General features: G+C 43.6%; 45 protein-coding genes, 1 tRNA gene and 1 riboswitch (1 of these 47 cut by a window edge). Of the genes, 26 read left to right on the forward strand and 20 right to left on the reverse strand.

Annotated features, from left to right (window positions below; translation table 11 throughout):
- A protein-coding gene (benA, locus tag ACNQO6_RS14160; RefSeq protein WP_440209375.1) for a benzoate 1,2-dioxygenase large subunit crosses the window boundary here: on the reverse strand, window positions 1–243 show its start. It extends 1,140 nt beyond the left edge of the window; 243 of the gene's 1,383 nt are visible here — the first part of the coding sequence; its start codon is at window positions 241–243; its stop codon lies beyond the left edge, outside the window.
- A 249-nt stretch (window positions 244–492) separates the two neighbouring features.
- Here benA and ACNQO6_RS14165 point away from each other — a divergent pair, with 249 nt between their 5' ends.
- The gene (locus tag ACNQO6_RS14165; protein WP_005283809.1) at window positions 493–1,452 is read left to right on the forward strand and encodes a LysR family transcriptional regulator; all 960 of its coding nucleotides are present in this window, start codon (window positions 493–495) and stop codon (window positions 1,450–1,452) included.
- Window positions 1,453–1,530: 78 nt separating this feature from the next.
- Here the strand turns inward: ACNQO6_RS14165 and ACNQO6_RS14170 are convergent, their stop codons facing one another.
- On the reverse strand, window positions 1,531–2,106 hold the full coding sequence (locus tag ACNQO6_RS14170) for a peroxiredoxin (protein WP_440209376.1): 576 nt from the start codon (window positions 2,104–2,106) through the stop codon (window positions 1,531–1,533).
- A gap of 132 nt (window positions 2,107–2,238) precedes the next feature.
- On the opposite strand from ACNQO6_RS14170, the gene ACNQO6_RS14175 reads away from it, so the two are divergent.
- The 8 genes from ACNQO6_RS14175 to ACNQO6_RS14210 all read left to right on the forward strand — a co-directional run bounded on the left by ACNQO6_RS14175 (window position 2,239) and on the right by ACNQO6_RS14210 (window position 8,959).
- On the forward strand, window positions 2,239–2,568 hold the full coding sequence (locus ACNQO6_RS14175; RefSeq protein WP_440209377.1) for a DUF6176 family protein: 330 nt from the start codon (window positions 2,239–2,241) through the stop codon (window positions 2,566–2,568).
- 42 nt (window positions 2,569–2,610) lie between these two features.
- Entirely contained in the window at window positions 2,611–3,324 is a 714-nt protein-coding gene (locus ACNQO6_RS14180; RefSeq protein WP_440209378.1) for a hydrolase, read from the forward strand.
- A 336-nt stretch (window positions 3,325–3,660) separates the two neighbouring features.
- Window positions 3,661–4,956 (forward strand): adenosylmethionine--8-amino-7-oxononanoate transaminase, encoded by a 1,296-nt coding sequence (gene bioA / locus ACNQO6_RS14185; RefSeq protein ID WP_440209379.1) that lies wholly within the window; start codon window positions 3,661–3,663, stop codon window positions 4,954–4,956.
- Entirely contained in the window at window positions 4,943–6,097 is a 1,155-nt protein-coding gene (locus ACNQO6_RS14190; RefSeq protein WP_440209380.1) for an 8-amino-7-oxononanoate synthase, read from the forward strand. Before bioA ends, ACNQO6_RS14190 begins: the two co-directional genes overlap by 14 nt.
- Complete coding sequence (bioC, locus tag ACNQO6_RS14195) at window positions 6,094–6,867, forward strand: malonyl-ACP O-methyltransferase BioC (protein ID WP_440209381.1); 774 nt, start codon at window positions 6,094–6,096, stop codon at window positions 6,865–6,867. The genes ACNQO6_RS14190 and bioC overlap by 4 nt, the downstream gene beginning before the upstream one ends.
- A gap of 4 nt (window positions 6,868–6,871) precedes the next feature.
- Window positions 6,872–7,375 (forward strand): hypothetical protein, encoded by a 504-nt coding sequence (locus ACNQO6_RS14200; protein WP_440209382.1) that lies wholly within the window; start codon window positions 6,872–6,874, stop codon window positions 7,373–7,375.
- Window positions 7,376–8,017 (forward strand): dethiobiotin synthase, encoded by a 642-nt coding sequence (gene bioD, locus ACNQO6_RS14205; RefSeq protein WP_440209383.1) that lies wholly within the window; start codon window positions 7,376–7,378, stop codon window positions 8,015–8,017. It abuts the gene before it with no gap.
- 270 nt (window positions 8,018–8,287) lie between these two features.
- Window positions 8,288–8,959: a hypothetical protein gene (locus tag ACNQO6_RS14210; RefSeq protein WP_440209384.1), complete on the forward strand. Its 672-nt coding sequence runs from the start codon at window positions 8,288–8,290 to the stop codon at window positions 8,957–8,959.
- Window positions 8,960–9,033: 74 nt separating this feature from the next.
- Here the strand turns inward: ACNQO6_RS14210 and ACNQO6_RS14215 are convergent, their stop codons facing one another.
- From ACNQO6_RS14215 to ACNQO6_RS14235, 5 genes are all read right to left on the reverse strand, one after another.
- Window positions 9,034–9,453, reverse strand: coding sequence for an ExbD/TolR family protein (locus ACNQO6_RS14215; protein WP_440209385.1), 420 nt, complete (start codon window positions 9,451–9,453; stop codon window positions 9,034–9,036).
- Between the two features lie 15 nt (window positions 9,454–9,468).
- Window positions 9,469–9,897, reverse strand: coding sequence for an ExbD/TolR family protein (locus ACNQO6_RS14220; protein ID WP_005283843.1), 429 nt, complete (start codon window positions 9,895–9,897; stop codon window positions 9,469–9,471).
- Between the two features lie 11 nt (window positions 9,898–9,908).
- Window positions 9,909–10,784 (reverse strand): MotA/TolQ/ExbB proton channel family protein, encoded by an 876-nt coding sequence (locus tag ACNQO6_RS14225; protein WP_309347619.1) that lies wholly within the window; start codon window positions 10,782–10,784, stop codon window positions 9,909–9,911.
- Window positions 10,785–10,823: 39 nt separating this feature from the next.
- On the reverse strand, window positions 10,824–11,537 hold the full coding sequence (locus tag ACNQO6_RS14230) for an energy transducer TonB (protein ID WP_440209410.1): 714 nt from the start codon (window positions 11,535–11,537) through the stop codon (window positions 10,824–10,826).
- A 152-nt stretch (window positions 11,538–11,689) separates the two neighbouring features.
- Window positions 11,690–14,371 (reverse strand): TonB-dependent receptor, encoded by a 2,682-nt coding sequence (locus tag ACNQO6_RS14235; protein ID WP_440209386.1) that lies wholly within the window; start codon window positions 14,369–14,371, stop codon window positions 11,690–11,692.
- 657 nt (window positions 14,372–15,028) lie between these two features.
- On the opposite strand from ACNQO6_RS14235, the gene ACNQO6_RS14240 reads away from it, so the two are divergent.
- The 6 genes from ACNQO6_RS14240 to ACNQO6_RS14265 are packed head-to-tail and all read left to right on the forward strand — an operon-like array spanning window position 15,029 to window position 24,527.
- Window positions 15,029–16,813: an ABC transporter substrate-binding protein gene (locus tag ACNQO6_RS14240; RefSeq protein ID WP_312056211.1), complete on the forward strand. Its 1,785-nt coding sequence runs from the start codon at window positions 15,029–15,031 to the stop codon at window positions 16,811–16,813.
- Between the two features lie 14 nt (window positions 16,814–16,827).
- Complete coding sequence (locus ACNQO6_RS14245) at window positions 16,828–18,645, forward strand: ABC transporter substrate-binding protein (RefSeq protein WP_343579165.1); 1,818 nt, start codon at window positions 16,828–16,830, stop codon at window positions 18,643–18,645.
- Between the two features lie 26 nt (window positions 18,646–18,671).
- Entirely contained in the window at window positions 18,672–20,684 is a 2,013-nt protein-coding gene (locus ACNQO6_RS14250) for a M3 family metallopeptidase (protein ID WP_440209387.1), read from the forward strand.
- 12 nt (window positions 20,685–20,696) lie between these two features.
- On the forward strand, window positions 20,697–21,635 hold the full coding sequence (locus tag ACNQO6_RS14255; protein WP_005229006.1) for an ABC transporter permease: 939 nt from the start codon (window positions 20,697–20,699) through the stop codon (window positions 21,633–21,635).
- A gap of 11 nt (window positions 21,636–21,646) precedes the next feature.
- Window positions 21,647–22,786, forward strand: a complete 1,140-nt coding sequence (locus ACNQO6_RS14260; protein ID WP_343579167.1) for an ABC transporter permease — start codon at window positions 21,647–21,649, stop codon at window positions 22,784–22,786.
- A gap of 13 nt (window positions 22,787–22,799) precedes the next feature.
- Window positions 22,800–24,527 (forward strand): ABC transporter ATP-binding protein, encoded by a 1,728-nt coding sequence (locus ACNQO6_RS14265; RefSeq protein ID WP_440209388.1) that lies wholly within the window; start codon window positions 22,800–22,802, stop codon window positions 24,525–24,527.
- Between the two features lie 57 nt (window positions 24,528–24,584).
- Here the strand turns inward: ACNQO6_RS14265 and rluB are convergent, their stop codons facing one another.
- From rluB to ACNQO6_RS14280, 3 genes are read right to left on the reverse strand one after another with little or no spacing between them, the layout of a single operon-like run.
- A complete protein-coding gene (rluB, locus tag ACNQO6_RS14270; RefSeq protein WP_199974343.1) occupies window positions 24,585–25,529 on the reverse strand; it encodes a 23S rRNA pseudouridine(2605) synthase RluB in 945 nt (314 codons plus the stop codon).
- 41 nt (window positions 25,530–25,570) lie between these two features.
- A complete protein-coding gene (gene scpB / locus ACNQO6_RS14275) occupies window positions 25,571–26,170 on the reverse strand; it encodes an SMC-Scp complex subunit ScpB (RefSeq protein WP_032874732.1) in 600 nt (199 codons plus the stop codon).
- Window positions 26,167–26,961: a segregation and condensation protein A gene (locus ACNQO6_RS14280; protein ID WP_343579169.1), complete on the reverse strand. Its 795-nt coding sequence runs from the start codon at window positions 26,959–26,961 to the stop codon at window positions 26,167–26,169. Before ACNQO6_RS14280 ends, scpB begins: the two co-directional genes overlap by 4 nt.
- Before the next feature lie 246 nt (window positions 26,962–27,207).
- Between ACNQO6_RS14280 and ACNQO6_RS14285 the strand changes: the two genes are divergently transcribed.
- Window positions 27,208–27,924 carry a GNAT family N-acetyltransferase gene (locus tag ACNQO6_RS14285; RefSeq protein WP_343579170.1) on the forward strand — a complete coding sequence of 239 codons (717 nt, stop codon included), beginning with the start codon at window positions 27,208–27,210 and terminating at the stop codon, window positions 27,922–27,924.
- 47 nt (window positions 27,925–27,971) lie between these two features.
- Window positions 27,972–28,427 carry a hypothetical protein gene (locus ACNQO6_RS14290; RefSeq protein WP_343579171.1) on the forward strand — a complete coding sequence of 152 codons (456 nt, stop codon included), beginning with the start codon at window positions 27,972–27,974 and terminating at the stop codon, window positions 28,425–28,427.
- A gap of 29 nt (window positions 28,428–28,456) precedes the next feature.
- Here the strand turns inward: ACNQO6_RS14290 and ACNQO6_RS14295 are convergent, their stop codons facing one another.
- Window positions 28,457–29,074: an L-threonylcarbamoyladenylate synthase gene (locus ACNQO6_RS14295; protein ID WP_004770885.1), complete on the reverse strand. Its 618-nt coding sequence runs from the start codon at window positions 29,072–29,074 to the stop codon at window positions 28,457–28,459.
- 87 nt (window positions 29,075–29,161) lie between these two features.
- The gene (locus ACNQO6_RS14300; RefSeq protein WP_262476017.1) at window positions 29,162–29,824 is read right to left on the reverse strand and encodes an elongation factor P hydroxylase; all 663 of its coding nucleotides are present in this window, start codon (window positions 29,822–29,824) and stop codon (window positions 29,162–29,164) included.
- A 96-nt stretch (window positions 29,825–29,920) separates the two neighbouring features.
- On the opposite strand from ACNQO6_RS14300, the gene ACNQO6_RS14305 reads away from it, so the two are divergent.
- The 6 genes from ACNQO6_RS14305 (at window position 29,921) to lysM (ending at window position 33,659) form a co-directional block, all read left to right on the forward strand.
- Window positions 29,921–30,481, forward strand: a complete 561-nt coding sequence (locus ACNQO6_RS14305; protein WP_004770887.1) for a YceD family protein — start codon at window positions 29,921–29,923, stop codon at window positions 30,479–30,481.
- A gap of 75 nt (window positions 30,482–30,556) precedes the next feature.
- Complete coding sequence (rpmF, locus tag ACNQO6_RS14310; RefSeq protein ID WP_004638135.1) at window positions 30,557–30,742, forward strand: 50S ribosomal protein L32; 186 nt, start codon at window positions 30,557–30,559, stop codon at window positions 30,740–30,742.
- A gap of 197 nt (window positions 30,743–30,939) precedes the next feature.
- Window positions 30,940–31,926: an ACP S-malonyltransferase gene (gene fabD / locus ACNQO6_RS14315; RefSeq protein WP_440209389.1), complete on the forward strand. Its 987-nt coding sequence runs from the start codon at window positions 30,940–30,942 to the stop codon at window positions 31,924–31,926.
- Window positions 31,923–32,657, forward strand: coding sequence for a 3-oxoacyl-ACP reductase FabG (gene fabG, locus ACNQO6_RS14320; RefSeq protein ID WP_004770890.1), 735 nt, complete (start codon window positions 31,923–31,925; stop codon window positions 32,655–32,657). The genes fabD and fabG overlap by 4 nt, the downstream gene beginning before the upstream one ends.
- A gap of 86 nt (window positions 32,658–32,743) precedes the next feature.
- Entirely contained in the window at window positions 32,744–32,980 is a 237-nt protein-coding gene (gene acpP / locus ACNQO6_RS14325) for an acyl carrier protein (RefSeq protein WP_005229018.1), read from the forward strand.
- Between the two features lie 205 nt (window positions 32,981–33,185).
- A complete protein-coding gene (lysM, locus tag ACNQO6_RS14330; protein ID WP_004770891.1) occupies window positions 33,186–33,659 on the forward strand; it encodes a peptidoglycan-binding protein LysM in 474 nt (157 codons plus the stop codon).
- A gap of 80 nt (window positions 33,660–33,739) precedes the next feature.
- On the opposite strand, the gene ACNQO6_RS14335 is transcribed toward lysM, so the two are convergent.
- A complete protein-coding gene (locus ACNQO6_RS14335) occupies window positions 33,740–34,507 on the reverse strand; it encodes a hydroxymethylpyrimidine/phosphomethylpyrimidine kinase (RefSeq protein ID WP_440209390.1) in 768 nt (255 codons plus the stop codon).
- A gap of 93 nt (window positions 34,508–34,600) precedes the next feature.
- Here ACNQO6_RS14335 and ACNQO6_RS14340 point away from each other — a divergent pair, with 93 nt between their 5' ends.
- A complete protein-coding gene (locus tag ACNQO6_RS14340; RefSeq protein WP_440209391.1) occupies window positions 34,601–35,275 on the forward strand; it encodes an HAD family hydrolase in 675 nt (224 codons plus the stop codon).
- Window positions 35,276–35,324: 49 nt separating this feature from the next.
- On the opposite strand, the gene ribB is transcribed toward ACNQO6_RS14340, so the two are convergent.
- A complete protein-coding gene (gene ribB, locus ACNQO6_RS14345) occupies window positions 35,325–35,984 on the reverse strand; it encodes a 3,4-dihydroxy-2-butanone-4-phosphate synthase (protein ID WP_343579178.1) in 660 nt (219 codons plus the stop codon).
- A 97-nt stretch (window positions 35,985–36,081) separates the two neighbouring features.
- Window positions 36,082–36,239, reverse strand: a riboswitch (FMN riboswitch).
- 187 nt (window positions 36,240–36,426) lie between these two features.
- Between ribB and ACNQO6_RS14350 the strand changes: the two genes are divergently transcribed.
- Both ACNQO6_RS14350 and ACNQO6_RS14355 read left to right on the forward strand, forming a co-directional pair.
- Window positions 36,427–36,642, forward strand: a complete 216-nt coding sequence (locus ACNQO6_RS14350; protein ID WP_440209392.1) for a hypothetical protein — start codon at window positions 36,427–36,429, stop codon at window positions 36,640–36,642.
- A gap of 11 nt (window positions 36,643–36,653) precedes the next feature.
- Complete coding sequence (locus tag ACNQO6_RS14355) at window positions 36,654–37,844, forward strand: hypothetical protein (protein WP_440209393.1); 1,191 nt, start codon at window positions 36,654–36,656, stop codon at window positions 37,842–37,844.
- Between the two features lie 2 nt (window positions 37,845–37,846).
- On the opposite strand, the gene ACNQO6_RS14360 is transcribed toward ACNQO6_RS14355, so the two are convergent.
- From ACNQO6_RS14360 to ACNQO6_RS14385, 6 genes are all read right to left on the reverse strand, one after another.
- The gene (locus ACNQO6_RS14360; RefSeq protein WP_440209394.1) at window positions 37,847–39,637 is read right to left on the reverse strand and encodes a patatin-like phospholipase family protein; all 1,791 of its coding nucleotides are present in this window, start codon (window positions 39,635–39,637) and stop codon (window positions 37,847–37,849) included.
- Window positions 39,638–39,834: 197 nt separating this feature from the next.
- Window positions 39,835–40,215, reverse strand: coding sequence for an aspartate 1-decarboxylase (gene panD, locus ACNQO6_RS14365; RefSeq protein WP_004655255.1), 381 nt, complete (start codon window positions 40,213–40,215; stop codon window positions 39,835–39,837).
- Between the two features lie 139 nt (window positions 40,216–40,354).
- Window positions 40,355–40,936: an aminoacyl-tRNA hydrolase gene (pth, locus tag ACNQO6_RS14370; RefSeq protein ID WP_005229025.1), complete on the reverse strand. Its 582-nt coding sequence runs from the start codon at window positions 40,934–40,936 to the stop codon at window positions 40,355–40,357.
- Between the two features lie 19 nt (window positions 40,937–40,955).
- A complete protein-coding gene (rplY, locus tag ACNQO6_RS14375; RefSeq protein ID WP_005229026.1) occupies window positions 40,956–41,252 on the reverse strand; it encodes a 50S ribosomal protein L25 in 297 nt (98 codons plus the stop codon).
- 98 nt (window positions 41,253–41,350) lie between these two features.
- Window positions 41,351–42,304 (reverse strand): ribose-phosphate pyrophosphokinase, encoded by a 954-nt coding sequence (locus ACNQO6_RS14380; RefSeq protein WP_004770906.1) that lies wholly within the window; start codon window positions 42,302–42,304, stop codon window positions 41,351–41,353.
- A gap of 100 nt (window positions 42,305–42,404) precedes the next feature.
- Window positions 42,405–42,479 (reverse strand) — tRNA-Gln (locus ACNQO6_RS14385).
- Window positions 42,480–42,618 lie beyond the last annotated feature (139 nt).

Below are 42,618 nucleotides of genomic sequence, written 5' to 3' on the forward strand. Positions count from 1 at the left end.
GGCGATGATGACAGGTTGACGGCCAATGTGGGTGGTGTAGAAATCGTTGTTATTGGGAATTTGGCTTTCATGGGCCAGATACACCCAATTGCCTTCGAAAATGTATTTCATTTCAAGGTCAAATAGGGCTTGATCGGTAAACACTGAGCGATGCAGTTTAAATTCACCGGTGTCGATATTATCGACCAGTAATTCATCAATGCGGTCAAGATGGCTGGTATTGATTACAGGAATACGTGGCATGTCCGTTCTCCGACTTTCCAAAACTGTGGAAGTCATCGAGTTGCGCTTAAAGCGTCTCGATATCCTAATAAGTTGAATGTAGCGAGTGTGGTGGCTTGAACCGATAAGAATGAATTTGGGCAGCTGGAATCTAGCGGAAGCGATTCATAACTTCATCGGTTTATCTCTTGTCTATACCTTAAAAGAATGAGTAAACTCTGTCTAAGACTGAATTTATATTTTTATATATCTTAAAGGTATGGAAACCTCATGGAATTACGTCATTTACGGTATTTTGTTGCGGTCGTTGAAGAGCAGAGTTTCACCAAAGCCGCAGAAAAACTATTTATTGCTCAACCTCCTTTGAGCCGGCAGATTCAAAATCTGGAAAGTGAGTTGGGTATTCAACTGTTCGAGCGCGGTAGTCGACCTCTACAAACCACACCTGCCGGACATTTCTTTTATCAGCATGCGATTAAACTTTTGTCTAATGCTGAAGAAATTAAAAGTATGGCGAAACGGATTGGACTGATTGAACGCAGTGTTACCATTGGTTTTGTCGGATCGTTACTATATGGCCTATTGCCACGGATCATTTATTTATTCAGGCAACAGCAGCCGCATCTTAATATTCAACTGGTGGAAATGAGCACCACAGAACAAGTACAAGCCTTAAAAGAAGGTCGCATTGATGTGGGCTTTGGGCGCTTGCGGATCAGTGATCCTGCGGTTAGGCGAATTTTATTGCGTAAGGAACGTCTGGTGGTGGCGGCCCATACCAGCCATCCGATTGCGCAGCGGACGGAAGGAGTCTATCTGGCTGATCTGATTGACGAAAAGATGTTTATGTATCCCACATCACCAAAGCCTAATTTTTCGACTCAACTGCTGAATATTTTTGCCGAGCATAGCCTGGTCCCCAAAAATATGCATGAGATACGGGAAATCCAGCTGGCTTTAGGTCTCGTGGCGGCAGGTGAAGGTTTGTGTGTGATTCCTGCTAGTGCGGATACCATTCGTTTTCCCCATCTCAATTACATTCCAATTCTGGACAATGGAGCAGTCAGCCCCATCTTTCTGACCGCACGGGCAATGGATCGTAGTGAAGACCTACAGTTGTTATTTGATTGTGTTTATCAGGTCTATGATCTGGAAGGCATTCCTTATCAGCGAACTGTATTTACACTGGATCAGAATCCGATTGATGACTCCAATGGCATTGATTTTTAAGTGAGTATAAAAATGCTTAGACTTAAAAAATCTAGGCAGATCATCCATCGATGAGTTGACCCAGAATCTTCAATGCAATTATTTGCTTTGTAAAGTTTTGAGATCTTTCAATACCTGATCGGCATGAGTTTGCGTATTCACGCTGGTGTAGTGATACATCACGGCACCTTGGGGATTAATCAAAAAACTCTCGCGTTTGGCAATTTTAGTAATACCTAGGTTTCGAACGATGCCAAATTTAGTTGCCAGTTCACCCTGATCATCTGCAAGAATCGGGAAGGGCAGGCCGAGTTTTTCCGAGAATTTTTGATGTGAGGCAACATCATCCAGACTGACACCCAGCACCACAGCATTTGATTTGGTAAATTGAGGATAGAGTGATTTAAATTGATTGGCTTCTTGGGTACAACCCGCCGTATTATCTTTTGGATAGAAATAGAGCACCACCCATTTGCCTTTATATTGGCTCAATGTATGCCATTTCCCACTCTGGTCTTGCAGTTTGAAATCCGGTGCGGATTTTCCAACCCATTCTTTTTGTGCAGTATCATGTTTCGAAAATAGGGTGTTTTGTGCGCTACTGAGCATCGGTGTGCCGAGTAAAAAAAGTGAACTACATAAAACGAGAACTTTGGACTTTATCGTATTCATCATGTTGATCTCAAAGTGTAATAGAACCTACTTTAGCAAATTTAGAGATTGGATGTGGTAGAAAATTCTTTACAGGATTTTGATCTGCTTTATATATTTAAACCGAATGATGATTAAAAAAGAAAAGGAAAATGAATGGAGGTTGGTGCAGTCCTGATTAAATTAAAAGCCAATAGCATGGCCGATGTCGAAGTCTGGCAACGTGAAATTCAACAACGTAAAGCCGAAGCGATTCAAACACTGCAAACTGAAGGGGTAACCGTTGAATCTTGGTTTCAACTTGAACTGAATGGCGACGATTATTTACTTGCCTATATGCGTGCCAAAGATATTGCGCATGCACAACAGGTAGCAAGAAACAGTACCTTTGAGATTGATCAAGTTCATCGACAGTTTAAGCTGCTTTGGGAGCAGGTGATTCCAGCGCAGCTTTTGGTAGATTTGGAAAATAATGAGCAGTATTAATCGGGGTATACTGCGTTGAAGTTTTTGGAATTGAGCAAGCGCGTGACCTATAAGATTTTACTGATTACTGGCTGGGGTGGTGGTACCGAATTATTAAAACCCTTACATGAGGCTTTAGAACAAAAGGGACATAACGTTGAGCGAATCAATATCTTTAATGCGCTGGATGAGGATATTTTACAACAGCAGGTCGAATATGCAGTGAAGTTCGATGTGATTGTTGGGTGGTCGCTTGGCGGACAACTCGCGACTTTACTGGTCGATCAAATCTGGAAAAAATATGCTGAGCAAAAAGTTTTAATTACTTTAGCGTCAAATCCATGTTTTGTGGCACAAGCAGATTGGAGTACTGCTATGCCTGTTGAAACCTTTATGCAGTTCAAACAGTCATTTGAACAGGATGCGATTAGTACGCTAAAACGGTTTGGCTTGTTGGTCTGTCAAGGTGCAAGTTCGGCAAAAAAGGATTTTGTGGCGATGCAAAAATTGATTCGTCCACAACCGATTGCCTTGCTTAGGGACGGATTGCAGTTGCTGGAGCAATTGAACTTGGTTGAGTTGTATGAAAATTATCAAGGTAAGCAGTTGCATGTCTTTGCAGAGCATGATGCTTTGGTTTCTTACCAAGTTATACGAAATATTGATGATTTAGCTGCAAAAAATCTATCTGTTGTTTCTATTGAAGGCGCTTCACATGGTTTTCCGTGCTTTATGGTGGAGCAGACTGTGCAAATAATTGAAGATTTTATTCAGTAGACAGTTTAATCTTGCTTGAATTGAAAGTTCTCGCAATATATTTTAGATTTGGACAAGTTTAAGATAAAACCTATTTTATAGATCTAACGGAATCGTGCCGAGTACTCATCCATTTTCAGGATATGCCTTCGGCGACCTACTTTTCTTTCGAGAAAAGTAGGCAAAACCATTTGTCATCTGCAAAACCTGTTCACTTCTTTCATTTTTTCTTTTGATCAAGTGTACGAAGCCTTGTATTTTATTTATACCACGCAGGTTGCAGATGACATTTCCGAGTATCGAAAAGTGTGATCAGGCAAATGGAAAATTTTGAAATAGCAGCAAATGAGGTAGAGGATGACCGATTTATTTGATTTAGAACATATATGGCATCCCTATACTTCGATGTTAAATCCACTGCCAACTTTTAAAGTCAAACGTGCCTATGGTGCAACCATTGAACTGGAAGATGGTCGAACTTTGGTAGATGGCATGTCGTCATGGTGGTGTGCGATTCATGGTTATAACCATCCTGAACTCAATCAAGCAGTTTCAGACCAATTGCAAAATATGGCACATATCATGTTTGGCGGTCTGACCCATGAACCGGCGATTGAATTGGGTAAACTCTTATTAAAAATTACGCCGCCGAACTTAGATAAGATTTTCTATGCAGATTCAGGTTCTGTTGCTGTAGAGGTGGCCTTAAAAATGGCCGTGCAATATTGGACTGCGTTGAATCAACCCGAGAAAACCAATTTTATTACCACGCGCTCTGGCTACCATGGCGATACCTGGAATGCAATGTCTGTCTGTGATCCGGTCACGGGAATGCATCAGATTTTTGGTACCAGTTTACCCAATCGAATTTTTGTACCCGCGCCACAAAGCCGCTTCGATGCAGAATGGAATCCGCAAGACATTCAGCAACTCAAACAACAGATTGAACAGCATCATCACAGTATTGCAGCCCTCATTATCGAGCCAATTGTACAAGGTGCAGGCGGCATGCGTTTTTATCATCCTGAATATTTACGTCAGGCCAAAGCGTTGTGTGAGCAATACAATCTATTGTTAATCTTTGATGAAATTGCAACGGGATTTGGGCGCACAGGTAAAATGTTTGCGTGGGAACACGCACAGGTTGAACCCGATATCATGTGTATAGGTAAGGGCTTAACAGGCGGTTATATGACCCTGTCTGCGACCTTAACCACCAAACAAGTGGCTGAAACCATTAGTCGAGGGGAAGCAGGCGTATTTATGCATGGGCCAACCTTTATGGCGAATCCATTGGCGTGTGCAGTTGCTTTAAGAAGTACTCAATTATTAGTGGAACAGGATTGGCAAGCCAATATTCAACGAATTGAAAAGATTCTGGTTGAACAATTAACTGATTTGGCACAGCTCGATCATGTTGCGGATGTGCGGGTTTTAGGGGCGATTGGCGTGGTTGAATTAACCAGCAATGTGGATATGAAAACCTTACAGCAACAGTTTGTTGAACGGGGGATTTGGGTACGACCATTTGGAAAATTAGTGTATGTAATGCCGCCGTATGTGATTAGCGATGATGAACTCCATTATTTATTAGCACAGATGAGTGAGGTGGTGAAAAATATGCAAGGAGTAAATGCCAATGTCCTTGCTTGATCATTATGCTGAGCAGCTTGAGCAACTCAAACAGCAAGGTAATTTTCGCCAATTTACTCCAAATCAACAGCAAGGACGATGGATCACCATTCAAGATCGAACCATGTTGAATCTGGCATCCAATGATTATCTAGGTCTTGCCGCTGATTTAACTTTAAGAGAAGAGTTTCTTGATACGCTGAAAATCGAACGGGCGCTCTTTAGCTCATCTTCGTCACGCTTACTGACGGGTAATTTTGCTGAATATGAACAATTTGAAAATAGCCTAAGCAAAGCTTTTGGCCGTGCGGCCTTACTTTTTAATAGTGGCTATCACATGAATATCGGTATTTTGCCAGCCTTAGCTGACAGTAAAACCGTGATTCTGGCCGATAAACTGGTGCATGCCAGTATGATTGATGGCATTCGATTATCAACTGCTCAATATGTACGTTATCGTCATAATGATTTGCAGCATCTGGAACAGTTATTGCAAAAGTATCACCAAGATGAGCAAGTTGAACGTATTATTGTGGTGACCGAAAGTATTTTTAGTATGGATGGCGACGAGACGGATTTAGCTGCATTGGCGCAGTTAAAACAGCGTTATGTCAAAACCATGTTGTATGTCGATGAAGCACATGCGATTGGCGTCAGGGGTGAGCAAGGTCTGGGTTGTGCTGAACAATATGGCGTATTGGATCAGATTGACTTCTTGGTTGGAACCTTTGGTAAAGCAATTGCCTCGGTAGGCGGCTATATCATTTGTGATTCAATCATCCGGAATTATCTGATCAATAAAATGCGCCCACTGATTTTTAGTACTGCGTTACCGCCGATCTCGATGGCATGGTCAGATTTCATGTTTAATAAAGTATTGAGCATGCAGCCACAGCGTCAGCACTTGGCTGAGATGAGCCAGTATTTACAACAGGCGGTGATCGCAAAAGGTTTCTCTAGTCCTTCCAGCAGTCATATCATTCCGATTATTGTGGGTGAAAGTCAGGCTGCGATTGAAAAAGCGCGTCATGTACAACAACAGGGTTTTTATGCCATGCCGGTACGCCCGCCAACAGTGCCACAGAATAGTTCACGCCTACGAATTTCTTTAACCTCTTTGGTGCAAAAAAACGAATTGGAGCAATTGGTGGAGTGTTTGTGAGCATCAATAAAGCACTGGTTGCGCAACGTTTTGCTAAAGCAGGGCAAAGCTATGTCGAGCATGCTGTGGTACAGAAACAGATTAGTGCGCAATTATTTGAATATCTGAAAGCATATTATCCACACAACTTGGACTCAGTTCTTGAGATTGGTTGTGGTTCGGGTAATCTTACTCATTTGTTTCAGCCCCATTTTCAGATTGAACAGCTGTTTTTAAACGATTTATATGACGATGTAGAGCAGCATTTTTCAAGCGTCGACAAGATTAATTGGTTGATCGGTGATATTGAGCAACTGGCGTTACCGCAATGTTTGGATGCAGTGATTTCCAGTTCTGCTTTGCAATGGATGATGGATCTGCCCGCGTTATTACAACGGATTCAAGTGGCGTTAAATCCTCATGGATATTTCGGCTTTTCTACCTTTGGTCCTGATAATCTCACTGAAATTAAGCAACTGACAGGACAGGGTTTAAATTATATCGAACATGATGTGCTGCAACAGCAGTTGCAACAGCAAGGCTTTGAAGTGCTATTCACCGCCCAAGAACTGCAGCAGGTTTATTTTGATCATCCCAAATCGGTATTGCAGCATTTGAAAGCGACAGGGGTAACCGCAACAGCAAAATCACATCGCTGGACCAAGCAATCCTTGCAAAAGTTTTATGCAGATTATCAACAGTTTTATGATGAGCAGGGTTTCCGCCTGACTTATCATCCGATTTATGTGATTGCACGGAGAGCGAAATCCTTATCGTTTGGTGATGAATAGAATCATGTCAGATCGATTAACACCCAGACATAATGTGGTACATGGTTATTTTGCATTAACCATAAGTTTAATTTTTTTGATGTTTACTGCTTTCCCTTGGGCAATAGTTTGCTTGATTTTGGGTGTTTTACTGATTGGCTTAGGATATGTACGGGTTTGGAGAAAAGACCGAATCCCAAAACCAGTGGTAGAGGGCACGGTTTTAATGATGATTTTATTTTCTCTTTGGTCAGCTGGCTGGATAACAAATTATATAAATCAAAACGCGCCGCGCAACACCACCTGTGGCTGGGTTAAAAATATTAAAAAGCCAGGGCGGAGTAGCGGTCAGTTTTCACTGGTGAATGAACAGAATAGTCAAATTTTCCCTTATACCGATCAGATACAAGACAATTTAGGCAGTGAAGTCTGTATTGAATATTCTTTAGATCAGCATTTCAGTGATGATCCTTACATTCATGAAATTTATCCCAAAAGTTCGATAACTCGGGGAAAGGAAATTAAGTAGATGAGTCATATTTATTTTGTCAGCGGCATTGATACCGAAATTGGTAAAACCTATGCCACAGGCTATCTCGCCAAGCTTTGGACCGAACAAGGGCGACGTGTGATTACCCAGAAGCTGGTGCAGACGGGGAATGTTGATGTTTCGGAAGATATCGAAAAACACCGTGAAATTATGGGCAGTGGCTGGTTTCAGGAAGATCATGACAAGCTGACGATGCCTGAAATTTTTACCTATCCAGCGTCACCGCATTTAGCCACACGTTTGGATGGCCGTGATCTGGATTTTGCCAAGATTGAAGCTGCAACCAAAGAATTGGCTCAGCGTTTTGAGGTGGTGTTGTTAGAAGGTGCGGGTGGTTTGATGGTGCCTTTAACCACAGAATTGATGACCATCGATTATATCGCTCAGCATCAATTTCCTGTGATTTTAGTAACTTCTGGGCGTTTAGGTAGTATTAATCATACTTTATTGAGTTTAGAGGCTTTAAAGCAGCGTGGTTTGAGTTTGCATGCTTTAGTCTATAACTTAAAGGATGAGTCGAAAGATCCGGTGATTTCAAAAGATACCGCTGATTATCTAAAAGCTTATTTGGCAAAACATTTTCCTGATGCGCAATGGATTGAGTTGGAAAAGTTTAAATAACTTAAATTTTAATTAGAATCAAAATAGTGGCTCTTCATGGAGTCGTGCCGAGTTTAAGCTAAGGTTAGGGATAAACCTGCGGTTCGCCCTACTTTGGTTTCGCCCAAAGTAGGCAAAGGCATTGTCATCCACAAAACCTGTTCTCTTTTTGTTCTTGTTTTTATTATTTCGCAGAAACAATATATTGCAAAATTTACGCAGGTTGTGGATGACGTTTCCGAGTATCATATTTTATGTGAGAATTTCGCTTGTATAAAAGTAAGGCCTAAAATGAACAAGAAAAATAAATTAGCTCTATCCATTTTATTTGGATTTTTGATTCCAGTCTCAGCATCCTATGCTGCTGTACCGACAGATAAAACCATCATCAGTTGGATCACCAACTTACAAGATTCAAATGCCAATCCACCCCAAGCCATTCAGATCGATTCTACTGAAGCCGTAAAACTGATCTCAGGAGAAGAAGCTTATTTATCGGGCGTAAGTTTTGAAAATGCAGGACGTAATTTTTGGGCTGGCTATGTGTTAACTCGTCCAAAATTAAAGCAGGCGCGAATCTTGAAAGCGTTTGGTGGTCAATCGAATAGCTTTAAAGTGCATCCAACTGTTTATAAAGGCAAACCGATTCAACTGATCGAAATTGAAAGCGCAGGCTCAGGACAGGGCACGGTTGAATCGAGTAAAAGTCTGGTTTATTTAAATCAATGGACCAGTAAGCTGATTGCAGAGGTCGAAGAATCTTCTTACGAAGGACGTTATGATGAAAAATCAGGGGCAGAAGACTGTCGTACTGGTCGAGATAATTCAGGTTATTTAAATGTGATGCCTTATTCACCTTATGTCATTCGAACCACCGTGACAGGGGATGCCTGCAACAATAAACCTCAAGGCTATAAAGTGAGTAGTAAGCTGATTCCGATTGTAATTAGTGAAATAAAATAAAAAAAGCTAACAAGCGAACTTGTTAGCACAGGAGTAAACTTGTCATTATTGGATAAATTTCTTATTTTTATTCTTTAGTTATTACTGACGATGCCAATTTTGGTGACATTGCTCTGTTGAGCGAGTGCCATCACCATGGCAATATTTTTATATTCCGCCTGGGCATCAGGCTTAAACTTGATTTGATCCTGATCGGCTTTTTTGGCAACTGATTCAAATAAAACCTTTAGTGCCTGACGATCAGCCACTGCCTGATCATTCCAGAAAATATGCCCTTGTGCATCGACCCGCAAATTGACGGTTTCTGGTGGTTTTTGATCGGTTGGTGGCGGTGCTGTACCATTTGGCAAATTAATGTTAATCGCATTGTTTGGAATCGGAATGGTGATGATGAACATAATCAACAACACCAACATGACATCAATCAGAGGTGTCATGTTGACGTCGAGCATGACATCTTCTTCATCATTTTTTGAACCTACATTCATACCCATAGGTGAGACCTCCTGTTATGGTGTGGTCGCAGGTGGGGTCGTGACAAATGCAATTTTGCCAATACCCGCTTGCTGAGTTGTACTGATTACCTGATCAATCGCGTCGTAATGTGTCAGTTGATCGCCACGAATATGAACCTCAGGCTGCGGACGTTTTTGTGCTTCGGCCTGTAAGCGCGCAAGTAAGGTTTCCTTATTTGCAACATGTTGTTCATTCCAGAAAATATCACCCGTTTTATTCACTGAAAGCTGGATATTTTGTGGTGTGGTGGCATAAGGTGTATTTTTTTCTTCAGGCAGTTTTACCGGAACGGTGTGTGTGACCACTGGCACTGTAATTAAAAAGATAATCAGTAGTACCAGCATGATGTCGACTAACGGGGTGGTATTAATTGTTCCGATCACATCATCATCATTTTGATCTGAATTAATCATCATGCCCATAATGGTGTTCCTTATTTAGAATCACGGTTTGGGTGATTACTGTTTAAGTCACCGCTGAGAAGTACCGCATGTAGGTCTGAGCCAAAAGAACGAACATTGTCCATGACTGCTTTATTGCGACGGGTTAACCAGTTGTAGCCCAGTACTGCTGGTACTGCGACCGCAAGACCAATCGCTGTCATAATCAAGGCTTCACCGACAGGGCCGGCCACTTTATCAATCGATGCCTGACCTGAAATGCCAATCGCAGTGAGCGCATGGTAAATCCCCCAAACGGTTCCAAATAAACCAACGAATGGTGCGGTTGAACCAACAGTCGCCAAAAAGGCCAGGCCATTGCTCAGATGGCTTTGAACTTTTTCAATAGCCCGTTGAATTGAAATGGTCACCCAGGTATTGAAGTCGATACGTTCTAATAAGGTGCCGTCATGGTGTTTGGTTGAACGAATGCCTTTTTCTGCGATATAGCGATAACTGCTATTGGTATTGAGGCTTTCAGCTGCGCTATTTAATGATTCAGCTTCCCAGAAATTACGTTCAGCTTCTGTACCATGGCGCTTGATTTTACTTTGTTGAAATACTTTAGACAGAATGATGTACCACGTCCCAATCGACATCAGGACTAAAATAAACAAGGTTGATTTCGCGACTAAGTCACCTTCGCGCCATAGGGCTTCCAGGCCATAAGGATTATGGACTTTTTCAACAGTTGCCGGTAATGGGGGCGGTGTTGGATTTGCTTGTGCCGTGGCATCAGTCGTGACCGCCGTTACCGCTGTCGTTTGCGTAGTTTCATCGGCCCAAACCGTTGTAACAGGCAGTAAGGTACTTCCTGCAATCAGGCCAATTGCTGCGATTCGAGAGATATGTTTTGCTGTATTTTTCATCTGTAAATTCTCCAAAAATTGTTTATTCAATATATTTAATTAGGAAAGTGTAAATGGATATTCGATCTCGTACCATTCTTGCTGTGGCACACCGTCTTTCATTGCCGGTTTGAAAGTACACAGGCTATACGCCTTGACCGCCGCTTTATCTAAGCTTTTACTACCACTCGATTTTTTGACTTTTGAATCGATGACTTTGCCTGAGCCGTCCACCAATACGCGAATACGTACCGTACCTTCCTCTTCGTTCATCAGTGCTTCACGCGGGTATTCTGGTTTTTGACAACCAGCTTCACCTTCGGAAACACCACGTGAAATTCCTGCGGGTTTGGCAGGAGCAGCAGGCGCAGCTGGGGCTACAGGGGCTGCCACAGGACTCGGGCTAGGTGTCGCAGGGGCAGGTGTCGGTGTTGCAACTGCTGTTTGGGTCGGTTGTGCCGGTGCTGGTTTTTGTATAGGTGTGGCTTTCTCCACCTGTTTGGGTGGGTCAGGCATTTTGGCCACTTTCTCGACCATCTTTGGTGGCTCGGGTGGCTTTTCTTTGGGTTTTGGTTCCTCTGGTTTTGGCGGAGGTGGTGGTTTAATGTCCTGAATAATCTGTAGTTCTACAGGCTTATCGACAGGCTTGCTAAAGTCAGTCGCTAAACTTGTCATCAGAATATAGGCGATAATGAGATGTAGAAATAACACCAGACCAATACCGACAAGGCGTTTGGCTGGCTGGTTTTCACTCTCAGAAAAGGGTATGCCCATAATTACTCCTGAAATTGCAATCATGGATTCATCATTGTGTGTAAGGTGAAATCAATTGGAAATTGAGAATATTCACTTTAATTTTGATAAATCAGAGGATTACGGTGAACCACTACGACAGAACAGTAGTCATGCCGTAGTGGCGAAACGCCTTAAAATTTATAAGTACCGCGAACAAAATAGGTACGGCCAGTAATATCTGTGAAACGAGGATCGTAACCATATTGAAAGTTATCGCCCACATTTGAAGCTGCAGGCTCTGCATCAAAAATATTTTTAATCCCAGCTGTTAAATCCAGATTCTTAAATCCTTTATAGGTTCCTGAAATGTTGTAGAGGGTATAGTCGCTGACACGATGGTGATCATATTGATCATCACCTGTAGTATTTTGATCTTTATAGCCACGAGTAAACTGCTGTTGGAAATTCATTGCCCAGTTTTCATAGCTCCAGTTCAGGTTGGCAACATGTTTCCAGCGGATGGTCGGACCCGCATCACGATATTGTCCTAAGCTACTGAACCATTCACCGTCTTTCTCGTTCTGGTAGTCATATTTGGTGACATAGGTTCCGTCAATTCCAAAACCAAAACGCCCGGTAGAAGTCATTGGCGACAAGTAGTTCAAGCTGACATCAAAACCTTGGGTTTTTAAATCGCCCATGTTTTGCATGGTGGTAATAATGTAATCAATTGAACCGTTTGCTTTACGGACAAACTTATCTTTATATTTTTCTGGGGAATTAAAGATGGTATTTGCATCTAATGCCGAAATCTGGTTCTTGACTTCAATATTGTAATAATCAAGCGAGAAGACCAGATTTTTAACTGGCTCTAACACAAAACCTGCCGTGATCGATGTCGACTTTTCCGGTTCTAGATTTTTATTACCGCCTTGCATACGATCAAACTGCTGTCCACAGTCTTCCGTTGCTGTACCACCAGGAGCAACCTGGCCACCTGGACATAAGAGCGGGTCATCATATTTTCCGCCTGTCAGTGTTCGGCTATTGTTCTTGTTAATTTCATAGAGGTTCGGCGCCCGGAAACCTGTACTATAAGAAGTACGGAACATTAACTGTTTAATTGGTTCCCAACGGAAAGCAACTTTAGGATTGAAGGTGTCGCCAAAATCACTGTAATTGTCGTAGCGAGCTGCGATCTGGGCTTCTAATGTTTTGTGTAGCGGAATCTGTAGTTCAGTAAACGCAGAGGTAATATCGCGTTTACCTTCCTGATGCGGATTCGTCGGGTCTGTTCCAATACTTGGCAACAGGGCAGCTAGACTGGCATTCACATCTGAAGTCCAGTCATCATGACGGAAGCTGGCACCTACAGCAAAACCGACATCGCCTGCAGGAAGGGTATAAATTGGACGGCTTGCGGTAAAATCAACAGTCGTCGATTCGATTTTTGCCTTATTTGTTTCACCAGAAAGTGCAAATGTATTCCAGATATTTGGATTATCACCAGCAGCTTGGGGGCCAAATGGATTGAGTACTCCTGCATTGAGTGCATCTTGAACGGCACCTTTATTGAGATAGCCGCTTAATACTTCATCTTTTGAGGTACTACGCGCATAGGTTAGACCTGTATTGATATCCCAGCCATAGGCATCACCCTCAAGACCAGCAAATACACGATGAGATTCATTTTCAGATTGATTAACACGGTTACCTGCTTGTGAGCGTAAAGAAAGTGATAAGGGATCTCCCGTTACGCCATCAACAGCGGGAACGATGCCGTTGCCTGGATAGTATTTACTATTTTTTCCGATCTGTACCTTGTTATTGCCGTTATAAACATCCGGAGCAATTGAAACCTTGACCTTACTATTGGCATAGACATATTCACCAATTGCATTGAAGTGGTCATTGAGCTTAAACGTTGCCCGACCTAACACAGAAAGATCTTCTGTCTGTGGTACCACACCAATTAATGCTTGTGTATTGATTAAACACAAGTCATCTACAGCTTCGGTATATGGCATGTTGTTACAGTTATTTGAGGCATATGGGTTTTTACCGTCAAAATTTGCAGGGAAAGTTGCTGAGCTACGTCCATCCACCCCTAACTCAGGAAGGTAAGCACCTCTTTTGCTGGTTTTACGATCTTTTGCCATGATATCGTTGGCATGTCGAAAATCCACAACACCAAAGACATTGAAGCCCTGTTCATCAAGATCGCCATAACCGCCAAAAATAGAAATGTCTTGCTTATCGCCACCTTTGTGTTCCGGCTGAACCAGGCCACCACTAATATTGAGTCCTGTGAATTGTTTTTTGGTAATGAAGTTAATTACGCCACCAATCGCATCTGTACCATAAATTGCGGAAGCGCCGTCACGCACAATTTCAATACGTTCTAACATGGCGAGCGGAATGATATTCAGGTTGGTTACCCCGCTATCGAACGCATTGGCGGCCAAACGGCGTCCATTGAGTAGGATTAGGGTTTTATTATCACCGATACCTCGTAGATCAGCAGTTGAACCAGAAGTATTGCTTGCCCCAACATTGAGGGCGGTAACAAAGCCAGACTGGTTTGCTGTAATTTTTGAAAGCGCTTCTTCTGTTGTGGTCACCCCTTGTTTTAGGATCTCATCAACCTTGACGACCGTGATCGGTGAGGCACTTTGAGCTGCAACGCCTTTGATGGAAGATCCCGTCACGGCGACCTTAACCACCTTGGTGGGTTTTTCTTCAGTTGTTGAGTCCGCGTCGGCAGCATGTGCCATGGTTAGACACAGCATACTTAAACTCAAGGTGCTCAGTTTAAGTAGGGTTTTGCTCGTTTTTGACGTAGCGTTAGGTTGAGCGAAGTTGGCTTTTTTCATTGTTTATTGAACCCCTAATGGTTTGCCACTCTAAAATTAGATAAATCCGTTTTAGCAAGACCTGTGCCAAGCCCTATTTTTAGATTTCGCTTAATGTAGAATAAATTATGTAAAAGTGTTTTAGTTTTTATTTATAAGCTTTTCATATTTTTACCAATTATTAAAAACATAAAATAATAAAGAATGTGGGGGATTTGTCATAAAGTACCAATTAATGTGTTCTTCTCCTACGCATTAAAATGAATCATAACGTTTTATTTTTGCTTTTTTATAGTGCAAAATCTTCTCTATCCACAGAAAACATGTATTTTATTAATATGATTTCATGGAAATGGGAATTAATATAAAAAAATATGATTTGGCAGAAAGTTACTTTTATTTAAGATGCCTGAAAACCGGAATGGCATTAAAATATTTATGGTTAAAAAATAAGCATTATTTTTTTATTGGAAAAGTGGCACGAAATTCGCTAGTTAATTTTTTGTGATAAAGCATTCTTTCTTGGGGTTAATTTTTTCCAAATGATAAATTTTTATTAAATAAATGATTTTATGATAAAAATTTTTCAAGGTTAATCTAAAGAAGAGAAATGGTTGTAGTGTTGAATGCTATGCGAAAGTCTAGTATTTATTAAAAAACGATGATGTGAGTATTAAGTTGAAGTCTATTTTTATTACGGTCACTGTTTTATCCAGTGTAGTTGCATGTATGCCCATGGTTTATGCAAAAACACCAGCTCAAGCTGACAAAGTACTCCGTGTTGCTTTTGAGGCGCCAGATGATGGTTTTGATATGGTTAAAACCTTCAACTACTATAGTGGAAATGTCGCTGATGTTATTTTTGAAAGACTGGTTCAATATGATTATCTGGCAGATCCCGTTAAACTGATGCCTGGAACTGCACAAAGCTTACCGGTCATTGAAAAAAATGGACAGGTGTATACCTTTAAAATAAAGTCAGGTATTTATTTTACGGATGATCCCGCATTTAAAGGTAAGCGCAGGGAGCTGGTGGCTGAAGACTATGTTTATTCCATTAAACGCATTTTAGATCCTAAAAATCATGCTTCATCATTTTCTTTTATTGATAATAAAATTGTCGGTGCCAATGCGCTGATTGAACAGGCAAAGAAAACTGGAAATTTTAATTATGATGCCAAGATTGAAGGGATCAAGGCACTCGATAAATATACGATTCAATTTACGCTGACGCAACCTGATTATAACTTTCCTTATATTCTCGCTTATAGTTCATTTGGGGCAACTGCACGTGAAGTGGTTGAATACTATAAAGATCGTTTAGCTATGCATCCTGTCGGTACGGGCCCTTATATGCTGAGTAAATATGTCCCTCGCAGCAAGATCGAACTGGTTGCCAATCCGGATTACCGGGGTTTTGTCTGGAACTTTAAATCGACGGGCACGGCCTGGGACAACCAACTGGTCAAGGAAATGAGCGGCAAGCAGATGCCACAAATCGGCAAGGTCAATATCAGTATTATTGAAGAAGAACAGTCGCGCTGGTTAGCATTTCAGTCCAAGCAGCTCGATTTTGACAAAGTCACCTCAAATGCGATTCCTAAAGTGCTTGATCACAACAATCAACTCAAGCCCGCCATAAAAAAACAGGGGATTCGCCTGTATGCCAATAAAGAGGCCGAGATTACTTATTCGATGCTGAATATGCGTGATCCGGTAGTCGGCGGGAAGAGTCTGGACAAAATTGCCTTAAGGCGAGCAATCGCAATGTCGTTTAATGTGAATGAATATATTCGCATATTACGAAAAGGCCAGGCAGTGAAGGCTGAAATGCTGGTTCCTGCAGGGATTAGTGGGCATAACCCCGATTACCGCAGTAGCATTGGTTACAATCCTGTATTAGCCAATAAATTACTAGATCATTTCGGTTATAAAAAGGGTGCTGATGGTTATCGTAACCTACCTAATGGCAAAGCTTTAACCTTAAAAATCAATACTGAAAGTGGTTCATCTTCAGTGATGTACTCTGAATTATGGAAGAAAAATCTGGATGCAATCGGGATACGTGCTGATTTTAAAGTCAGTAATTTTGCCGATAACCTAAAAGCGGCCACGCAGTGTCAATATATGATGTGGAGTGGTGCATGGCATGCCGACTATCCAGAAGGAGAAAACTTCACTCAGTTACTGTATGGACCCAATGTTGGACGCGGTAATCAGTCCTGTTATCAATCTACTGCTTATGACAATTTATATAAGCAGGCTATGCAGCAACCGCCGGAAAAACGCATGCCATTCTATGAAAAAATGAGTCGGCAAATTGAAGCGGATAATACCTGGATTTTACAGGATACACGGATTCGCAACTGGTTGATTCAACCAGAAGTTCAGGGATTTAAGGCTCATCCTATTATGAATACCAATTGGCAATACCTTGATATTGCTTCACCAAATCAAAAATAAGTGATGTGTATACGATGAAGCAAAATTTTAAAATTTCTATTTTGCGTGCAGGACTGGCACTGGTATTGGGGACGACCCTAGGTTCAGGCTTCAGCTCAGTACAAGCCAAAAGCCCCGCCGATCCTAAAAAAGTCTTGCGTTATGCTTTTCCGGTGGCAGAAACGGGCTTTGATCCCGTGGCGACTCAAGATTTATATTCTGCCCATGTTTTATATTCTGTATTTGAAACCCTCTATACCTATGACTATCTAGCATCGCCAGCACAATTGGTACCCAATACTGCCGCGGCCTTACCCGAAGTGAGTGCGGATGGACTGACCTATACCATACGGCTGAAGAAAGGGATTTATTTTTCTCCTGATCCTGTCTTTAAGGGTAAACCGCGAGAGCTCACGGCAGCTGATTATGCCTATTCCTATAAGCGCTTACTGGACCCGAATTTACGCTCACCGAATAGTTGGTTATTTGAAGATAAAATTGCTGGGATTGATCCTTTAATTCAACAGGCCAGTAAAACCGGAAAATTTAACTACGATCAGCCGATCAGCGGATTACAGACACCGGATCGTTATACCTTGGTGATTCGCCTGAAAGAACCGAATCATAATTTCCCTATGCTGCTTGCCCATCAACCGACAGGGGCAGTCGCCCGTGAAGTGATTGAACATTATCGGGATAAAACAACAGGCTATGCCATGGCGCATCCCGTCGGAACAGGCCCTTATGTGCTGGCACACTGGACGCCAGGTTCACGGATTATTTTGAAAGCCAACCCTGATTATCGCGGTTTCACCTGGAATTTTAAGGCCAGCAATCCAGAAGACCAGAAAATCGTCCAGCAGATGCAAGGTAAAAAAATGCCGCAGATTGGGGTCATTGATATCCGTGTCATTGAAGAATCACAATCAGGATGGCTTGCTTTCCAGAAAGATGGGCTGGATTTATTTACACTGGACGGTGAGTTGCCTGCACAAGCCTTACAGCAAGATGGTAGCTTAAAACCCGAGCTGGCCAAGAAGGGAATCCAGTTGTCGCGTATACCCGATCCGTCGATTGATTATCTTTACTGGAATATCCAGAATCCGGTGGTCGGTGGTTTTGGCAAAGATAAAATTGCATTACGTCGTGCCATGTCAATGGCCATTTCCAAAGACAAAATGATTGCGATTCTGGCCAAGGGAAATGCCAAAAAACTGGAAACACCGATTCCTTATGGGGTCGCGGGGCATGATCCTGAGTATAAAAGCAGTATTCCTTATTCGGTCAAGGCCGCCAATCTGTTACTGGATCGGTATCACTATAAGGTCGGGGCCGATGGCTGGCGTAGACTGCCTGATGGCAAGCCGCTGGTGATTGAGTTTATGCCATCCACCAGCAGTGCCCGTAGTATGCAAATGGCCGAGCTATTAAAGAAAGACCTGACCAATATCAAAATTAATATGGTATCCAAGCCCGTTCCTTTCGCGGAAGGTTTAAAGGCGGAAAAACAGTGTAAGACCATGTTTAAAGCCTCTGCCTGGATTGCCGACTATCCTGATGCCGATAATTTTATGCAGTTGTTCTATGGCAATAATATTCATGCCACTAACCATACCTGCTTTAAATTACCAGAATATGACCGTTTATATGAACAATCCCTGAAACTGGAAGATGGTCCTGAGCGCGATATGTTATATCGCAAAATGTCACGTCTTTTAGAGTTTTACTCACCCGTACAATTCGTCTCGACCCGTTATCGGACTGTGGTCGCACAGCCTCGTGTGCTGGGCTATAAAAAGCATCCTATATTGCCTGCAGAGTGGATGTACATTGATATTCAAGACAAGAAATAACCAACACATTAAATTGGAGAGAAAGAATGGCGAAAAAAATATTGCAATTATCGAGTCTGGCTTTGTTATCCATGACGGCCGTCGGCATGAGCCAGAATATCTGGGCTGAAAGAACCACCTTACCTATTTTAAAAACCGCGGCGAGTGCGCAATGGTGTGATGCCAACTTAGAAAAATTACAACAGCGTATTGCCCAACTTGAAAAACAAACAGTAAAACAGCACTCTGATGCAGCACCAGTCTTGGCTGAGTGGGATCAACTGATGGCAAGCTTTGAAGATTTTGCCGGACCGATCAGCTTATATAGCAATGTTGATCCGGATGCAAAACTGCGTAAAGCTGCTGAAGATTGTGAAGTCAAATTGAACCAGCTGCAAACTGAAATTTATCAGAATCCGAAACTGTATCAGCGCATTAAAAATACCACGGCGGCAGATGCCATTGATCGCAAATATCGTCAGGACATCCTCGATGCCTTTGAAGATACCGGTGTGCAATTAGCCCCTGAGAAGCGCGCTCGGGTGAAAACGATTTTTGATGAATTAACCAAACTCTCGCAAGAGTTCTCCCGCAATATCCGTGATAATCCGGAAAAACTGGAATTTACCCCTGCGGAATTAAAGGGCTTACCTGACAGTTATATTGCAGGGTTAAAGAAAAATGATAAAGGTAATTATTTATTAGGCTTTGAATATCCTGAATATCAGCCTTTCATGGAGCTGGCAGACAGCGATGCTGCCCGTAAGCGTTATCAAACCGCCTTTACCCGTCGTGGTACGGAAAAGAATCTGGTTTTACTGAAACAGATTATCGACTTGCGTTATGAACTGGCGCAGCTGTTTGGTCAGGCAAGTTATGCTGATCTGGCCTTAAAAAAACGCATGGCAAAAACACCAAAAACGGTGAATAGCTTCTTGACGGATGTACATAAAGTGGTGGCACCGCTCGAGCAAAAAGAAGTAGAAGAACTACGGGCGTTTAAAGCCAAAACATTAAACATCGCTTTGGACAAGGCTGACATCAATCGATGGAATGTAGGGTATTGGAGTGAAAAGCTGCGTAAAGCTAAATACCAGATTGATCAGGAAAAACTGCGTGATTATTTTCCAACTTTAGCCGCGCAAAAATGGTTATTTGCGATTTCTTCCGATCTGTATGGCATTGAATTTAAACCCGCCAAAGTCGATACATGGCAGGATGAAGTTGAATATTACGATGTGACAGACAAGAAAACAGGCGAAGTGTTAGGTGGCCTGTATATGGATAAATTCCCGCGTGAAGGCAAATATGGTCATGCAGCGGTGTGGGGCGTATATGGGGGCAGTACTTTAAGCAAGCGTAAACCGATTTCTGTACTGGTGACCAATTTTAACCGCAAAGGTTTAAATAGTGATGAGCTTGAAACTTTTGTGCATGAGTTTGGTCACGCTTTACATGGCATCTTGTCGAAAACCCGTTATTCGGGCCAGTCAGGAACCTCGGTAGAGCGTGATTTTGTTGAAGCGCCTTCACAAATGTATGAGGAGTGGGCTCGCCGCAAAGAGACCTTAGCTAAAGTGGCGGATTATTGTGATCCAGCTTGTCCACGTGTGGATGATGCCCTGATTGCCCGTTTGAAATCGGTCCATAATTATGGACGCGGTATGCGTTATGCACGTCAGACCCTGTATGCACAATACGACATGGCTTTGCATGGTGCCGATGCCTTGAAAGTCCAGCCGATGGATGTCTGGAAGAAAATGGAGTCAGCCACGGCATTAGGCTATGTACCCACTACCGAATTTCCAGGTCAGTTTGGGCATTTGATGGGCTATCAGGCTGGCTACTATGGTTATATGTGGTCTGAAGTACTGGCGCTGGACATGTTGTCTGCTTTTGGGGACAACCTGAACAATCCCGTTGTCGGCCAACGCTATCGTCAAACCATTCTGTCACAAGGCAGCCAAAAGGATGCAGCTCAACTGGTGAAAGACTTCTTAGGTCGAGAGCCTGATAACAAAGCATTTTTCAATGAAATTACAGGTCAACGGGTCAAATAAGGATTTGCCATTATGCTTGCTTATGTCGTGCGTAGACTATGGCAAATGATCCCGACCATGTTGGGTGTTATTTTGCTGATTTTCTTTTTATTTAACTGGGTGGGGGGCGATCCTGCATATATTCTGGCAGGAAAGATGTCTAACCCGGAGCAAATCGAAAACATCCGTAAACAGTTGGGCGTAGATCAACCTTACTACGTACAGCTATGGATTTTTATCAAGCAGATTCTGAGCTTTGATTATGGTGTCAGCTGGAGTACCGGTGAATCGGTCTCACAGATTATTCTGACCCGTTTAGGGCCATCACTGACGCTATTGATCCCACTGACGATTTTACAAACCGTAATTTCAATCATCTTGGCACTGGCTGTTGCTTCCGTGCGTGGCTCGCTGACAGACCGTATGGTGATGATGCTGTGCACCATTGGCATGTCGATCAGTATTCTGGTGTATATCATTGTCTTCCAGTACGTTTTGGCCTATCAGCTCAGCTGGTTTCCGGTACAGGGCTGGAGTGATCATTTTAGTGAAAACCTGTTTCAATACGCCTTATTACCAATCCTGATTATGCTGGTGGTAAGTATTGCACCGACCTTGCGGCTGTATCGCAGTTTTGTGCTGGATGAGATTCATCAGGATTATGTGCGTACCGCCCGTGCCAAAGGTGTGGGCGAATCGCGTGTACTGGGTGTGCATGTGCTGCGTAACGCATCCATCCCGATTGTCACTGAAGTCATGGCAAGTTTACCGGCTTTGTTAATTGGTGCCTTCCTGATTGAGCGTTTTTTTGGCATCCCGGGCATTGGACGGGAAATCATTATTGCAGTAGAGCGTAGCGATTTTCCTGTGATCAAGGCGATTACGGTCTATATCGCTGCAATGACCATGATTTTTAACCTGATCGCCGATCTGATTTATAAGCTCCTCGATCCTCGTGTTCAGTTGAAGTAGAGGAGAGCACAATGCTAAGTACAATTTTTAAAAGCAAAGTATCTTCTGGCGAAGCAACGGCTGCAACAGGATTATGGCAACTGGCATTAAAGCGATTGAAGTCGGATCGTATTGCGGTAGTTTCCTTTATTGTCGTGCTGTTCTATTTCATCCTGCTGGCCTTATCTATGACCGGTGTCATTGCATCGGACTGGAATAAGGAAGTGGCGGTCAGTTATGCACCACCAACGTTTTTAGGTGCAGATGCCGATGCCTCGTCAACTGAGGAAGCGGCGAAGCTTAACGAAACGCTGCCGGAAAATCCGGTAGACCCATTAAAAGATGTTATCCGCCAGCTCAACAACGAGATCCAGAATGAACAGCAAAGTGGCTACATCGATCATTATGGTGTGGTTGATCCTTTGGCGGAAGATATGCAGCAAATTGATCAGCAACTGGGTGGGCATTTGCTTGAACAAAAGCAGGAGTTAAAAACGACCTTGCCATTTGGGGCCGATAAATGGGGGCAGGATATTCTATTGAAAACCATTAAAGGGGCGGAAACTTCAATTCTGGTCGGTTTGTTGTCAGCGCTGCTGGCCGTGGTGATCGGGACTTTTTTGGGAGCGATTGCAGGTTATTTTGGCGGTTGGGTCGATGATATTCTGAACTGGTTTTATAACATTTTTACCTCGATTCCTTATTTGTTGCTGGTCCTGGCGATTGCCGCAGTACTCCAGCAAAAAGGGATTCTGTCGATTGTACTTATTCTCGGTTTGACGGGCTGGACTGGGGTATTTCGTCTGATTCGTGCCGAATATATGAAACACAAGTCGCGTGAATATGTGCTTGCTGCCAAGGCGATTGGTGTCAGTCATTTACGCCGTATGTTTGTGCATATCTTTCCGAATGTGAGTCATATTGCACTGGTACAGATTTCAATTCTGGTGGTGTCTTTTATCAAATCGGAGGTAATCCTTAGCTTCCTCGGTTTTGGTGTGCCTGTCGGTGTGGTGTCGTGGGGCAGTATGCTGAATGAAGCGCAAAGTGAACTGATTCTGGGGAAATGGTGGCAGCTGGCAGCCGCATCAATGGCAATGGCGATACTGGTCACAGCATTCTCGATGTTTACCGATGCTTTGCGTGATGCACTAGATCCTAAGTTGAAATAGCGGAGAGAACAATATGCAACATCAGAATGAAATACCGCTATTACAGGTAGAAGATCTTCGGGTCAGCTTTAAAGGCGAAAATAAACAGTGGATTGAAACCGTGAAAGGAATTTCATTTTCGATCCCTAAAAATAAAACCGTGGCTTTGGTAGGGGAATCCGGCAGCGGTAAATCAGTGACCTCACTGGCGGTGATGGGGCTATTGCCAAAAGGTCAGAGCCAGATTGCAGAACGCAGCCAGATCAAGTTTGAAGGCAAGGATTTACTGCACCTGTCAGCAGGTGAAATTCGCAAGATTTGTGGTAAAGACATTGCCATGATTTTTCAGGAACCCATGTCCTCATTAAATCCGGTATTTACGGTCGGTGATCAGATTGCTGAAGTGCTGCGTATTCATCTGGGCATGCGGCGCAAGGAGGCCAGAGCCCGGGTATTGGAATTGCTCCGGGAGGTTGGTATTCCTGCACCTGAAACCAAGATTGATGCCTATCCCAGCCAGCTTTCGGGAGGACAGCAGCAACGAGTCATGATTGCCATGGCAATTGCGTGTGAACCGAAGCTTTTGATTGCGGATGAACCGACCACGGCTTTGGATGTCACTATTCAGAAACAGATCATTGATTTGTTAGAGTCATTAAGACAACGTCACCAGATGTCGATGTTGTTTATTACCCATGATCTGGCGCTGGTCGGGGAAATTGCCGATGAGGTGATTGTCATGCGGCATGGGGAAATTCGGGAATGTGGTTCTGTTGAGCAGGTGCTGGAACGGCCACAGGATGTCTATACCAAAGCTTTGCTGCATTGTCGTCCGCAGTTGGCTTCACGACCTTACCGCTTGCCTGTGACCAGTGACTTTATGAAACAGGAACATGGACAATGGGTTGAAGTGAGCCAGTTATCTGACCTGAATCTCAAACAACGTTCTCGTGGTTTAAAGGGAGATGAACAGATTATTTTAGAGGTCAAAGACCTGAAAAAATCTTTTTATAGCCGTAAAGGCTTATGGGGACGAGAGGAGTTTCAGGCCGTGAAAGGGGTGTCCTTTCAACTGGCCAAAGGCAAAACATTGGGTTTGGTCGGTGAGTCGGGTTCGGGAAAAACCACCATCGGGTTGTTATTGATGCGTTTACACCAAGCAACCGGTGGACAGGTGCTGATTGGCGGTAAAGACATTCTTGCCATGAGCGAAAAAGAGTTTTGTCAGTATCAACGCAAGATCCAGATCATCTTCCAGAATCCTTATGCCTCACTCAATCCACGCTTTACCATTGGACAGATTTTACTGGAGCCCATGCGGATTCATGGTATTGGTCAAAATGACGCCGAGCGTAAGAAAATTGCCTTGGAATTATTAGAGCGTGTCAGCTTGCCTGTGCAGGCTTATGATCGTTATCCGCATGAGTTTTCTGGCGGGCAACGGCAACGGATTGCGATTGCACGTTGCTTGACTTTAAAACCTGAGATTTTGATTTGTGATGAATCGGTTTCTGCGCTAGATGTATCGGTACAGGCGCAAGTATTGAATTTATTGCAAGATTTACAGGATGAGTTTGGATTGAGCTATATCTTTATTTCACATGATTTATCGGTCGTGAAATATATTTCAGATCAGGTGATGGTCATGAATCATGGTGAATTGGTTGAAATCGCTAATTCGGATGAACTGTATTTGCATCCACAGCATGAATATACCAAGAAATTATTGAATGCAATTCCACAAGGGATTGCCCATCATTAAAATCAAGTCATAAAAAAACGCTCTGATCAGAGCGTTTTTTTATTTCAAACTCAAGGATTAAAACTTTTTAAAACCTTTGTTGAAACCAATGGTTTTACGACCATTGTTATTGTTGCCATGACCGCCTGAACGTTGCTGTGATTGATCTTGTTCATCATCACGGCGCTGTTGACGTAAATATCCACCTCGACGTGCAGCCATCGGCTTGTCTGCCATACGTTCCGTACGACGTTTTGCCATACCGAATAGACCGGTCCCTTGACGTGGTTTTAACTCGACTGATTTAGCCAAATTGTCGATATCGGTTTTATCCAGTTCCATCCAGCGACCGGTACGTAATTCACGCGGTAAAATCACCGTGCCGTAACGGGTACGTAACAAGCGGCTGACTTTCAGGCTTTGTGATTCAAAGATACGACGTACTTCGCGGTTACGACCTTCTTTAACTACCACTTGATACCAGCGGTTGATGCCGTCACCACCAATTTCAGAGAAAGATTCAAATTTCGCCGGGCCATCTTCAAGCTCAACACCTTTGAGCATGTTGTTGCGAATTTGCGGTGTCACTTCACCCATGACACGAACCGCGTATTCACGCTCAACTTCGTTTGAAGGGTGCATTAAACGGTTGGCAAGTTCACCATCATTGGTGAATAGCAACAGACCTGTACTGTTGATGTCCAGACGACCCACCATGACCCAGCGGTCATTGGCAATTTGAGGTAAATGATCAAATACGGTTGGGCGTTTTTCAGGGTCATTGCGTGAGCAAATTTCACCTTCTGGCTTATAGTAAATCAACACACGACGACGGATTTCGTCTTCAATCTGAAACTGTACTTTACGACCATCGATACGGAGTTCATCACCTGGTTCGATACGTTCACCGACCTGGGCAATACGACCATTGATGCTGACACGACCAGCAGCAATGACTTCCTCCATATAGCGACGCGAGCCGAGCCCGACTCTCGCTAAAACCTTTTGTAATTTTTCACTCATGACAGCACAACCTTAGACATAATGATCAACAGTTCACCTTCTCAAGACTTCGGCGCATGTGCATCGAGAGCCATGAATGCTTCCTTGGCGTTCTGCAGGGGAGGCAATTGACCTAGCGAAGCTAAACCAAAAGCATTTAAAAATTGGGGCGTTGTAATCAACAACGCAGGTCTTCCGGGTAAATCTCTGAAACCGGCTTCTTTAATCCAGTTCCAGTCAAAAAGTGTTCTTAAAATCTGGCTGTTATTAGAGACACCACGAATCTGCTCAATATCGGCACGTGTTACAGGTTGATGATAAGCAATCACTGCGACAGTTTCGAGTAATGATGGCGATAACTTGGTCGGACGTTCCGGCCAGACTTGTGCAATGATATTGCGATATTTGGCGCGCACCTGAAAACGAAAGCCTTGCGCCGTTTCAATCAATTCGATCGAACGGCCATGCTGCAACATGGCAAGTTGCTGCACAAAGGTACGCAATTGTTGCTTATTATATTGGTTTTGAAAGGCTTCTTTTAGACGGGCAATCGAGACTGGTGAGTCACTGGCGAACAGGATTGCTTCGATTTGTAATAAAACATCATGATGAATGTCTTCAAGTGACAGGCTTTCATTTTGTTCTAACTGATCTAGACTCATGCGGAAACTCCCTGAATGGTCAACGGAGCTTCAATACCGGTATGAATAATCTGGATTTTTTGCTGACGTGTGAGTTCAAGTACGGCCATAAAGGTCACCACCATCCCCATACGACCTTGCTGGGGATTTAATAATTCAATAAAACTTAATGCCTCACCTAATGCGAGCTGGCTTTCAATAAAGGCAATACGCTCTTCTAACAAGACGGGTTCTTGCGCCACCACATGGGTGATCGGTTCAGGGCGGTTAAATACACAAAATAATGCATCATGTAAGGCGGCGACATCATAGCCTTCATAAATCGGGGCAATCGGTCCAAGACTGACATTGGCACTAAAGGTATCACGCTCAAAGATCGGCATTTGTCCCAATCGTTCAGCGGCCTGTTTAATCCGTAAATAAGTTTCCAGACGGTCAATCAATTCCTGTTTTGGATCTTTTTCAAACTGATCGACAACGGCAGGTTTGGGCAATAACAGGCGTGATTTCAGGTCGGCCAAAAGCGCGGCCATCACCATATAATCCGCTGTCAGTTCGATATTCAACGACTTCATGCTGTCCATATAAGACAGATACTGGGTGGCAATCGGTGAAATATCCACTTGTAATAAATCAAAGCCATTTTTTTGGATCAAGTAAATCAGGAAATCCAGCGGCCCTTCAAACTGTTCCAGTAAAATTTCAAACGCGGCAGGTGGAATATACAAATCTTCAGGTATGACTTCTTGCCACTCGTCAAGCACGCGAATGGAAGGAGTGGACTCCAAAGTTTGGGGGAGAATTTGGTTCATTACCGTTATAAGCCACGCGAATTTTCAAAAGCATGAAAAGATATAATTTTTGTGCAAGAAAGGCACATGCTACCAAGAGCAGGCTCATTCTACTCGAAAACCCGAATTTAATAAATTGCTGACTTACAAAAACCTTAAACTTCTCAGGGTATTTTTTATATTTATACGTGATCGGCTAGGTCAGCTAAAAAACTTATGCTTAAATGTGCAGCGAAAATCATGTTTGCTTCTCAATTATAAATCGCCATGAAAAAATATTTAAAAACGCAACAGAACCCATTTGGGCAAAGTGTTGGCTTGGCCGTTGATCATCAGCCATGTCCACCCATTCAGCAAAATCTGAAGGGACAATACGTTCAACTACGTCGTATTGACGGTGAAATTTCCGATCAGGCTGCAACTGAAATCTGGCAGGCTGTAGAAACTGAGCCTGATGCGGCATGCTGGACCTATTTACCTTATTCTGCGCCAGAGAGCAAAGCACAACTAAAACAATGCTTAGACGATTTATTTGGCTTTCAGGGTTCCACTCATTTTCTGATTGAAGTGGATGGCAAAGTTCAGGGCTGGATTGCGCTGTTAAATCCAAGACTGGCATACGGTGCCATTGAGATCGGTAATGTGTACTATTCCCATCAGATGAAAAAATCCAAAGCGTCGACCGAAACCATATTCCTACTGCTACAACAATGCTTCAAGCACGGCTTTAGACGGGTAGAGTGGAAATGTGATGACTGTAATGCACCTTCTAAAGCAGCGGCTTTACGCTTTGGTTTTCAGTATGAAGGTCTATTCCGCCAAGACCGTATCACTAAAGGCCGTAACCGCAATACCGCGTGGTTCTCAATCATTGATGAGGAGTGGCCAGACTTGGAGAAAATCTATCTGCAATGGTTGAGTCCTGAAAATTTTGATGCACAGGGATTCCAGAAACAGCGGTTATCAGACTTTTTTGAATTCTGATTTGTTGTTCGTCGTTTTAATGAGAAATATTGCGGTATACCAATTCAATGAAAAGAAAAATAATTGTTGGCCTGATGCTGACCTTACCGGTTGTTCTGATCGGGAGTTTTTTTGTCTGGAATAATCCTTCTGTTCAAAAAGAACTGTTAAGGCAGTATTTGGGCCGAATGATCGTCAGTAAGATTAATCATCGCGCCAATCCGACTGCATATAAATGGGGGATGGATATTCAGGCGGTCAATCATTACCCGAAGATCAAGGTGAAAATGAAACTACGGGCAGGTAAAGCGGATGATAAGCTCAGCGCTGCACAGCTTCAACAGCAAAGCTGTGCCTTCCTGAATAATTTTCAAATACTTAAACAAAATGCAAGAACTAAAGTTTATGGTCTTTTGATTGAAGATCGACTTTCATTTGAAATCGAGGTTTTTAATCAAGCAGGCCAGAAAATACAAAGTGCCAATCAGATTCTGGCTGAATGTCCCAAATTTCCGTATGGCTAAGGTTTAGCCAAAGAAACTGACACCAGTCCTTATTCAAAAGCACTGACATCCCCCACACCACGACGCACGATTTCAGGATTTTCTCCTGACAGGTCGACAATACTGGTGGTTGATAAGGTCCCGAAACCACTGTCGATAAACACATCAATGCGTTTACCCAACTGGTTTTCAATATCGTATGGATCATCCAGTGGATCTTTCTGATCCGGCAAGATTAAGGTACTGGTCAGTAACGGTTCACCGAGTTCTTTTAATAAAGCTTGTGCAACAGGATTACTTGGAATACGCAGACCAATGGTTTTTTTCTTCGGATGCATTAAACGCTTGGGTACTTCGCTGGTCGCTGGCAAAATAAATGTGGTGACTGCGGGCGTATTATTTTTTAATAAACGATACATGGCATTATCGACTTTGGCATAGGTCGCAATGTCAGAGAGGTCACAGCACATAATGGCATATTGATGCTTTGGCCCCAGACCACGAATTTGCGCAATACGTTCCATCGCATTTTTATTTCCGATCTGACAACCGATGGCGTAGGCTGCATCGGTCGGATAAATCACCACATCCCCAGCACGAATACGTTCCACTGCTTGTGTGATTAAGCGTGCCTGTGGATTTTCGGGATGAATATGTAAATGCAACATCTTTGAACTCCCTGATCTATATGGCTAAATTGAGTATGAAGCGGGTTGCGGTCAAGTTGCAAGCATTAGATGTGACAATTTTGTCCTTTAATCAAGGTCTTCACGTTTAAATTCATCGAGTTGTAACGGTCGGCCATGACGGGTACATAGACAGATGTAATGAATAAAATGCGCAGCGTCGCGTGGTAACTTGGCTTCACCTGAAAAATAACGCTGTACTTGCATAAAGACATGATCTTTAAATTGCTGACCATTACCGCCATCGCCAGTCAAGTTATCTAAAGAGACACGGAATTTCCGGCCGAAAGCCTTTGCAAACAACCATTCAATGGCTTGTGGCTTGATTTCAACCTGTTCAAACAGTGCCTGCTGTTCAGCTGTCCGACCATCTGGCGCATACCAGTATCCCAGATCCGGAAGGAGACGACGCTGTGCACCCGAGATGCTCCAGTGACTAATTTCATGCAGTGCACTATTAAAAAAACCGTGGGCAAACTGGATTCTTGCAGGCTGTCCATTTTCTGCCGGGAAATATTCTGGTTCAAAATCACCTTTAACTAGTGTGACATTATGGTGGGAAAACCAGTGATTAAAGTGTAAAATAAGCCAATCGACCTGTTCTGGTTCTGATGTTAACTTTTGCCAAGATGAGCGTTGCACTTGATCTGGCGTTAATGCAGGAGCAGAGGTTGAATGGGTGCTTACAAGTAATGAAGTTGTTACTTCAAGTTGCGGCTGCAACAGGTGCATTGCTTAATTTACCCCGAGTTCTGTCTAAAGAAGTGCAAAATTGTATCTTAATCTTTGACAGAGTACCGATGAATTTGTAGAATTGCCGCCTTAATTATGTCAGCAAATACCTTTCCGGCACAGATTGAGCCGTTTAAATGGGCTGAACAGGGCTTTACATGGTCAGGCACACTGCCATTGTCTCGCTTTGCTCGTATCGCTCGTGAAGCTGTTGGATCAATTAATGATCGATTGATCAACATAGACTGTAAGCTATCAATGGATGCATATCATCGCATTGTATGGCTGGATGGACGTATTGAAACGAAAGTTCCAATGGAATGCCAGCGTTGTCTGGATACTGTTGAAACTGAACTTGTTTCAGATTTTCATTTAGCCTTGATCGATGATGAGTCACTGATAGAGCGCTTGGATGAGGATGCTGATTTCATCGTTTTAGGTGAAAGTGAATCTTCGAAAAAAGGTGATTTTGATACACCTGCTTCGATTGATTTGCTCGCACTACTAGAAGATGAACTGTTATTGTTGATGCCTTTATCTCCCAAACATGATGTTTGTGAGCATAAGCATCGACCTGCCATTCAGGACGTTGTCGAAGAGAAACGGGATAACCCGTTTGATGTTTTGGCAAGTTTGAAGGGTAAACTTAACTCATAATTTGTGATATAATGTTGAGTTAAGACAACTGAATTTGTTTCTGATCCATTTTTTCGATCTTTGTAAGGAGCCATCATGGCCGTTCAGCAAAACCGTAAAAGTCGCTCTCGCCGTGACATGCGCCGTTCACATGACGCTTTAACCGAGAATGCATTATCTGTAGACCAAACTACTGGTGAAACTCATCGTCGTCACCATGTGACTAAAGACGGTATTTACCGTGGTCGTCAATTATTCGCTAAAGCAGCTGATGCTGAATAATTGAACCATATGCATTAAGCGTTAGCTTAAAGTATAGAAAAAATGGGAGCGAAAGCTCCCTTTTTTGTTGTTTTTCGCAATTAAAAAACGATTTAATCAATGGTAAATTGCCGCATCGGAAAAGAGTCTGTTGTCATTCTCATGTAGAATCATGAGTGTTGATGAAATTGGCGATAGACCATTTTAAGGATTTTTATATGTCGACTAAGCGACTTGAGCAGGCTGCTCAAGCAACAAAAACAGCATTTGTTTTTCCTGGTCAGGGTTCACAAAAAGCGGGCATGCTGGCTGAACTTGCAGAGCAGTTTAGTGTCGTTCAAGACACATTTGCAGAAGCATCGGCAGCACTTGGTTTTGACCTTTGGCATATTGCCCAGAGCGGTGAAGGTTTAGACCAGACTGAAAATACCCAGCCTGTGTTATTGACTGCAAGTATTGCCTTATGGCGTGTGTGGTTAGAGCTGGGTGGAATTGTACCAAAGTACCTTGCAGGGCACTCATTAGGGGAATACAGTGCGCTTGTTGCAGCAGAAGCCATGACTTTAGCTGATGCGGTTAAACTGGTTCATTTACGCGGTAAATTAATGCAGAGCGCTGTTCCTCAAGGCGAAGGCGCGATGGCAGCGATTTTGGGCCTGGCAGATGACAAGGTGGTTGAACTTTGTGACAAGGTCTCTGCTGCAGGACAAGGTTCTGTTGAAGCTGCAAATTACAATGCACAGGGTCAAGTTGTGATTGCTGGTAGTGCTGCATTGGTTCAGCAAGTGATGGCAGAAGCAAAAGAGCAGTCAGGTAAAGCGATTGCGTTGCCAGTTTCAGTGCCTTCACATTGTACCTTGATGAAGCCGGCAGCAGAAAAGTTTGCTGAAGCTTTGGAACAAACTGCCATTGAGCTACCATGCCTTCCTGTAATACAAAATGTCAACGCGGAAATCGCGACAGATGTTGAGCAGTTACGTCAGGCATTAACTGCCCAATTGTACCAGTCGGTTCAATGGACACGTACCATGCAATATCTGCAAGATCAGGGAATCCAGTACATGGTTGAATGTGGACCAGGGACTGTGCTCAGCAATCTTGCCAAGCGATTACCGAACATAGAAAAAGCATTTGCCATTGATAGCAAAGCACGTATGGAAGATGCCCTAAACGCAGTGTTAGTGGCAGAAGGAAAAATTGCATGACACAACAACGAAAAGTTGCGTTAGTGACAGGAGCAAGCCGCGGTATTGGCGCTGCAATTGCACAGCAACTCATTCAAGACGGTTTTTTTGTGGTTGGCACCGCAACTTCTGAATCAGGCGCGCAAAAGCTGACAGAAAGCTTTGCTGAACATGGTGCAGGTGCTGTACTCGATGTACGTGATGGCGCTGCGATTGATGCACTGGTTTCAGACATCGAGCAAAAATACGGTTCGGTGCTGGTGTTGGTCAACAATGCAGGCATTACCAAAGATAATTTGTTGCTTCGTATGTCGGAAGATGATTGGGATGACATTCTCAATATTCATCTCAAAGCCGTATACCGCTTATCTAAGCGTGTATTGAAGGGCATGACCAAAGCACGTTTCGGCCGCATTATTAATATTAGTTCAGTGGTTGCTCATTTTGCCAACCCTGGACAAGCGAACTACTCGGCAGCAAAGGCAGGGATTGAAGCGTTCAGTCGTAGCTTAGCCAAAGAGATGGGGAGCCGTCAGATTACAGTGAACAGTGTTGCACCTGGTTTCATTGCCACTGAAATGACTGATCAGTTAAGCGAAGAAATTCGTAAAAAAATGACTGATCAAGTAGCTTTAAATCGTCTAGGTGAACCTCAAGATATTGCTGATGCGGTGAGTTTCCTTGCCAGCGATAAGGCTAGTTACATTACTGGTACAGTTTTACACGTAAATGGTGGTCTATACATGGCCTAACTGGCGATGTATAAACTTTTAAAAATTTTTATATTCAATTAAACTAGTGGCAAATTAAAACGCCACAAGCAATGAGGAGAATTCCTGTGAGCGATATCGAACAACGCATCAAACAAGCTGTAGCTGAACAATTAGGTATGCGTGCTGAAGAGATTAAAAACGAAGCATCTTTCATGGATGACTTAGGTGCTGACTCTTTAGATTTGGTTGAACTTGTAATGTCTTTCGAAAACGATTTTGACATCACGATTCCAGATGAAGATTCAAATGAAATCACAACTGTTCAATCTGCAATCGATTACGTAACTAAGAAACTTGCTTAATCAGCTTGCATGATAAAAAAGCCACCGTCAGGTGGCTTTTTTATGTGCTGTAGAATAAGGGGAAATAAATATTCCTTAGTTTTAGAAGATATACATATATTTACAAGACCGCCTTAAATTGAAACTTGAGTCACTTTTTTTTTAGGTATAACTAAAGTAAGTCTATTTTGACGATTTGAGATTAATAATTACAGAGGTAATAACAATGGGTCTTTTTGATTTTGTTAAAGGTATCGGTAAGAAAAATACAGCACCAGCAGAGCCACAAGCTGCGCCAGCAACACCAGCTGAACCATCAGCTCAAGAGATTGCAAATAAATTATTAGGTTTGATCAAGAGTTTGGGCCTCGGGGTTGAAGGCTTGTCTGTAACCTATAATGGCACGACAGATACCGCAACAATTAAAGGGCAGGTAAAAAGTCAGGCGGATAAAGAAAAGATTGTACTGGCAGTGGGTAACATTGACCATGTTGCACAAGTGGATGATCAGATGACCGTAGAAGCACCTGAGCCGGAAAGTAAATTCTATACGGTGAAATCAGGAGATAACCTGTCTAAGATTTCAAAAGAATATTATGGCGATCCGAACCAGTACAACAAGATTTTTGAAGCGAATCGTCCGTTACTTAAAAATGCAGATGACATTTTCCCGGGACAAGTATTACGTATTCCACAATAATCTGTTGGAACTAAAAAAGGCGCTTGATGCGCCTTTTTTTAGTGAAACTTTTTAGCAGAATGTACAAGATTTTGTTGTGCTTAAAAGCGTTTTGGAATCTTTTGCCCATTGGGTACAGGGGTTTCTGCCTGTTTCAGGACGCCAAACAACCAGGTTTCGGCATGTTGAACGGCAATTTTTAATGAGTCACCGAGTGCTAGACGACCTGCAATGAAGCTTGCCAAAGAGCAACCTGAACCGTGATATTGACCTTCTAAGCGTGGACAGCGGCTTTCTGCAAGCATTTTTCCATCTGCATAGAGCACATTGCGGATATGATCAGGGGTATCTTCATGGCCACCTTTGACCAATACTGCTTTTGCACCCATTTCAAACAGTTTTTGCGTGGCTTGTTCAATATCTTCCAGACCTGTTAAAGCTCTTAATTCAACCGTATTGGGCGTGATTACCGTCGCTAAAGGAATCAACTCCACGAAGGCTTTCACTAATGTGGCTTGATCACCGAGTGAACCGCCGCTATTTGCGACTAAAACAGGGTCTAGGACATAAAGATAGTCTGGATGGGCGCGCAAGAATTCAGCCAGTGCAGCAATATTATCGGTTGTGCCCAGCATGCCTGACTTTACACATTTAATCGTCAAGTCACCGACCACGGCATTGGCCTGTGCAAGGAGCAATTCTTTTGAGGTGGCTTCAAAACCAAATACTTGTTGTGAGTTTTGGATGGTTAATGCGGTACAGGCAATGGCAGCATGCGCACCACTTTGTCCAATAGCTTCAATATCTGCCTGTAAGCCAGCCCCGCCAGATGGATCTAAACCTGAAAAACAAAGCACGGTCGGACGCACTACAATTTCCTTTTAGTCTTCAATATACGGTAGTATAGGGAAGTTTCGAGAAACTCTCGACTCTGTTGTGTAAGGCTGCAAGAGATTGAACGAATGACGATCAAAAATATTCTCATCGATTTAGATGGGACGCTGACTGACCCTAAAACAGGAATTCATGGTTCAATTCGTTTTGCTTTGCAAAAGTTAGGTCAACCTTTGACTGATGACGTGGATCTGGACTGGACCATTGGCCCACCCTTAAAAGCTTCTTTGGCAAAATTACTCAATACTCAGGATGATGAACTGGCTGAGCAGGCATTACTGGCTTACCGTGAGCGGTTTTCAGTGACTGGCCTATTCGAAAATGAAGTCTATCCGTCAGTTGTAGAAACCTTGCAGCAATTACAGGCTGAAGGCTATCGATTATTTCTCGCTACCGCCAAGCCTGTGGTCTTTGCCAAACAAATTTTAGCTCATTTCAAGCTAGATCAGTATTTTACCGCCATCTATGGCAGTGAACTGACCGGTGAGCGGACTAATAAAGCGGACTTGATTGCCTATATTCTTGAGCAAGAACATCTCGATGCCCAGCAATGTATCATGGTGGGGGACCGTCAGTATGACATTATGGGTGCACGTGCCAACGGGATTGAAACCATTGCCGTTAATTATGGTTATGGTCGGGCAGAGGAACTGGCTCAGGCACAGCCTGTAACGCAAATTTCTCAATTTAGCCAGCTCATTGAAACGGTGGCTGAACTGAATGCAGAACGTAAGGTTTCTTAAAATCCAGATAATAAAAAAAGCCTCGAAAGATCGAGGCTTTTTATTTTAATTAAATATTGTGTTTGAGACGGTATTGCACCAGTTCTTCAATGCTGATCACGGTCAAGCCATGGGTTTGTGCATAAGCTAACACTTGAATACCTGATGCCATTGAACCATCCGGGTTGGTCAATTCGCATAATACGCCAGATGGTTTTAAACCTGCCAAACGCGCCAGATCAATCGTACCTTCGGTATGGCCACGACGGGTCAGAACACCACCTTCACGTGCACGTAAAGGGAACACATGACCTGGACGGCTTAGATCACTCGCCACAGCCCCCTCTTTGGTGGCTGCCAAAACGGTGGTGACGCGGTCTTTGGCCGATACGCCTGTGGTTACGCCTTGTGCTGCCTCAATGGTCACAGTAAACGCAGTTTTAAACTGGCTTGAGTTATCCACCACCATCGGTGGAAGTTCTAAATGATCTGCCAGTGCTTCAGTCAAACATAGGCATACAATACCTGAACCATCCCGGATCATTTGCGCCATGGTTTCAACAGTCAGTGTTTCGGCTGCAATAATCAGGTCAGCTTCGTTTTCACGGTCGAAGTCATCCATCACCAACACAGGTTTGCCTTGGCGGATATCTTCTAAAGCTTGTTGAATACGTTGTTCAGCAGGGGAAAGGGCTGAGAAGAAAAGTTCGGGTTGAATTAAACTAGACATAATGAAACGCTCTCGTAAATAGGATACGGTTGAACATTTCAGGACTGATGTAAAAAATAAGCGTACACCAAAACAACGCAAAAGCGTGTTTCAGTGGTTTCGTCTTCTTTCATCCGGACTATACCGTCGGCTTTGGCATCTCACCAAATCTGCGAGTATATAAAAATATATACAGGCTCGTGGGCTGGTTAGGTCATTTGATTGTGTTGCCTAACTTACCACCGGTGGGGAATTTCACCCCGCCCTGAAGCGATGTACGTCGATTATAGCCAGATTTTTAAGTGAAAAGGCAACTTTTTATAGAATGTATCGTTCTATAAAAATGAAGAAAATTGCTGAGACTTGACGCTATTTTCTATCATGATCAGTGCAACTGGTAATCCATTTCAATTGAGCATAGACTGAAAAGATAAAACAACAATAATCTGGAGGAGGCTCTATCATGGAAAAGACAGATAAAACCCAACTGGAACAGCTAGCACAGCAATTACATCGGCCTGTCATGAGCCTGAAGGCATTTTCTCAATTAAACCCGCAGGAGTTGGCTTGGCTCAACCAGCAATTACAACATACCCTAGAACATGAAGATCAGAAAATGAATCAGAGTTTGTATCAAACTCCTTTTTTTCTACGTTGGCTGTTCCGAGATAAAGCCTAGGGGGCAAAGCAATGACTCGACTCGCGGTACAGGCAGAGATAATCAAATTGGCGCGTATCTTGAAGGTCACCGAAGCGGAAATAGCCTTTCTGCAGCCTTTTGCGCCAGAAAATTTAAGACAATTCCGTTTTGCCATATTAGAGCGATTACAAAATCAGCAAAAAAAGCGCTTCCGTTATTTGGCTGCCTGGGTGAACTGGTTGCCGCGCTGGATCAGTGTATTTATGGTGAAGCATTCTTTAGAACCCTTTATCGTGGCACAAATTGCCGTGTATTTATCGACAGAAAGTTCTTATCGCATCGTAAAGCATCTACCAGCCGAAACTGTAGCCGCTATCTCTGTATATCTTGACCCACGTTTGGCAAGAGAGTTGTTGGGCTATCTCACTACACATCAGATTATGGACATCACCAAAGTTCTACTGGAACAACGTGACTTTGTTACCATAGGCCGTTTCGTCAGTATGCTGTCCGATGCGGTATTACAAGATGTGGCGCAAGTGGTCGAGAGTGAAAGTGATTTGCTGGAAATTGCATTTTTTATTGAGTCACGTGAGCAAATTGACCATCTGGTGCATGTCTTACCGAAACAGCGGATCGAGAAAGCGTTATTGATTATTGGTGATCCGGCACAGCGCCTCATCTGGCCAAAAGTTTTGGCCTTGATGAGTTACATCAGTTATGGGTTGAAGCAGGAGCTGGGTGATCTGGCGGTTCTGCAAGGCGAGCCTGTGATCAATGCGATTATTCAGGCTGCGCAAGAAGATCAGTTGTGGGAAGATATGCTACCGGTGGTGGCTTGCCTGTCAGCACCAGCTCAGCATTTTGTTGCTAATTTGCCGGCCTTAAGACGGGTCGAGATTATCCAGAGTATTGTCGAGGCGGCTGACCGTTGTGACTTATGGACAGATATGCTAGTGATTGTCAATTATATGCAAGATGAGGCCAGAGACGTGGTCGCCTGCGCGATTGCGCAAATTGATGAGCAGGTCCTGCATCATATTGCCTATGCTTCGTTGTTGCGTTCCCAGTGGGAAGTGACATTTGATATCATGCGGCGCATGCCTGTTGCAAAGCAACAGGAGTGCCATCGAATCCTTGATGGCTACATGCAGCAGCTAGATCCTGAAACCTATCAATATTTAGATACATTGCTGGAGCGTTACCAGATTCAGTCCGCTATGGCCGGATCGGGAAACTAAATTCAAGAAGAAGGAAGCGTATCCCGAATAGGCAATAGCATTTCGAGCGCATGTTCATATCCGCGTTCGACCAGTTCATCCAGTTTATGCCAGTCAAACATACCAATTCCTTCAATCGGCATACGTATGTGTAAATTCGCCCGTTCAATCGCGGCACTTTGAATCATGGTATCGCTGGCAAGGGTCGCAGTACGCATCAGGATCTCTGCCAGTCGTGGTGCGTGTAACAGCTTATCTTTAATAATTTTATTCCAGTTGAGCAGGGCACTCTGATCGGGTTCTTCCAGTCCGATACCGGGAACGCGAATATCATCATGCAAGCTGACATTGCTAGCAATAATGGTGCCTCTTTCCAGATTTTGCATGACATCGGTGGGCAGGTTATTGATCACACCGCCATCGCAGAGCAGGTTTTCATGCCAGGCCACAGGGGGTGCAACGCCTGGCACACTCATACTGGTGCCAACCCAGGTGGCAAGTTCACCCTGATCATGAATGACCGCTTGTCCAGTGGTCAGATTGGTAGAGATGCAGTAATAGGTCTGTCTGAGTTCTTCAATCCGTCGTTGCCCAAAGATGGCATGCAGGCGACTATGGAAACGCTGTCCCCGAATCAGGGAAACCCGCGGCATGGTGTAATCATTCAGATAGTTACGTGCCACAAAAGTTTCATAGGCGATATGCGTCATCTCGACACTATCAAAACCACATGCCACCAGCGCCGCAACAAATGCCCCCATACTGGTTCCACCGACAATATCAATCGGGATATGTAGCTGTTCTAGGGCGCGAATCAAACCGATATGCGCGAATCCACGTGCACCGCCACCACCCAGTACTAACCCAACCCCCTGACTGGAAATCTGACGCGCCACAGCACAGATGTCATTTTGCGCCCAAGGGTGGACAAAATAATGGGCGCGGGCATGATAAAGCTGCTTCCATAAGAGGGTGTGGGGGGATGGATCACCTTCAGAACGCAGCAAAACCAGTTCGATCGGGCTTTGCCAGTCATGTTGACTGAGCACATGCGAGAGTGGGGTTTGAGTCGGGGTCTGATTGGCTTCTGCCAGAATCAGAATCCGGTCCGCCTGATGTAAACAGCGTTTTGACCATTCATCTTCGCTATTATCGGCAGCATACAGGACATAGCAATGTTTTTCTTCCAAGCTGGCAAGCCACTGTCTGAGCTGTAAATCTGCAGGGCTATAATCCAATGGGGTTTGACTGAAACCAGCCCCAAACAGGGCATCGACATGCGCGGCAGTCACCAACCGGACATGTGGCCAGCGCTGTAAGTGTTCAGTCAGTTTTTCAGCCAAATGCGTGGCGGGAATATGGGCCGAAACAGGAATCACGGAAAGCGTTCGGCTGCTTCCCATGGCATGACAATGTTGTTGTTCGGATTGTGAACGATGAATGATCAGCCGGGATAAAGCGAACAGGACTTTGGGATGCTGATGGATGAAATCCAGAAATTGTTGTTGTGGAATACCAATGAGAGCAGTGTCCCGAACTGCATTGACTGTGCAATGATGTGGCTGATTCGAAATCACACCGGTTTCGCCAACCAGTTCATGACGGCCATAGTAGGTCAACACTCCCGTTGTGGTAGTGAGCTTGACCCGCCCATAAATCACAATATAAACATGATCGGCAATATCATGGGCACAATACAGTTGTTGTCCGGTTTGTAGATGACGAATATGGCAAGCGAGAGTCAAGCTCTCAAGTGTTGAATCATCCAATTCAGCAAAGAGGCTGACTTTGCTGAGAATATTAAGCATATCCATATTAATCAAATTATCGTTATTGTCTGTTTATTAAACAAAGCTAGGCGATGTTTTTCAAGACTGTTTGCGTAAAATCAGGCTTGAGTTGAAGTAGGGCAGCTTTTATGCGAATAGGGGAGGAAAATTTGGGGTGCCAATAAAAAAAGCCATGAGCAGCTTCATTCGCGGCTCATGGCTTTTTAGGAATCTTTTATGCTTTATGCAATTTGTACCGGAATACAGTTTGCGGTGTGATTCACGGTATTGTCCGGGTTTGCATACACCAGACGTGGTTTGTGAAGATTGGCTTCAACTTCAGTAAAATCACCGAAAGTTGCGATAATCACTAAATCACCCACATCAGCTTGATGGGCTGCGCCACCATTGACTGAGATAATGCCTGAATCGTCTTCACCACGGATTGCATAAGTGGTGAAACGTTTGCCATTCGTAACGTTCCATACGTGGATTTCTTCGTATTCACGAATTCCTGCCAAGTCCATTAATACGCCATCAATTGCACAAGAACCTTCATAATGAAGTTCTGCATGTGTCACAACTGCACGGTGAATTTTACATTTTAATAAACGAGATAGCATGGCTAGCGTCTCCTGAGTAAGACCTAAGATCAATATCTTATGGTTGACTTGTCACGTTTTCCGCGGGCTAGGGGCGGTTTGATGCGCATTTTGCGCCTAAAAATGCAATATGGCAAGCGTGATTGATCAACAATTCAGTTTAAGCGGGTTTGTAAGCGTTAATTTGATTCATTGCCTGTGATACTTGTCCGTCAACAAGCATTTTCACTTTCGATAAGGCATGATCAATGGCTGCATCCATTAAAGCTTGTTCACTACTAGGCGCTTTGCCGAGCACATGACCAGAAACACGTTCTTTAGAGCCTGGATGTCCAATGCCAATGCGTAAGCGATGGAAATTCGCACCGATATGCGGAACGATATCACGAAGACCATTATGTCCGCCGTGTCCGCCACCTGTTTTTAAACGGATGATGCCGGGGTCCATATCCAGTTCATCATGGGCAATTAAAATTGCTTCTGGTGCAACCTGATAAAATTTGGCAAATGGGACAACACTTTGACCAGAACGGTTCATAAAAGTGGTGGGAAGTAATAGACGTACGTCGCGACCTTCAATTTGACCACGACCGCTGTATCCATGAAATTTAGGGTCAGCTTTTAGGGAAATGCCATAACGGTCTGCAAGCTGTTCAACGAACCAGAAGCCTGCATTATGGCGAGTTTGGGCATATTCCTTTCCAGGGTTGCCCAAACCGACAATTAGCGAAATATTTGACACTAATTTACGCCTTTAACACTTATGCGCGTTTGAAGTCAGCGTGCATAGGTGTGTTTTTTGCTGGGTGACGTTGTAACGCTTGGATTTTAACGTTTTCAACTTTGTCACCGATTTTGATTTCGATCACTTCTTCGAAGAAAGCATTGTTTTCTAAAGCTTTAACGATTTCGCGAAGCTCTAAAGTGATTGCTACAGGCTCAGCGCTACCACCGTAGATGATTGCTGGAATTTGTGAAGCGTGACGAAGGCGGCGGCTCGAACCTTTCCCTTGTTGTGCGACTTCACGTGCTTGAGCGTTTAATACGAAGTTTGCCATGGGCATATCCTCAATGGAGTTTAATGAACTAAACTTGCGACCAGTTTAGTGATAGAAAAACCCTAGCGAGCTAGGGTTTAAGAAAAAAAGCTGGGCTATTATAGATAACTATCGAACATTGCGCTAATAGATTCTTCGTTGTTAATACGACGAATTGTTTCAGCAACCATGCTCGCAACCGAAACCTGGCGAATTTTGCCGAGGCTCAAGGCTTCATCTGAAAGTGGAATGGTGTCTGTAACAACCAATTCATCAATTACAGAATTACGAAGGTTATCAATGGCTTTGCCAGATAAAACAGGGTGGGTTGCATAAGCAACGACACGACGAGCACCAAACTGTTTTAGTGCATCGGCAGCTTTGCAAAGCGTACCTGCTGTATCGACCATATCATCAACGATGACACAGTCACGATCTTTTACATCACCAATCAAATGCATCACTTGTGATTCATTTGCTTTTTGGCGACGTTTATCAATGATGGCTAAATCGATATCACCCATTTGCTTGGCAACAGCACGGGCACGAACAACACCACCAACGTCAGGTGAAACCACCACGAGGTTATGATGTTGTTGTTGACGTAAGTCAGCCAGTAGCGCTGGCGTACCGTAAATGTTGTCAACCGGGATATCAAAGAAGCCTTGAATTTGGTCTGCGTGTAAGTCAATCATGACTACACGGTCAATACCTACAGTTGTCAGCATGTCTGCAACAACTTTGGCAGTGATCGGTACACGTGCAGAACGTGGACGACGATCCTGACGGGCATAACCGAAGTAAGGAATGACGGCAGTGATACGACCAGCACTTGCGCGACGCAAAGCATCAGCCATCACCAAGATTTCCATCAGGTTATCATTGGTTGGGGCACAAGTAGATTGGACGATAAAAACGTCTTTACCACGAACATTTTCAGTAATTTCAACTGAAATTTCCCCATCAGAGAACTTGCTTACAGAAGCAGCACCGAGTGGGATATGTAAATGGCTTACGACTTTTTGGGCGAACTGTGGATGAGCACTTCCACTAAAAACGACAAGATTGGGCATGAAGCACCTGAGCGAGGGTTAAGCGAAGCTATGCTTCGACCGAGCGCAAGGGAAAAATTTTTAATTTTTCCAACGGGTAATTTGGAAACAATCTATTATATGGCAGGGGCGGCTGGATTCGAACCAACGGATGCCGAGATCAAAACCCGGTGCCTTACCACTTGGCGACGCCCCTAATGCGGCAGAACTTTAATCGTTTTATAGGACAATGTCAATATATTTGAGCAAATATCGATACAAAACAAGTCTGTCTAAAGATATGGCAGGGGCGGCTGGATTCGAACCAACGGATGCCGAGATCAAAACCCGGTGCC

It is taken from the genome of Acinetobacter calcoaceticus, assembly GCF_051947995.1.
Taxonomy (GTDB): domain Bacteria; phylum Pseudomonadota; class Gammaproteobacteria; order Pseudomonadales; family Moraxellaceae; genus Acinetobacter.

Bases quoted from the DNA above. Each gene is read 5' to 3' on its own strand.
- ACNQO6_RS14230 (WP_440209410.1), bottom strand. From the start codon at position 11,537: ATGGGCATACCCTTTTCTGAGAGTGAAAACCAGCCAGCCAAACGCCTT.
- ACNQO6_RS14200 (WP_440209382.1), top strand. From the start codon at position 6,872: ATGTCAGATCGATTAACACCCAGACATAATGTGGTACATGGTTATTTT.
- ACNQO6_RS14305 (WP_004770887.1), top strand. From the start codon at position 29,921: ATGTCAGCAAATACCTTTCCGGCACAGATTGAGCCGTTTAAATGGGCT.
- panD (WP_004655255.1), bottom strand. From the start codon at position 40,215: ATGCTATCTCGTTTATTAAAATGTAAAATTCACCGTGCAGTTGTGACA.
- ACNQO6_RS14170 (WP_440209376.1), bottom strand. From the start codon at position 2,106: ATGATGAATACGATAAAGTCCAAAGTTCTCGTTTTATGTAGTTCACTT.
- lysM (WP_004770891.1), top strand. From the start codon at position 33,186: ATGGGTCTTTTTGATTTTGTTAAAGGTATCGGTAAGAAAAATACAGCA.
- ACNQO6_RS14265 (WP_440209388.1), top strand. From the start codon at position 22,800: ATGCAACATCAGAATGAAATACCGCTATTACAGGTAGAAGATCTTCGG.
- ACNQO6_RS14260 (WP_343579167.1), top strand. From the start codon at position 21,647: ATGCTAAGTACAATTTTTAAAAGCAAAGTATCTTCTGGCGAAGCAACG.
- ACNQO6_RS14235 (WP_440209386.1), bottom strand. From the start codon at position 14,371: ATGAAAAAAGCCAACTTCGCTCAACCTAACGCTACGTCAAAAACGAGC.
- bioD (WP_440209383.1), top strand. From the start codon at position 7,376: ATGAGTCATATTTATTTTGTCAGCGGCATTGATACCGAAATTGGTAAA.
- rplY (WP_005229026.1), bottom strand. From the start codon at position 41,252: ATGGCAAACTTCGTATTAAACGCTCAAGCACGTGAAGTCGCACAACAA.
- ribB (WP_343579178.1), bottom strand. From the start codon at position 35,984: ATGTCTAGTTTAATTCAACCCGAACTTTTCTTCTCAGCCCTTTCCCCT.
- ACNQO6_RS14255 (WP_005229006.1), top strand. From the start codon at position 20,697: ATGCTTGCTTATGTCGTGCGTAGACTATGGCAAATGATCCCGACCATG.
- ACNQO6_RS14190 (WP_440209380.1), top strand. From the start codon at position 4,943: ATGTCCTTGCTTGATCATTATGCTGAGCAGCTTGAGCAACTCAAACAG.
- ACNQO6_RS14280 (WP_343579169.1), bottom strand. From the start codon at position 26,961: ATGAACCAAATTCTCCCCCAAACTTTGGAGTCCACTCCTTCCATTCGC.
- rpmF (WP_004638135.1), top strand. From the start codon at position 30,557: ATGGCCGTTCAGCAAAACCGTAAAAGTCGCTCTCGCCGTGACATGCGC.
- ACNQO6_RS14350 (WP_440209392.1), top strand. From the start codon at position 36,427: ATGGAAAAGACAGATAAAACCCAACTGGAACAGCTAGCACAGCAATTA.
- ACNQO6_RS14295 (WP_004770885.1), bottom strand. From the start codon at position 29,074: ATGTTGCATTTACATATTCATCCCGAAAATCCACAGGCACGCTTAATC.
- scpB (WP_032874732.1), bottom strand. From the start codon at position 26,170: ATGAGTCTAGATCAGTTAGAACAAAATGAAAGCCTGTCACTTGAAGAC.
- ACNQO6_RS14250 (WP_440209387.1), top strand. From the start codon at position 18,672: ATGGCGAAAAAAATATTGCAATTATCGAGTCTGGCTTTGTTATCCATG.
- ACNQO6_RS14360 (WP_440209394.1), bottom strand. From the start codon at position 39,637: ATGGATATGCTTAATATTCTCAGCAAAGTCAGCCTCTTTGCTGAATTG.
- rluB (WP_199974343.1), bottom strand. From the start codon at position 25,529: ATGAGTGAAAAATTACAAAAGGTTTTAGCGAGAGTCGGGCTCGGCTCG.
- ACNQO6_RS14285 (WP_343579170.1), top strand. From the start codon at position 27,208: ATGAAAAAATATTTAAAAACGCAACAGAACCCATTTGGGCAAAGTGTT.
- fabD (WP_440209389.1), top strand. From the start codon at position 30,940: ATGTCGACTAAGCGACTTGAGCAGGCTGCTCAAGCAACAAAAACAGCA.
- ACNQO6_RS14165 (WP_005283809.1), top strand. From the start codon at position 493: ATGGAATTACGTCATTTACGGTATTTTGTTGCGGTCGTTGAAGAGCAG.
- ACNQO6_RS14300 (WP_262476017.1), bottom strand. From the start codon at position 29,824: ATGCACCTGTTGCAGCCGCAACTTGAAGTAACAACTTCATTACTTGTA.
- ACNQO6_RS14380 (WP_004770906.1), bottom strand. From the start codon at position 42,304: ATGCCCAATCTTGTCGTTTTTAGTGGAAGTGCTCATCCACAGTTCGCC.
- ACNQO6_RS14245 (WP_343579165.1), top strand. From the start codon at position 16,828: ATGAAGCAAAATTTTAAAATTTCTATTTTGCGTGCAGGACTGGCACTG.
- fabG (WP_004770890.1), top strand. From the start codon at position 31,923: ATGACACAACAACGAAAAGTTGCGTTAGTGACAGGAGCAAGCCGCGGT.
- ACNQO6_RS14340 (WP_440209391.1), top strand. From the start codon at position 34,601: ATGACGATCAAAAATATTCTCATCGATTTAGATGGGACGCTGACTGAC.
- ACNQO6_RS14215 (WP_440209385.1), bottom strand. From the start codon at position 9,453: ATGGGTATGAATGTAGGTTCAAAAAATGATGAAGAAGATGTCATGCTC.
- bioA (WP_440209379.1), top strand. From the start codon at position 3,661: ATGACCGATTTATTTGATTTAGAACATATATGGCATCCCTATACTTCG.
- ACNQO6_RS14210 (WP_440209384.1), top strand. From the start codon at position 8,288: ATGAACAAGAAAAATAAATTAGCTCTATCCATTTTATTTGGATTTTTG.
- ACNQO6_RS14290 (WP_343579171.1), top strand. From the start codon at position 27,972: ATGAAAAGAAAAATAATTGTTGGCCTGATGCTGACCTTACCGGTTGTT.
- ACNQO6_RS14225 (WP_309347619.1), bottom strand. From the start codon at position 10,784: ATGAAAAATACAGCAAAACATATCTCTCGAATCGCAGCAATTGGCCTG.
- ACNQO6_RS14175 (WP_440209377.1), top strand. From the start codon at position 2,239: ATGGAGGTTGGTGCAGTCCTGATTAAATTAAAAGCCAATAGCATGGCC.
- ACNQO6_RS14220 (WP_005283843.1), bottom strand. From the start codon at position 9,897: ATGGGCATGATGATTAATTCAGATCAAAATGATGATGATGTGATCGGA.
- ACNQO6_RS14355 (WP_440209393.1), top strand. From the start codon at position 36,654: ATGACTCGACTCGCGGTACAGGCAGAGATAATCAAATTGGCGCGTATC.